General features: G+C 67.4%; 44 protein-coding genes and 1 riboswitch (1 of these 45 cut by a window edge). Of the genes, 34 read left to right on the top strand and 10 right to left on the bottom strand.

The features are described 5' to 3' along the window. Positions 1-240: 240 nt before the first annotated feature. The 3 genes from VLK31_RS31640 to VLK31_RS31630 form a co-directional block, all read right to left on the bottom strand. Entirely contained in the window at positions 241-2,112 is a 1,872-nt protein-coding gene (locus VLK31_RS31640) for a phosphoenolpyruvate carboxykinase (GTP) (protein WP_409172447.1), read from the bottom strand. Between the two features lie 153 nt (positions 2,113-2,265). Beyond that, positions 2,266-2,418 carry a hypothetical protein gene (locus tag VLK31_RS31635; protein ID WP_409172446.1) on the bottom strand — a complete coding sequence of 51 codons (153 nt, stop codon included), beginning with the start codon at positions 2,416-2,418 and terminating at the stop codon, positions 2,266-2,268. Positions 2,419-2,539: 121 nt separating this feature from the next. Further along, positions 2,540-3,739 carry a threonine ammonia-lyase gene (locus VLK31_RS31630; RefSeq protein ID WP_409172445.1) on the bottom strand — a complete coding sequence of 400 codons (1,200 nt, stop codon included), beginning with the start codon at positions 3,737-3,739 and terminating at the stop codon, positions 2,540-2,542. 115 nt (positions 3,740-3,854) lie between these two features. On the opposite strand from VLK31_RS31630, the gene VLK31_RS31625 reads away from it, so the two are divergent. The 3 genes from VLK31_RS31625 to VLK31_RS31615 all read left to right on the top strand — a co-directional run bounded on the left by VLK31_RS31625 (position 3,855) and on the right by VLK31_RS31615 (position 9,339). Further along, the gene (locus VLK31_RS31625) at positions 3,855-6,182 is read left to right on the top strand and encodes an ATP-binding protein (protein WP_409172444.1); all 2,328 of its coding nucleotides are present in this window, start codon (positions 3,855-3,857) and stop codon (positions 6,180-6,182) included. Positions 6,183-6,325: 143 nt separating this feature from the next. Then, positions 6,326-7,963 (top strand): S41 family peptidase, encoded by a 1,638-nt coding sequence (locus VLK31_RS31620; RefSeq protein WP_409172443.1) that lies wholly within the window; start codon positions 6,326-6,328, stop codon positions 7,961-7,963. A 170-nt stretch (positions 7,964-8,133) separates the two neighbouring features. Then, positions 8,134-9,339, top strand: coding sequence for a nucleoside hydrolase (locus VLK31_RS31615; protein ID WP_409172442.1), 1,206 nt, complete (start codon positions 8,134-8,136; stop codon positions 9,337-9,339). A gap of 3 nt (positions 9,340-9,342) precedes the next feature. On the opposite strand, the gene recQ is transcribed toward VLK31_RS31615, so the two are convergent. After that, the gene (gene recQ / locus VLK31_RS31610; RefSeq protein WP_409172441.1) at positions 9,343-11,235 is read right to left on the bottom strand and encodes a DNA helicase RecQ; all 1,893 of its coding nucleotides are present in this window, start codon (positions 11,233-11,235) and stop codon (positions 9,343-9,345) included. Positions 11,236-11,536: 301 nt separating this feature from the next. Between recQ and VLK31_RS31605 the strand changes: the two genes are divergently transcribed. The 14 genes from VLK31_RS31605 (at position 11,537) to VLK31_RS31540 (ending at position 26,315) form a co-directional block, all read left to right on the top strand. Beyond that, positions 11,537-12,508 carry an ABC transporter substrate-binding protein gene (locus tag VLK31_RS31605; protein ID WP_409172440.1) on the top strand — a complete coding sequence of 324 codons (972 nt, stop codon included), beginning with the start codon at positions 11,537-11,539 and terminating at the stop codon, positions 12,506-12,508. After that, a complete protein-coding gene (locus VLK31_RS31600; RefSeq protein WP_409172439.1) occupies positions 12,489-13,364 on the top strand; it encodes an ABC transporter permease in 876 nt (291 codons plus the stop codon). The genes VLK31_RS31605 and VLK31_RS31600 overlap by 20 nt, the downstream gene beginning before the upstream one ends. Next, positions 13,361-14,158: an ABC transporter ATP-binding protein gene (locus VLK31_RS31595; RefSeq protein ID WP_409172438.1), complete on the top strand. Its 798-nt coding sequence runs from the start codon at positions 13,361-13,363 to the stop codon at positions 14,156-14,158. The genes VLK31_RS31600 and VLK31_RS31595 overlap by 4 nt, the downstream gene beginning before the upstream one ends. Before the next feature lie 238 nt (positions 14,159-14,396). Continuing rightward, positions 14,397-15,134 carry a histidine utilization repressor gene (hutC, locus tag VLK31_RS31590; protein WP_409172437.1) on the top strand — a complete coding sequence of 246 codons (738 nt, stop codon included), beginning with the start codon at positions 14,397-14,399 and terminating at the stop codon, positions 15,132-15,134. 62 nt (positions 15,135-15,196) lie between these two features. Then, positions 15,197-16,765, top strand: a complete 1,569-nt coding sequence (gene hutH / locus VLK31_RS31585) for a histidine ammonia-lyase (RefSeq protein ID WP_409172436.1) — start codon at positions 15,197-15,199, stop codon at positions 16,763-16,765. A gap of 27 nt (positions 16,766-16,792) precedes the next feature. Next, positions 16,793-18,529 (top strand): urocanate hydratase, encoded by a 1,737-nt coding sequence (gene hutU, locus VLK31_RS31580; RefSeq protein WP_409172435.1) that lies wholly within the window; start codon positions 16,793-16,795, stop codon positions 18,527-18,529. A gap of 185 nt (positions 18,530-18,714) precedes the next feature. Beyond that, entirely contained in the window at positions 18,715-19,449 is a 735-nt protein-coding gene (locus VLK31_RS31575) for an IclR family transcriptional regulator (RefSeq protein ID WP_409172434.1), read from the top strand. Between the two features lie 71 nt (positions 19,450-19,520). After that, positions 19,521-20,282, top strand: a complete 762-nt coding sequence (locus VLK31_RS31570) for a transporter substrate-binding domain-containing protein (RefSeq protein ID WP_409172433.1) — start codon at positions 19,521-19,523, stop codon at positions 20,280-20,282. Positions 20,283-20,301: 19 nt separating this feature from the next. After that, positions 20,302-20,970, top strand: a complete 669-nt coding sequence (locus VLK31_RS31565) for an amino acid ABC transporter permease (RefSeq protein ID WP_409172432.1) — start codon at positions 20,302-20,304, stop codon at positions 20,968-20,970. A 151-nt stretch (positions 20,971-21,121) separates the two neighbouring features. After that, complete coding sequence (locus VLK31_RS31560; RefSeq protein WP_409172431.1) at positions 21,122-21,694, top strand: HutD family protein; 573 nt, start codon at positions 21,122-21,124, stop codon at positions 21,692-21,694. Positions 21,695-21,732: 38 nt separating this feature from the next. Beyond that, positions 21,733-22,959: an imidazolonepropionase gene (gene hutI / locus VLK31_RS31555; RefSeq protein ID WP_409172430.1), complete on the top strand. Its 1,227-nt coding sequence runs from the start codon at positions 21,733-21,735 to the stop codon at positions 22,957-22,959. Next, the gene (locus VLK31_RS31550) at positions 22,956-24,338 is read left to right on the top strand and encodes a formimidoylglutamate deiminase (RefSeq protein WP_409172429.1); all 1,383 of its coding nucleotides are present in this window, start codon (positions 22,956-22,958) and stop codon (positions 24,336-24,338) included. The genes hutI and VLK31_RS31550 overlap by 4 nt, the downstream gene beginning before the upstream one ends. 7 nt (positions 24,339-24,345) lie before the next feature. Continuing rightward, positions 24,346-25,170, top strand: a complete 825-nt coding sequence (hutG, locus tag VLK31_RS31545; RefSeq protein ID WP_409172428.1) for an N-formylglutamate deformylase — start codon at positions 24,346-24,348, stop codon at positions 25,168-25,170. Positions 25,171-25,262: 92 nt separating this feature from the next. Next, entirely contained in the window at positions 25,263-26,315 is a 1,053-nt protein-coding gene (locus VLK31_RS31540) for a homocysteine S-methyltransferase family protein (RefSeq protein ID WP_409172427.1), read from the top strand. On the opposite strand, the gene VLK31_RS31535 is transcribed toward VLK31_RS31540, so the two are convergent. Then, the gene (locus VLK31_RS31535) at positions 26,297-27,229 is read right to left on the bottom strand and encodes a LysR family transcriptional regulator (protein WP_409172426.1); all 933 of its coding nucleotides are present in this window, start codon (positions 27,227-27,229) and stop codon (positions 26,297-26,299) included. The genes VLK31_RS31540 and VLK31_RS31535 overlap by 19 nt on opposite strands. A 100-nt stretch (positions 27,230-27,329) precedes the next feature. On the opposite strand from VLK31_RS31535, the gene VLK31_RS31530 reads away from it, so the two are divergent. After that, entirely contained in the window at positions 27,330-27,767 is a 438-nt protein-coding gene (locus VLK31_RS31530; protein ID WP_409172425.1) for a PACE efflux transporter, read from the top strand. Between the two features lie 12 nt (positions 27,768-27,779). Here VLK31_RS31530 and VLK31_RS31525 read toward each other — a convergent pair whose 3' ends face one another. Further along, on the bottom strand, positions 27,780-28,712 hold the full coding sequence (locus tag VLK31_RS31525; protein WP_409172424.1) for a lipase secretion chaperone: 933 nt from the start codon (positions 28,710-28,712) through the stop codon (positions 27,780-27,782). Positions 28,713-28,722: 10 nt separating this feature from the next. Continuing rightward, positions 28,723-29,727, bottom strand: a complete 1,005-nt coding sequence (locus VLK31_RS31520) for an esterase/lipase family protein (RefSeq protein WP_409172423.1) — start codon at positions 29,725-29,727, stop codon at positions 28,723-28,725. 132 nt (positions 29,728-29,859) lie between these two features. Next, positions 29,860-29,933, top strand: a riboswitch (S-adenosyl-L-homocysteine riboswitch). Between the two features lie 94 nt (positions 29,934-30,027). Between VLK31_RS31520 and metH the strand changes: the two genes are divergently transcribed. Genes metH through VLK31_RS31500 form a run of 4 tightly spaced genes read left to right on the top strand, consistent with a single transcriptional unit; the run spans position 30,028 to position 36,053 of the window. Then, a complete protein-coding gene (gene metH / locus VLK31_RS31515) occupies positions 30,028-32,742 on the top strand; it encodes a methionine synthase (protein ID WP_409172452.1) in 2,715 nt (904 codons plus the stop codon). Between the two features lie 52 nt (positions 32,743-32,794). Further along, entirely contained in the window at positions 32,795-34,687 is a 1,893-nt protein-coding gene (locus VLK31_RS31510) for an ArnT family glycosyltransferase (protein ID WP_409172422.1), read from the top strand. Next, on the top strand, positions 34,684-35,667 hold the full coding sequence (locus VLK31_RS31505; RefSeq protein WP_409172421.1) for a glycosyltransferase: 984 nt from the start codon (positions 34,684-34,686) through the stop codon (positions 35,665-35,667). The genes VLK31_RS31510 and VLK31_RS31505 overlap by 4 nt, the downstream gene beginning before the upstream one ends. Further along, complete coding sequence (locus VLK31_RS31500) at positions 35,664-36,053, top strand: GtrA family protein (RefSeq protein ID WP_409172420.1); 390 nt, start codon at positions 35,664-35,666, stop codon at positions 36,051-36,053. The genes VLK31_RS31505 and VLK31_RS31500 overlap by 4 nt, the downstream gene beginning before the upstream one ends. Positions 36,054-36,310: 257 nt before the next feature. Here the strand turns inward: VLK31_RS31500 and VLK31_RS31495 are convergent, their stop codons facing one another. The 3 genes from VLK31_RS31495 to VLK31_RS31485 form a co-directional block, all read right to left on the bottom strand. Next, the gene (locus VLK31_RS31495) at positions 36,311-37,510 is read right to left on the bottom strand and encodes an amidohydrolase family protein (protein ID WP_409172419.1); all 1,200 of its coding nucleotides are present in this window, start codon (positions 37,508-37,510) and stop codon (positions 36,311-36,313) included. After that, positions 37,456-38,217, bottom strand: coding sequence for a TetR family transcriptional regulator (locus tag VLK31_RS31490; protein WP_409172418.1), 762 nt, complete (start codon positions 38,215-38,217; stop codon positions 37,456-37,458). The genes VLK31_RS31495 and VLK31_RS31490 overlap by 55 nt, the downstream gene beginning before the upstream one ends. Positions 38,218-38,335: 118 nt before the next feature. Beyond that, positions 38,336-39,109, bottom strand: coding sequence for a ferredoxin--NADP reductase (locus VLK31_RS31485; protein ID WP_409172417.1), 774 nt, complete (start codon positions 39,107-39,109; stop codon positions 38,336-38,338). A 325-nt stretch (positions 39,110-39,434) separates the two neighbouring features. Between VLK31_RS31485 and VLK31_RS31480 the strand changes: the two genes are divergently transcribed. From VLK31_RS31480 to VLK31_RS31425, 12 genes are all read left to right on the top strand, one after another. Next, positions 39,435-41,084 (top strand): 6-hydroxynicotinate reductase, encoded by a 1,650-nt coding sequence (locus tag VLK31_RS31480; RefSeq protein ID WP_409172416.1) that lies wholly within the window; start codon positions 39,435-39,437, stop codon positions 41,082-41,084. Between the two features lie 176 nt (positions 41,085-41,260). Beyond that, complete coding sequence (locus VLK31_RS31475; protein WP_409172415.1) at positions 41,261-42,166, top strand: UPF0280 family protein; 906 nt, start codon at positions 41,261-41,263, stop codon at positions 42,164-42,166. Positions 42,167-42,186: 20 nt separating this feature from the next. Beyond that, a complete protein-coding gene (locus VLK31_RS31470; protein ID WP_409172414.1) occupies positions 42,187-42,828 on the top strand; it encodes an amino acid synthesis family protein in 642 nt (213 codons plus the stop codon). Between the two features lie 39 nt (positions 42,829-42,867). Next, positions 42,868-43,452, top strand: a complete 585-nt coding sequence (locus tag VLK31_RS31465; protein WP_409172413.1) for an amino acid synthesis family protein — start codon at positions 42,868-42,870, stop codon at positions 43,450-43,452. Between the two features lie 66 nt (positions 43,453-43,518). Continuing rightward, a complete protein-coding gene (locus VLK31_RS31460; protein WP_409172412.1) occupies positions 43,519-44,724 on the top strand; it encodes an ABC transporter substrate-binding protein in 1,206 nt (401 codons plus the stop codon). A gap of 157 nt (positions 44,725-44,881) precedes the next feature. Then, positions 44,882-46,825, top strand: a complete 1,944-nt coding sequence (locus VLK31_RS31455; RefSeq protein WP_409172411.1) for an ABC transporter permease — start codon at positions 44,882-44,884, stop codon at positions 46,823-46,825. Further along, positions 46,822-47,649, top strand: coding sequence for an ABC transporter ATP-binding protein (locus VLK31_RS31450; protein ID WP_409172410.1), 828 nt, complete (start codon positions 46,822-46,824; stop codon positions 47,647-47,649). Before VLK31_RS31455 ends, VLK31_RS31450 begins: the two co-directional genes overlap by 4 nt. Next, positions 47,646-48,377 carry an ABC transporter ATP-binding protein gene (locus tag VLK31_RS31445; protein WP_409172409.1) on the top strand — a complete coding sequence of 244 codons (732 nt, stop codon included), beginning with the start codon at positions 47,646-47,648 and terminating at the stop codon, positions 48,375-48,377. Before VLK31_RS31450 ends, VLK31_RS31445 begins: the two co-directional genes overlap by 4 nt. Positions 48,378-48,423: 46 nt before the next feature. Continuing rightward, positions 48,424-49,149, top strand: coding sequence for a bifunctional nicotinamidase/pyrazinamidase (gene pncA / locus VLK31_RS31440; RefSeq protein WP_409172408.1), 726 nt, complete (start codon positions 48,424-48,426; stop codon positions 49,147-49,149). 29 nt (positions 49,150-49,178) lie between these two features. Beyond that, positions 49,179-50,339: an ABC transporter substrate-binding protein gene (locus VLK31_RS31435; protein WP_409172407.1), complete on the top strand. Its 1,161-nt coding sequence runs from the start codon at positions 49,179-49,181 to the stop codon at positions 50,337-50,339. Beyond that, positions 50,317-50,817, top strand: coding sequence for a (2Fe-2S)-binding protein (locus tag VLK31_RS31430; RefSeq protein ID WP_409172406.1), 501 nt, complete (start codon positions 50,317-50,319; stop codon positions 50,815-50,817). The genes VLK31_RS31435 and VLK31_RS31430 overlap by 23 nt, the downstream gene beginning before the upstream one ends. A gap of 397 nt (positions 50,818-51,214) precedes the next feature. Continuing rightward, a protein-coding gene (locus VLK31_RS31425; protein ID WP_409172405.1) for a molybdopterin cofactor-binding domain-containing protein crosses the window boundary here: on the top strand, positions 51,215-53,517 show its 5' portion. Its footprint extends 1,456 nt past the window's final position; 2,303 of the gene's 3,759 nt are visible here — the first part of the coding sequence; the start codon lies at positions 51,215-51,217; its stop codon lies off the right edge, out of view.

The raw sequence follows: 53,517 nt of genomic DNA, 5'->3' as shown, positions 1-53,517 counted from the left end.
TGAAACGACTCAGCGCCGATGATAGTGCGGGTTCCCGTGTGAAAGTAGGTCATCGTCAGGCTCTTACAGCCCAGAAAACCCCAGTCAGCAATGACTGGGGTTTTTTGCTTTGCAGAAATGGGAATTAAAGGCCGAAGAAAATCCAGCCGGATTTAAACGCACAAATAAACACCCCCACCCAAGACGAAAAAAAGCCCGATGAATCCATCGGGCTTTTTAATTGGAGCAAAGAGCCAGCTATCAGGCAGCCAGTCGCTGCTCAATTGCAGCCTTGGTCTCCGGCAATTCCTTCGGCAAATGGTGTTCCAGCTGCTTGAACAGCTCTTCATGCAGCTTCAGCTCGGCTTGCCAAGCGGCCTTGTCGATGCTAGTCACCGTTGCGAACTGCTCAGCGCTGAAATCCAGGCCTGTCCAGTTCAAGTCTTCATAGCGTGGGCTCACGCCGGTGATGTGTTCGATGCCTTCGGTCTTGTCACCTTCGATGCGATCGATCATCCACTTCAGCACGCGCATGTTCTCGCCGTAGCCAGGCCATACGAACTTGCCGTCCGCGCCCTTGCGGAACCAGTTGGTCGTGTAGATCTTCGGCAGCTGGGCGCCGGAGGCCTCGAGCTTCTTGCCCAGGTCGAGCCAATGCTGGAAGTAGTCGCTCATGTTGTAGCCCATGAACGGCAGCATCGCGAACGGGTCGCGGCGCACCACGCCCTGTTGGCCGGCCGCAGCGGCGGTCGTTTCCGAGCCCATCGTCGCTGCCATGTACACACCTTCCACCCAATTGCGCGCTTCGGTCACCAAGGGCACGGTGGTCGAGCGGCGGCCGCCGAAGATGAAGGCGTCGATGGTCACGCCCTTCGGGTCGTCCCAGGCTTCGTCGAGGGCGGGATTGTTGGTGGCGGCGACGGTGAAACGCGCATTCGGGTGCGCGGCCTTCGCGCCGGTTTCCTTGGCGATCTGTGGCGTCCAGTCCTTGCCCTGCCAGTCGATCAGGTGCGTCGGCAGCGCCTTGTCCGGTGCGTCCTGCTCCATGCCTTCCCACCACACGTCGCCGTCGTCGGTGAGCGCAACGTTGGTGAAGATCACGCCGTCGTCCAGGCTGCGCATGCAGTTCGGATTGGTCAGCATGTTGGTGCCGGGCGCCACGCCAAAGTAACCGGCCTCGGGGTTGATGGCGCGCAGCGACCCATCGGCCTGCGGCTTGATCCAGGCGATGTCGTCGCCAATGGTCGTGACCTTCCAGCCTTCGAAGCCGGCGGGTGGCACCAGCATCGAGAAGTTGGTCTTGCCGCAGGCGCTGGGGAACGCGGCGGCCACGTGGTACTTCTTGCCTTCAGGGTTGGTCACGCCCAGGATGAGCATGTGTTCGGCCAGCCAGCCTTCGTCGCGGCCCATGTTGGAGGCGATGCGCAGCGCAAAGCACTTCTTGCCCAGCAACGCGTTGCCACCGTAGCCGGAGCCATAGCTCCAGATCTCGCGCGTTTCGGGGTAATGAACGATGTACTTGGTCTTGTTGCAGGGCCAGGACACGTCCTTCTGCCCCGCTTCGAGCGGCGCGCCCACGGTGTGCACGCAGGGCACGAAGTCGCCGTCGGTGCCCAGCACGTCGTACACGGCCTTGCCCATGCGGGTCATGATGCGCATGTTGACGGCCACGTAAGGCGAGTCGGACAGCTCGATGCCGATGTGCGCAATGGGCGAGCCGAGCGGGCCCATGCTGAACGGCACCACATACATCGTGCGGCCCTTCATGCAGCCGTCGAACAGCGGCTGCAGCGTGGCGCGCATTTCGGCCGGGGCCATCCAGTTGTTGGTGGGGCCGGCGTTGTCTTTCTGCGCGGAGCAGATGAAGGTGCGGTCTTCCACGCGCGCCACGTCGGTCGGGTCGGACACGGCCAAGAACGAGTTCGGGCGCTTGGCCGGGTTGAGCTTCTTGAAGGTGCCGGCGTCGACCAGTTGCTGGGCGAGGCGGTCGTATTCTTCCTTGCTGCCGTCGCACCAGTGAATGGCCTCGGGTTTGCACAGTGCGGCCATGTCGGCCACCCAGGCGATCAGCTTCGCGTTCTTTACGTACGAGGGGGCCTGAATGGTGAGGCCCTTCATCGCGGGTGCGTTCATCGGAAAATCTCCTAAGTTGAAAAATCGTCTTTCCGAACGGGGCGCCATGCCGGTACAGGCACAGAGGTCCGTTTGAGAAAACGTTTCGCTTGGGGAGAGTGCGTCAACGCGGGCTGCACTGCCCGCGGACAAGAACGCCAGCGCCTGTCAGCGTCAGGCCAGGAAAACTGCGATGGACGCCAGCAACAGCATCAGCACGCCACCGACCAGCGGCAGCACGAGGGGCATCAGGTGAACCACCGATTCGACGGCGTCTTTTTCGACAGCAGCGCCGTGGCTTGGTTCAACGGGTGTGGGGTTGGACATCGGGAAGTACCTCGAATACACAAATTGACAGACGGGTCGCATTTTACCGGCGGGTAGCCTCCCACCGGTCTAGGGGGTTGCGAGCCCCTCGATCAGGTTGGCCTGCGGCCGATGCGCCATCTCAATGCTGCTCCTGAGCCTCGAAGCCCGCGTCCGTGAGTGCGAGCAGCACGCTGGCCAGGTGGGCCCGCCCGCGCGTCTGCAGCACCAGCTCGATGTCCACGTTCTGTGCCGCCAGCATGGTGAAGGCGCGCTGATGGTGCACCTCGTCGACGTTAGCGCCCGCTTCAGCGACAGTCGCCGTGATCTCTGCCAACGAGCCTGGCACATCGCGCGCGCTGACCCGCACGCGCGCCAGCCGCCCGGCCCGCACCATGCCGCGTTCGATGATGGCCGCCAACAGCAATGGATCGATGTTGCCGCCGGACAGAACCAGCCCCACGCGTTTGCCCTTGAAGCGCTCCGGATGCCGAATCAGCGCCGCCAGCCCCGCCGCGCCCGCGCCCTCGACCAGCGTCTTTTCGATTTCCAGCAGCATCAGCACGCCTTGCTCGATGTCGCCTTCGTCCACCAGCAGCAGGTCGTCGACCTTGCTCGCGATGATGGCCTGCGTCAGCACGCCCGGCGTGCCGACCGCGATGCCCTCGGCGATCGTGCTCTTGCCCTGCACATGGTGCGTGCCCTTCACGGCATTGACCATCGCCGGAAACCGCGTGGTCTGCACGCCGATGATCTCCAGGTCGGGCCTGCGCTCGCGCGCTGCCACCGCCATGCCCGCAATGAGCCCGCCGCCGCCCACCGCGACCACCAGCGTGTCGAGGTCGGGCACCGCGTCGAGCATCTCCAGCGCCACCGTGCCCTGGCCCGCGATGATGGCCTCGTCGTCATACGGATGCACGAAGGTCAGCCCCTCGCGTTCGGCCAGCTCCAGGGCGTGGGCACGTGCCGCGTCGAGCGAATCGCCATGCAGCACCACCTCGGCGCCAAAGCCGCGCGTGCGCTCGATCTTCACGCCCGGCGTGAAGCGCGGCATGACGATCAGCGCGCGCAGCCCGAGGCGCTGCGCGTGATAGGCCACACCCTGGGCATGGTTGCCCGCAGACATGGCGATCACTCCGCGTGTACCGTTCGCGCACAGGTCGACCAGCTTGTTGCACGCGCCCCGTTCCTTGAACGAGGATGTGAACTGCAGGTTCTCGAATTTGAGGAAGACTTGGGCACCCACGATCTCCGACAAAGTGCGCGATTCCACGCAAGGTGTGTTGAGCACCTGACCTTGCAGGCGCGCCGCAGCGCGCAGGATTTCTTCGATTCCGACCATGGCGCGCATTGTGGCTGGAATCGCACCATGAGGGGGTTTACCGTTTGCGAGTCTTCCCGAAGCCAAAAGTCTGCGTTATGGTCTCTCCGAGATTTTCCTCGTTGGAGGTTGCCTGATGGCCAAGCGTGCGGGTGTCGATGTGGTGGCTGCTGCGGTACGCGGGCAGGCATTGCCGTCGCCCGGCCTGAAGGAAGCACCGGTGCTGGAGCTAATGTGCTCGCACTTCGTGCTCACGCTGGCGGCCAAGCAGGGACCGCGCTTCAATGTGCGGCGCGACATCAACGGCTTGCTGTCGCTCACGGGGCGGCACCTGGTGTGGCCCGCGCCCGTGCTGCAGCGCCTGCGCGAATTTCTGGGGCGCCGCTGCGCCGGCAATGAAGCGTGGAAGGGCGTGGAAACCTTCGACGGCCGCACGCTGCTGGAGCGCCACGGCGTGTGGCGCGGCCCCTATGAAGAAGGCACGCTGTTCTTCTACCTCGACGAATACGCGAAAGACCAGCCCAAGGACCTGCTGTCGGTGCTGGCCGTCACGCGCGACTGGCTCACGCATGCGCTGCGCAAGCAGTCGACGCTGGTCGAGAAGAACATCGACGCGCTCGCGGGCCTGCTGCAGCTCAACAAGGCCGAGCGCGCGCTGCTGCTGTACGGCACGCTCGCGCGCTACCAGCGCGACCTGCGTTCGCTGCTGGTCGAGTTCAAGGTCAACAACGCGCCGGAGGCCTACGCGGCCATTGCCGACATTGCCGGCGTGAACGCGAGCGAAGTGGGCGAGGCATTGCGCGCGGGCTCGCGGCTGGAGCGCATCGGCCTTGTAGAGAACCTGATTTCCGAGCACAACATCACCGACCTTGCCGACCTCATGAAGGTCAGCGAAAAGCTGCCGCCAGTGCTCATGCGCGAGTACCGCGACCAGAACGAGCTGATGGCCGTGTTCACCCGGCCTTCGGCCAAGAGCACGCTCACGCCGGACGATTTCTCCTTCGTGCAGGAAGACGCGCAGATGCTCGTCACGCTGCTGCGCGCAGCCGTCGCGCGCAAGGAGCCGGGCGTGAACGTGCTGCTCTACGGCCCGCCCGGTACCGGCAAGACCGAACTGGCGAAGGTGGTGGCGCAGGCCGCGGGGCTGGAACTCTTCGAGGTGGAGTACGCCGATCGCGACGGCAACTCGCTGAGCGGGCGCGACCGCTACCGCTCGCTGCAGATCGCGCAGGTCTTCCTCAACGGCAGCGCACAGGCCGCGCTGTTGTTCGACGAGGTCGAAGACGTGTTCCCGCCCATCAGCACCGAGGCCGCGCAGTTCATGGCGCGCGCCGAGCAGATTTCCGCGTCCACCAGCGGCAGCGTGAGCGGCAAGGCCTGGGTCAACCAGATCCTGGAGGCCAACCCGGTGCCCACGCTGTGGGTCACCAACCGCATCGAGCAGATCGACCCGGCGTTTCGCCGCCGCTTTGCGTACCACCTGGAGCTGAAGTCGCCGCCGCCCGGCGCGCGCGAGCAGCTTGTGAAGAAGACGCTCGAAGGCGTGGTCGTGTCCGAGGCCTTCACCGCCAAGCTGGCCGAGCGCAAGGGCCTCACGCCCGCGCAGATCCGCACGGCGGTGCGCTTCGCGGGCCTGGCGCGCACCGACGACGCCTCGGTGGAAGCGCTCATCGAGCGCCAGCTGCGCAATGCCGACCTGGCCCTGGGCACGCTCGACCGCGGCCGTGGCGAGCGCCGCAGCGTCACCACCTACGACCTGGACATGCTCAACGTGGAGACCCGCTTCGAGATTGCGCGCGTGGTCGAGGCGCTGAAGGCGCGCGGCCACGGCACGCTGTGCTTCTACGGCGCGCCCGGCACCGGCAAGACCGCGCTGGCCGAGCACATGGCCAAGGCCATCGGCCGCCCGCTCATCATCAAACAGGCCAGTGACCTCATGAGCAAGTACGTGGGCGAAACAGAGCAGAACATGGCCGCCATGTTCCGCGAGGCCGAGAGCGAAAAGGCCGTGCTGCTGCTCGACGAGGCCGACAGCTTTCTGCAGGACCGGCGCGGCGCGCAGCGCACCTACGAGGTGACCGAGGTCAACGAGATGCTGCAGGGCATGGAGCGCTTCAACGGCATCTTCGTGTGCACCACCAACCTGCTCGACCGGCTCGACCAGGCGGCGCTGCGGCGCTTCACCTTCAAGATCAAGTTCATGCCGCTCACCGCGGCGCAGCGCGAGCGCATGTTCGTCACAGAAGCGCTCGCGGGCGATGCCGAACGGATGACCGGCGCCCTGCGCACGCAGCTCGCGCGGCTCACGCAGCTGTGCCCGGGCGATTTCGCGGCGGTGAAACGCCAGACCGATATTCTGGCGACCGAGTTTTCGGCGGCCGAGTTTCTTGAGCAGCTCGAGGCCGAGCACCGCATCAAGCCCGAAGTGCGCGAGTCTCGCGGCATGGGCTTCCTGCCGTCGTAGCGCCGTCTCCCGGGGCGGCGTCGGCGCGGCAGGCAGACAGAAGAAGAACCAGACGGGTGTGGAACCCGGGGAGCGCATGGCGGGCGAAACGCCCGCGCGCATGCGAAACATCCGTCCGCCACCACGGACACGAGGAGGAAGACATGGGCTTTCGCGAGATCACCGTGCGGCGGCTGCCGCGTTCTGGCGCCTGGGTTGCAAGCGCCGTGTTCGCCACCGCCTGCCTGCTGGCGGGTTGCGGGGGCGGCGGTGGGGGAGGAGGAGGCGGCAGCGTGCCGATCGGCCTGCTCCCCGGCGTGACAGCGCCGCCCGCCACCGGCGGCAACACCGGCACCGGTGGTGGCGACGGCGCCATCGTGGCCTCCGCCACGGTGGCGGGCCAGTGCGCCGCGCCGCGCGGCGGCATCAACCCCGCCACGGGCGCGGCCTATGGCGACACCGCCGGCTCGCTCGACATCGAAAAAAGCTGGGTGCGCGGCTGGATCGACGAAACCTACCTCTGGTACTCCGAGGTGCCCACCGCGCTCAAGGCCAGCGACTACGCCACGCCGGTGGCCTGGTTCAACGTGCTCAAGACGGGGGCCACCACGCCGTCGGGCCGCGCCAAGGACCGCTTCCACTTCACCTACGACACCGAGGTGTACCGCCAGCTGTCGCAAGGTGGCGTGTCGGCCGGCTACGGCCTGGAGACGGCCTCGGTGCGCAGCTCGCCGCCGCGCGACATTCGCGTGGCCCTGGTCGAGCCGGGCTCGCCGGCCGCCAACGCGGGCATTCTGCGCGGCGCCAAGCTCCTCACGGTCGACGGCGTGGATGTGGTTGGCGGCACCGGCACCGCCAACATCAACACCATCAACGGTGCCCTCGCGCCGAAGGCCGTCGGCGAGTCGCACACCTTCACCTTCGACATGGGGGGCACCCAGTCCACCGTGCAGCTCACCGCGCAGAACGTCGTCAGCACGCCGGTGCAGAACGTCAAGGTCATCGCCTCCGGCGGCGCGCGCGTGGGCTACCTGCTGTTCAACGACCACATCACCACGTCGGAGGCGATGCTCATCGACGCGGTGAACACCTTCAAGCAGGGCGCCGGCATCCAGGACCTGGTGCTGGACATGCGCTACAACGGCGGCGGCCAGCTCGTCATTGCCAGCCGGCTGGCGTACATGATTTCTTCGCCCGCGGTCACGGCGGGCAAGACCTTCGAGCAGCTGGTCTACAACGACAAGAACCCGTTCCGCCAGACCGTGGCGCAAACCCTGACGCCCTTCACCGGCACCAGCCGCAGCGGGCAGCCCTTGCCCACGCTGGGCCTGTCCCGTGTGACGGTGCTGACCGGCCCCGACACCTGCTCGGCCAGCGAGTCGGTCATCAACAGCCTGCGCGGCGTGGGTGTCACCGTCAACCTGGTGGGCGGCACCACCTGCGGCAAGCCCTACGGCTTCATTCCGCAGGACAACTGCGGCACCACCTACTTCGCGATCCAGTTCAAGGGCGCCAACCAGCAGGGCTACGGCGACTACAGCGACGGCTTCGCGCCCAACGACAACTGCACCGTGGCCGACGACTTCAGCCACCCGCTGGGCGACAGCGCCGAGGCCCGCCTGGCCGCCGCGCTCACGCTGCGCAACACCGGCGCGTGCCCGGTGGCCGGCTCCACCAAGGCCGCGGCGAGCCTGGGGCTCGACAAGGCGCAGGCCGCGCCGGAGGCCGAGCAGCCCTACCTGCTCAACCGCTCGCCGCTGCGCGAGAACCGCCTGCTCACGCCCTCGTCCGACCCGGGCTGAGCCCTTTTTTCTTCGCGCGAAAACCCCTAGGCCATGGCGCTTGCCACGCCCGTGGCTCGCGCCGTAGAGTTTGGCAAACGTTTGCGCAAAGCTTTGCGCAAACGTTTGTATTTCAGTCGTTGCGAATGAAGACGCACTGAAAACCAAACCCTTGGCCTCAGGAGAAACAAATGCGCAAATGGATCGGGACGGTATTCGCCGTCGGCATCACGGCTCTGGCACTGGCAGGGTGCGGCGGCGGGGGCAACGGAGGTGGCGGCCTTGGCCCAGGGTTCGGTGGATCGAGCGGATCGGGCGGTACAGGCTCATCGGCCTCCACGGCGCAAAAGATCATCATCGACAGCGACTACAACACCATGAGCGACGACGGCCAGCTCGGCGTCATGGCCGCGCAGCTGCAGGCGCAGGGCAAGGTGCAGGTCATGGGCATCAGCGTGGTGTCGGGCAACCAGTGGCTGCGCCAGGGCGTGGCCGACGCGCTCATGTCGGTCGAGCGGCTGGGCGTGGGCGATCGCATCGGCGTGTACGTTGGAGCCAATTACGCGCTCAACCACAGCCTGGCGGACGTGCAGGCCGAAATGACCGCCGGCGCGGGCGGCGACGGCTACCTGGGCGCCTGGAGCGGCCCGGAGCCCAAGACCGACGCCGACCTCAAGCCCTCGCCCGACGGCTTCGCCCGCCACACCGTGGTGCAGCGCAAGAGCGCGGTCGACTTCATCGTGGACACCGTCAAGGCCAACCCTGGCGAGATCACCATCCTGGCCATCGGCCCGCTCACCAACATTGCGCTGGCGGTGAAGCAAAACCCAGAGATCGTTCCGCTCATCAAGCAGATCATCTACATGGGCGGCGCCATCGACGTGCCGGGCAACACCACCAAGACGGCCGAGTTCAACTGGTGGTTCGACCCCGACGCCGCGCAGTTCGTGGTGCGCCTGCCCATCCCTCAGGTGGTGGTGCCGCTGGACGTGACAGACACCGTGTTCCTCACCAAGCCCATCTACGACCGCATTGCGCACCCGGCCCAGCCCACGGCCGTGACCGACGTGTTCCAGAAGCTCAACGGCTACGGCTTCGACGGCAAAAACGGCTTCGAGACCAACGCCAGCTACACGCAGAACATCTGGGACACGCTGACCCTGGCCTACCTGATCGACCCGAGCTATGCCACGCAGACCGCGCAGCGCTATGTCGACGTGATTGCCAAACCCGGCGCGCCCGACAACGGCCGCTCCATCGGCTACACCGCGCAGCCCGCGGGCCCCACGCTGCAGAAGATGACGGTGGTGCAGAAGTTCGACAACGCGCGTTTCTTCACGCTGTATGTCGACCTGCTCACGCGGCCGGTGCCGGTGGTGCTGCCGGCAACTGACTGAAGGCTAGAACGCCTCGCACACCCTCAGCACCTCGGCGCCGTAGGCCTCCAGCTTCTTGGTGCCGATGCCGCTGATGCCCTGCAGGTCTTCGAGCGTGGCCGGCGCACGCTCGGCAATGGCCGCCAGCGTGGCGTCGTGAAAGATCACGTAGGCCGGCAGGTTGTGCTCCTTGGCCACCTCGGCGCGCCAGGCCTTCAGCGCCTCGAAGCGCTTCTTGCCAAGCTCGTCGAGCGAGGCGGCCGCCGGCGACGGCGCGCCCTTGGCCACCTTCTCGCGCCGGGGCTTGCGGTCCGCCGGCGACGACACCGATTCGCGCAGCGACACCGTGGTCTCGCCCTTGAGCACCGCGCGCGAGCCTTCGGTGAGCTTGAGCGTGTTGAACGCCTCCGCGTCCACCGCCAGCGCGCCGGTGGCGATCAACTGGCGCAGCACGCCACGCAGCGCCACCTCGCTGAACTCCGCGCCAATGCCGAAGGTGCTGATGCGCTCATGCCCGAACTGCTTGACCTTGTCGGTCGACTTGCCGCGCAGGATGTCCATGATGTGCCCCGCGCCAAAGCTGATGCCGTTCAGCTGCTGCACGCGGTAGACGGTGCTCAGCAGCTTGCGCGCGGCATCGGTGCCGTCCCACACCTGCGGCGGGTTCAGGCAGTTGTCGCAGTTGCCGCAGGGCGTGCTCTGCTCGCCGAAGTAACCCAGCAGGCGCACGCGGCGGCAGTCGCTGGCCTCGGCCAGTGAGAGCAGGGCGTCGAGCTTGCCGCGCATCACCTGTTTGAATTCTTCGCCGGCCGGGCTCTCGTCGATCATGCGGCGCTGGTTCACCACGTCCTGCAGGCCGTAGGTCATCCAGGCGTCTGCGGGGCCGCCGTCGCGCCCGGCGCGGCCGGTTTCCTGGTAGTAGCCCTCGATGTTCTTGGGCATGTCCAGGTGGCCGACAAAGCGCACGTCGGGCTTGTCGATGCCCATGCCGAAGGCAATGGTCGCGACCATCACGATGCCTTCCTCGCGCAGAAAGCGGTCCTGGTGCTTCTGGCGCACCGCGGCGTCCAGGCCCGCGTGGTACGGCAGGGCGTTGATGCCCGCGTTGCGCAGCGTCACCGCCACGTCTTCCACCCGCTTGCGCGACTGGCAATAGACCACGCCCGCGTCGCCTTCGTGCTCGCGCTCGATGAAGCGCAGCAGCTGCGTGGTGGCTTCCTTCTTCTCGACGATGGTGTAGCGGATGTTCGGCCGGTCGAAGCTGGAGACGAACTGGCGCGCTTCTTCCAGCTGCAGCCGCTCGACGATGTCGGCGCGCGTCAGGTCGTCGGCGGTGGCCGTGAGCGCAATGCGCGGCACGCCGGCATAGCGCTCGTGCAGCACGGTGAGCGCACGGTACTCGGGGCGAAAGTCGTGGCCCCACTGGCTCACGCAATGCGCCTCGTCAATGGCAAACAGCGAGAGCTTGCCGCGCTCTTTCAGCGAATCGAGCTGCGAGAGAAAACGCGGCGTGTTCACCCGCTCGGGCGCGGCGTAAAGCAGCGTGATTTCGCCGCGCAGCATGCGGCGCTCCACCTCTTGCGTCTGCTCCCAGTCGAGCGTGGAATTGAGAAAGGCCGCGCTCACGCCGGCCTCGTGCAGCGCGCCCACCTGGTCGTGCATGAGCGCGATGAGCGGTGACACCACAATCGCCACGCCATGCCCGGCGCGCTGCCGCGCGATGGCCGGGATCTGATAGCACAGCGACTTGCCGCCGCCCGTGGGCATCAACACCAGCGCGTCGCCGCCGCCCACCACGTGATCGACGATCTCCTGCTGGGCGCCGCGGAACTGCGAATAGCCGAACACCTCGTGAAGGATGTCGGCGGGTGCGCTGCTGCCGGAGGCGTCGATGGGGTGGGGTGCGAGAGAGGACACAGGCAGCAGATGAGAGGGCGAAGTGGAGGGCGGACGGCGCCAGAAAGGAGGGGGCTGCCGATTGTCCCCCAGCCACGCGGATATGACTGTGGCACGAGGTTTGCAATGGTCACCCCCGTCCCGCAGCCTCTCTTGTCTAGACAGCAAACCGGTGCATTTCCCTCAGAAGTGCACCAAAAAAGACCTTTCGGGTTATCCTGTATATACAAGTTGGGGCGCTTGGCAACAATGCGAGGCGCGCGCAGCCCGGTCACCGGGGTGTTCCGCCGAGCCTTTCCAAAGAACAGAACCAGGAGTACCCATGGTCAAGACGACGGTAGTTGTGAAATTCGCTTCGCTGCTGGCAGCCGGTGTGTGTGCAGCGGGCATGGCCCAGACGGCCGCCGCCCAGGAAACGAAGATTGCGCTCGGCATGTCCGGTTGGACCGGCTTTGCGCCGCTGTCGCTGGCCGACAAGGCCGGCGTCTTCAAGAAGAACGGGCTGGACGTCGACCTGAAGATGATTCCGCAGAAGGACCGCCACCTGGCGCTGGCCTCCGGCGCCATTCAGTGCGCGGCCACCACGGTGGAAACGCACGTGGCCTGGAACGCCAACGGCGTGCCCATCGTGCAGATCTTCCAGATGGACAAGTCCTACGGCGCCGACGGCCTGGCGGTGCGCGGCGACGTTGCCAAGTTCTCCGACCTCAAGGGCAAGACCATCGGCGTGGACGCGCCCGGTACCGCCCCGTACTTCGGCCTGGCCTGGATGCTCAACAAGAACGGCATGACGCTGAAGGACGTGAAGACCACCACGCTGTCGCCGCAAGCCTCCGCGCAGGCCTTCGTGGCCGGCCAGAACGACGCCGCCATGACCTACGAGCCGTACCTGTCGACCGTGCGCGCCAACCCCGCCGCCGGCAAGATCCTGGCCACCACGCTCGACTACCCGATGGTGATGGACACGGTCGGCTGCGCGCCCACCTGGCTCAAAGCCAACGCCAAAGCCGCCGCCGCGCTCACCAAGTCGTACTTCGAGGCGCTGGACATGATCAAGGCCGAGCCGGAGAAGGCGAACGAGCTCATGGGCTCGGCCGTGAAGCAAAGCGGTGAGCAGTTCGCCAAGTCGTCGGCCTTCCTGCGCTGGCAGGACAAGGCAGCCAACCAGAAGTTCTTTGCGGGCGAGCTCACCAGCTTCATGAAGGAAGCCACCCCCATCCTTCTGGAAGCCGGCGTGATCCGCAAGGCGCCCGAAGACCTCGCAGTGACCTTCGATGCAAGCTTCGTCAAGTAAGGCGCTGCAGCAGGTGCCGCCCGCCGTTTCGGCGGTGGTGCCTGCGCGGGCCGCGTCCTTCAAGCCCGCGCGCCGCCGCGGCCTGGCGCCGCTGGAGCCCATCGGCACGCGTGCGCGCGTGCTGCTGGGGCTCGGCTTTTTCGTCGCCTTCGTGCTCGTGTGGACCGCGGCCACGCTCGGCGGCTTCGTGCCGCCGACCTTCCTGGCCAGTCCGCCGACCATGGTCAAGGAAGGCTGGCTGCTCTTCACCGAGTACGGCTTTCTGGGCGACATCGGCATGACCGTGTGGCGCGTGTTCGGCGGCTTCCTGCTGGCGGCCGTGTTCGCGGTGCCGCTGGGCATTGCCATGGGCACCTGGAAGACCGTGGAGGCCTTCTTCGAGCCCTTCGTGTCCTTCTGCCGCTACCTGCCGGCGTCGGCCTTCATTCCGTTGCTGATTCTGTGGGCGGGCCTGGGCGAGATGCAGAAGCTGCTGGTGATCTTCATCGGCTCGTTCTTCCAGATCGTGCTGATGGTGGCCGTCACCGTGGGTGGCGCGCGGCGCGACCTGGTGGAGGCCGCCTACACGCTGGGCGCCAACAGCCGCGGCATCGTGGCGCGGGTGCTCATTCCGGGCGCCGCGCCGGGCATTGCCGAAACGCTGCGCCTGGTGCTCGGCTGGGCCTGGACGTATGTGATCGTGGCCGAGCTGATCGGTTCGTCGTCGGGCATCGGCCACATGATCACCGACAGCCAGGCGCTGCTGAACACCGGGCAGATCATCTTCGGGATCATCGTGATCGGCGTCATCGGTCTGTTGTCAGATTTCGCTTTCAAGGCGCTCAACCGCCGCCTGTTCGCATGGAGCACGCTGTGAGCCTCGACCCGAGCCAGAACCAACTCTCCATTCAGGGCGTGTCGCGTGTCTTCACCGGCACCAAGGGCCAGCGCACGCAGGCGCTGCAGCCGATCGACTTCGAGGTGAAGGAGAACGACTTCGTCACCATCCTCGGCCCTTCGGGCTGCGGCAAGTCGACGCTGTTGCGCATCGTGGCGGGGCTGGACTTTCCGACCACCGGCCAGGTGCTGCTCGACGGCGAGCGCATCGACGGCCCGGGCGCCGACCGCGGCGTGGTGTTCCAGAGCTACACGCTGTTTCCGTGGCTCACGGTGGCGCAGAACATTCGCTTTGGGCTGCGCGAGCGCGGCATGAGCGAGGCCGCGCAGAAAGAGCGCAGCGAGTTCTTCATTGCCAAGGTGGGCCTGCGCGGTTTCGAGCATCACTTTCCCAAGCAGCTGTCGGGCGGCATGCAGCAGCGCACGGCCATTGCCCGCGCCCTGGCCAACGACCCCAAGATGCTGTTGCTGGACGAGCCCTTCGGAGCGCTCGACAACCAGACGCGGGTGCTGATGCAGGAGCTGCTGCTGGGCATCTGGGAGTCGGCGCAGAAGACGGTGTTGTTCGTCACGCACGACATCGACGAGGCGATTTTCATGGCCAACCGAGTGGCGGTGTTCAGTGCGCGGCCCGGTCGCATCAAGACGGAGATTGCGGTCGACTTTCCGCATCCGCGCAGCTACACGATCAAGACCTCGCCGGAGTTCATGGACATCAAGGCGCGGTTGACGGAAGAGATCCGGGCTGAGTCGATGGCTTCTGCGGAGCATTGAGGATGGCGCTTTGTGTCTTGCTTCTTCGGGGTCGGGGTCGGGTTCATTCAGGGCGCGCCCACGCCGACGGGGTACCTTGCTCCGCGAATGTCCCCCGGGGCTTCGCCCCTCCTCCTTTATTTCGCTGCGCAAGGCACCCCATCGGCCTGTGCACCCGCCCCGAACAGCGCCGCCCTGAACAACAGCGGCCAGAACACAAGCGCCCTGAACAACAGCGCCAAAAACAAAAGCAACAAGCATGAAACGCGACCTCCCCACCCTCGCGCTCTACGCGCAAGTCAAAGACCACATCTCCCGCAAGATCCAGGACGGCACTTGGCCCCCCGGCCACCGCCTGCCGTCCGAACACGAACTCGTCGCCCAGTTCGGCATGGCGCGCATGACCGTGAACCGCGCACTGCGCGAACTGGTTGAACAGGGCCGCATCACCCGCGTGGCCGGCGTCGGCAGCTTCGTGGCCGAGAACAAACCGCAGTCCACCCTGCTGCAGATCGCCAACATCGCCAGCGAAATCCGCCAGCGCGGGCACGACTACCGCTGCGACATGATCGAAGTCGAACGCATCGCCGCATCGCCCGACGTGGCCGCCTGGCTCGACCTGCACGCGGGTGCCTCGGTGTTCCACAGCGTGTGCCTGCACCTGGAAAACGGCACGCCCGTGCAGCTCGAAGAACGCTACGTCAACCCCCAGGTCGTGCCCGACTACCTCGAGCAAGACTTCAGCACCATGCCGCCCAGCGAGTACCTCGTGCGCAACGTGCCCTTCGACCAGATCGAACACGTCGTCGACGCCGTGCTGCCCAACCAGGAGCAGGCCGACCGGCTCGCCATGGCACTCACAGACCCGTGCCTGCTGCTCACGCGCCGCACCTGGACACGCAACACCCCCGTCACCTGGGTGCGCTGCCTGCACCCCGCCTCGCGCTACAGCCTGGGCAGCCGCTTCAGGGCCGACGGCAACCCCACCTTCGGCTGATTTTTTTCCGTCCACGAAGACCCTTCGTTTTCTCTCGCCCCTACTTGTATAGACAGGTTCACATGACCAGCACACACACCACCACCCCAGACGCTTCCAATGCCTCCCTGACCCTCACGCCCGGCCAGGTCGATCTGGCGATGCTGCGACGCATCCAGGCCGGTGGCGTGCGGCTGTCGCTCGACCCGTCGGTGCGCAACGGCATGCTGCGCGCGGAGGCCGCGGTGCGCCACATCGTGGAGAACGACCAGGTCGTCTACGGCATCAACACCGGCTTCGGCAAGCTTGCCAGCACACGCATCGGCAACGACCACCTGGCCGAGCTGCAGCGCAACCTGGTGCTGTCGCACAGCGTGGGCACGGGTCAGCCGCTGGCCGCGCCGGTGGTGCGCATGGTGCTGGCGACCAAGGCGGTGAGCCTGGCGCGCGGGCACTCGGGCGTGCGGCCCGCGCTGGTCGATGCGCTGCTGGCGCTTTTCAACGCGGGCGTCATGCCCAGCATTCCGTGCAAGGGCTCGGTCGGCGCGTCGGGCGACCTGGCGCCGCTCGCGCACATGGCCTGCGTGCTGATCGGCGAAGGCGAGGCGACGCTGGCCGACGGCCGGGTCGTCGGCGGTGCCGAGGCCATGCGCAGCATCGGCCTCGAACCCTTCGTGCTGGGCCCCAAGGAAGGCCTGGCGCTGCTCAACGGCACCCAGGTGTCGACCGCGCTGGCGCTGTTCGGCCTGTTCGGCGCGGAAGACGTGTTTGCTTCTTCGCTGATGTCGGGCGCGCTGTCGCTCGAAGCTATACAGGGCTCCATCAAGCCCTTCGACGCACGCATCCACGCCGCGCGCGGCCAGTTCGGCCAGATTGCCGTGGCGGGCGCTGTGCGCACGCTGCTAGAGGGCAGCGACATCGTGCCCTCGCATGCCGACTGCGGCCGCGTGCAAGACCCGTACTCGGTGCGCTGCATTCCACAGGTGATGGGCGCCTGCCTCGACAACCTGGCGCATGCCGCGCGCGTGCTGGTGATCGAGGCCAACGCCGCGTCGGACAACCCGCTGGTGTTCGTCGACACCGGCGAGGTGATCTCGGGTGGCAACTTCCACGCCGAGCCGGTCGCCTTTGCCGCCGACATCATTGCGCTGGCCATCAGCGAAGTGGGCGCCATTGCCGAGCGCCGCATCGCGCTGCTGCTGGACACGGGCCTGTCGGGCCTGCCGCCGTTCCTGGTGCGCGATGGCGGGCTCAATTCGGGCTTCATGATCGCGCAGGTGACGGCCGCCGCGCTGGCGTCGGAGAACAAGTCGCTCGCGCACCCCGCCAGCGTCGACAGCCTGCCCACCTCGGCCAACCAGGAAGACCATGTGTCGATGGCCACCTTCGCGGCACGCCGCCTGGCCGACATGGTCAACAACACCGCGGTGGTGGTCGGCATCGAGGCCATGGCTGCCGCGCAGGGCATCGAACTGAAGCGCGGGCTCAAGAGCTCGCCGCTGGTGGAGGCCGAGTTCGCCGCCATTCGCCAGAAGGTCGCCTTCCTGGAGCGCGACCGCTACCTCGCGCCCGACATCGAAGCCATGCGCCAGTGGGCGCTGGCGGCCGCGCTGCCGGCCGCGCTGCTCGACATCCTGCCCAGTCACTCGTAAAACCTCACCGATTAGGAGAACCACGCCATGAACGCTCCCGACAAATTTGCCATGAACACCACCGACGCTGCCGCCGCCACCGACCCGCGCCACGACCCGACCCGCGTGATTCGCGCCCCGCGCGGCAGCGAGCTCAACTGCAAAAGCTGGCTCACCGAAGCGCCGTTCCGCATGCTGCAGAACAACCTGGACGCCGAGGTGGCCGAGCGCCCGCAAGACCTCGTGGTGTACGGCGGCATCGGCCGTGCCGCGCGCAACTGGGAGTGCTACGACCAGATCCTGGCGTCGCTGAAAGAACTGAACGACGACGAGACCCTGCTCATTCAATCGGGCAAGCCGGTCGGCGTGTTCAAGACGCACGAGAACGCGCCGCGCGTGCTGCTGGCCAATTCGAACCTTGTGCCCAAGTGGGCCAACTGGGAGCACTTCAACGAGCTCGACCGCCTGGGCCTGTTCATGTACGGCCAGATGACGGCCGGCAGCTGGATCTACATCGGCAGCCAGGGCATCGTGCAGGGCACCTTCGAGACCTTCGTCGAAGCCGGCCGCCAGCACTACGGCAACAGCCTGGCGGGCAAGTGGATCCTCACGGCCGGCCTGGGCGGCATGGGCGGCGCGCAGCCGCTGGCCGCCACGCTGGCGGGGGCGGTGTCGCTCAACATCGAATGCCAGCAGGCCAGCATCGACTTTCGCCTGCGCACGCGCTACGTCGACAAGCAGGCACGCGACATCGACCATGCGCTGGAGCTCATCAAGCAGCACACCGACGCCAAGGAGGCCGTGTCGATCGCGCTGCTGGGCAACGCGGCTGACATCCTTCCCGAGCTGGTGAAGCGCGCCCAGGCCGGTGGGCACAAGCCCGACCTGGTGACCGATCAGACCTCCGCGCACGACCTGATCAACGGCTACCTGCCTTCGGGCTGGAGCGTGCCGCAATGGCAGGCCGCGATGAAAGACCCGTCGCAACACGACGCGCTGACGAAGGCCGCCGCCAAATCGTGCGCCGTGCATGTGCAGGCCATGCTCGACTTCCAGGCCATGGGCATTCCCACGGTCGATTACGGCAACAACATCCGCCAGGTCGCGTTCGACGAGGGCGTGAAAAACGCCTTCGACTTCCCCGGCTTCGTGCCCGCCTACATCCGCCCGCTGTTCTGCGAAGGCAAGGGCCCGTTCCGCTGGGTGGCGCTGTCGGGCGACCCCGAAGACATATACAAGACCGACGCCAAGATCAAGGAGCTGTTCCCCGAGAACACCCACACGCACCGCTGGCTCGACATGGCGCGCGAGCGCATCGCCTTTCAGGGCCTGCCGGCGCGCATCTGCTGGCTGGGCCTGGGCGAGCGCCACATCGCGGGCCTGGCCTTCAACGAGATGGTGAAGAACGGCGAGCTGAAGGCGCCCATCGTCATCGGCCGCGATCATCTGGACACCGGCTCGGTGGCCAGCCCCAACCGCGAGACCGAAGCCATGAAGGACGGCACCGACGCGGTGAGCGACTGGCCGCTGCTCAACGCACTGCTCAACACCGCGGGCGGCGCCACCTGGGTCAGCCTGCACCATGGCGGCGGCGTGGGCATGGGTTACTCGCAGCACTCGGGCGTGGTGATCGTCGCGGACGGCACCGACGCGGCGGCCAAGCGCATCGAGCGCGTGCTGTGGAACGACCCGGCCAGCGGCGTCATGCGCCATGCCGACGCGGGCTACGACATCGCGGTGGCCACGGCCAAGGCGAAGGGGCTGAAGCTGCCGATGGTGAAGTGAGGGCGGGGGCAGTCGGGGGCAGTGGAGGGCGGCGGTAAGGCGAAGGTAGAAAGAAAAAACGCAGCCATTCCCAATCATTGGGAATAAAGGGTTGGAGGTGAGAACGGCGAGCAAGATACTGCACGCCGGCCCCTCTTTCGACATCTTTGCGAATGCCTCCTGGAACGCCTCCTAGAACGCCTCCGATGACGCCCCCGACCGAAGCTCCCACCCACAACGACCGCGCGCTGTTCGTGCTGTCGGTGCTGGCGCAGAGCAAGACGGCGATGACGGCGGCCGAGCTGGTGCAGGCCACCGGCCTGTCGCAGAGCACGCTGTACCGCCAGGTCGCCACGCTGCGGCGCTGGGGCTTCGTGATGGAGTCGGACGGGCGCTACTCGCCGGGCCCGGTGAGCGTGCAGCTCGCCAGCGGCTTCGACGGCAACTCCGACCTTGTGATGGCCGCGCGCGCCGACATGCGCGAGCTGGCCCGCCAGACCCACGAGAGCGTGGCGCTGGTCACGGTGGTGAACGACCGCGTCGTGTGCCTGGAGATGATCGACAGCGAGCAGTCGCTGCGCTGCTCCTTCGACCGCGGCCGCAGCGTGCCCGCACGCGACGGCGCCAGCGCCAAGTGCCTGCTGGCCCACCTGCCCACGGACCAGCGTGACGCCTTGCTCGAAGGCTTCGACGAAAGCCCCGAGCGCCGCGCCGAACGTGCCGCCGAGCTCGACGCCATCCGCGAAGCCGGCCATGCCGTGACGCATGGGGAGGTCGATGCCGGCGTGTGGGGCGCGAGCGCGCCGGTGCTGGCGTCGGGCCGGCGTTTGCGCGGCGCGATCACGCTCATGGCGCCGCTCACGCGCGTCGAGGGCATGGAAGCTGCATTGCTCCACATGACCGTCGTCACGGCGGCCCGCATCTCCCGCGCCCTGCCGTAGTTGCGCGCTGCTTTTTCCCTCTCACTTCTTCCTCCTTCGTCCTCCTTCTTCCCCCACGAAAGCCCCTCGCCATGAACACCCGCCGCACCCTTGTCGCCGCCGCACTCTCCAGCCTTGCCTTCGTCGGCCTGTTCGGCCTTGCCGCCGGCGCGCACGCCCAGGGCGAGCCGCTGCGCGTGGCCACCGACGCCACCTTCCCGCCCATGGAGTTCGTGGAGAACGGCAAGCGCACCGGCTTCGACGTGGAGCTGGTCGAGGCCATCGGAAAGACGCTGGGCCGCAAGATCGAGTGGATCGACATCGACTTCAAGGGCTTGGTGCCGGGCCTGATCTCCAAGCGCTTCGACATGGCCGTGTCGGGCATCTACATCACCGACGAGCGCAAGAAGGTCGTCGACTTCACCGTGCCGTACTACGCGGGCGGCCTGGTGGTGATGGTGAAAGAAGGCAACACCACCATCAAGACGCCGGCCGACATCAATGGCAAGAAGGTCAGCGTGCAGGTGGGCACCAAGTCGGTGGCCTTCACCAAGGAGAAGTACCCGCAGGTGCAACTGCAGGAAGTCGAGAAGAACCAGGAGATGTTCGCGCTGGTGGACATTGGCCGTGCCGACGCCGCCGTCACCGGCAAGCCCGCCGCCTACCAGTACGTGCGCACGCGCGGCGGCCTGAAGGTGCTGCCAGAGCAGATCACCACCGAGGAATACGGCATGGCCATTCGCAAGGACACGCCAGAGCTCACCAAGGCCGTGAACGGCGCCATCGACAAGCTCAAGGCCGACGGCACCTACGCGCAAATCGTCAACAAGTGGTTCAACGCCACCGCCAAGTAATTCCTGAGCGCGAAGCACCATGGATCTCGATTTCTCGCCCGTCTGGCAGGGCTGGCCCGACCTGCTGCGCGGCGCGCTCGTCACGGTGGAAATCACCGCGTGCGCACTGGCGCTGGGCTGCGTGCTGGGCCTGCTGGTCGGCATCGGCCGGCTGAACCCGAAACGGCGCTGGGTCTACGGCGTGTGCACGGCGTATGTGGCGGCCATTCGCGGCACGCCGCTGCTGGTGCAGCTGTTCATTCTGTTCTTCGGCCTGCCGCACTTCGGCATTCTGCTGCCGGCCTTTTTGTGCGGCGTGCTGGGGCTGGGCGTGTACTCGGGCGCGTACGTGTCGGAGATCGTGCGCGGCGCGATCCAGTCGATCGACAAGGGCCAGACCATGGCCGCGCAATCGCTGGGCATGACGCCCGGCACGGCCATGCGCCAGATCGTGCTGCCGCAGGCGGTGGTGCGCATGATTCCGCCGCTGGGCAACGAGTTCATCGCGCTCATCAAGAACTCGGCGCTGGTGTCGCTGCTGACCATCCATGACGTGATGCACGAGGGGCAGAAGATCATCAGCGTGTCTTACCGGTCGCTGGAGGTGTACCTGGCCATTGCGCTGGTTTACTTCGTGCTGACCGGCACGATGACGCTGGTGCTGCGGCACTTCGAGCAGAAGCTGCGGCAGGGCGGGTTGATGCGATGAGCGGCGCGTTGGTATTCGAATTTCTCCCTCCCCTCCCGGGGGAGGGTCGGGGTGGGGGCACGCGGCGCTCGATGAAGCACTGCGCCGAACAGACGCCGCTTGCCCCCATCCCAGCCTTCCCCCGGAAGGGGAAGGAGCAAGAGGGGTACACATGAGCGGCGCACAGAAATTCTCCCGCGCCACGCTCCCCGTCATGCCCTGGAAAAACGGTGGCGGCACCACGCAGCAAATCTGCAGCTGGCCCGAGGGCGCGGCGCTCGACACGTTCGGCTGGCGCGTCAGCATCGCCACCATCGCCGCACCGGGGCCGTTCTCGGTGTTCGCTGGCATCGACCGCAGCATCATGCTTCTGGAGGGCGACGGCGTGCGCCTCTTCACGCACGACGCGCGCATCGACCACGCGCTCGACGTGCCGCATCAGCCCTTCGCCTTCAGCGGCGACGAGGCCATCGACTGCACGCTGCTCGGCGGTGCCTCGAACGACTTCAACGTGATGACGCGGCGCGGCCAGTGGCGCGCCGATGTGCGGGTGCTCGACAGCGCAACGGCCATCGAGGCCGCGCCGCATGGCGCGCTGCTGGCCCTGCGCGGCACATGGCGCCTGAACGACGAAGCTTGCCGGCAAGGCGAGGGCCTTCAATGGGCCGACGCGGCGCAGGCCTGGCACGCCGTGCCCGAGGGCGCCGATGCGCGACTGATCGCGGTGCGCATCGTGCCGGCCTGAGCCGCAAAAAAACGACAACAGCGACAACAAAGAACGAGATGAAACCCGCCAACGAATTGCCTTCGGCCGACGGCCTCTGGACCGGCCTGCGCCTAGTGGCCGAGCCCGACGCGCAAGCCGCCATCGTGGTCGCGCAAGGGTCGATCCGCTGGGTCGGCGCACACGGCGCATTGCCCGCCGACTTCGCGGACCTCGTGCCGCACGACGGCGGCGGTGCCCTCGTCACGCCGGGCCTGGTCGACTGCCACACGCACCTGGTCTACGGCGGCCAGCGTGCCAACGAATTCGCGATGCGCCTGGCCGGCGCCACGTACGAAGAAGTGGCCAAGGCCGGTGGCGGCATCGTCTCGTCGGTGCGCGCCACGCGCGAGGCCGACGAAGGCACGCTCTTCGCGCAGGCCGCGGCGCGGCTCGAACAGCTGCTCGCCGACGGCGTGTGCGCGATCGAAATCAAGTCGGGCTACGGTCTTTCGCTGGAACACGAGCGCAAGCAACTGCGCGTGGCGCGGCGCCTGGGCGAGGCCTATGGCGTGACCGTGCGCACCACCTTTCTTGGCGCGCATGCGCTGCCGCCCGAGTACGCAGGCCGCAGTGGCGACTACATCGATCTGGTTTGCCAAGAGATGCTGCCCGCGCTCGCGGCCGAAGGCCTCGTCGATGCGGTCGACGTGTTCTGCGAGCGCATCGCCTTCTCGCTCGCCGAGACCGAGCAGGTCTTCCAGGCCGCGAAGGCGCTGGGCCTGCCGGTGAAGTTGCATGCCGAGCAGCTGTCGGACATGGGCGGGGCCGCGCTGGCCGCGCGCTACGGCGCGCTCTCGTGCGACCACATCGAGCATCTGTCGGCCGAGGGCATCGAGGCGATGCGCCGCTCGGGCACCGTGGCCGTGCTGCTGCCGGGCGCTTACTACACGCTGCGCGACACGCACCTGCCACCCATCGACGCACTGCGCGCCGCGGGCGTACCGATGGCGGTGTCGACCGATCACAACCCCGGCACGTCGCCGGCACTGAGTCTTTTGCTGATGGTCAACATGGCTTGCACACTGTTCCGCCTCACCGTGCCCGAGGCCCTTGACGGCATCACCGTGCATGCTGCGCGCGCGCTGGGCCTGCAGGCCACGCACGGCGCCATCGCACCCGGCATGCCCGCCAACTTCGTGCTGTGGCACGTGCGCGAAGCGGCCGAGCTGGCCTACTGGTTCGGCCAGCGGCCGGTGAGCACCGTGGTGCGGCAAGGCCGCATCGCCGTGGGAGCCGCCGCATGACGCACACGCTTTTTGCGGCCGATGCGCTGCTGTCCGAAGGCTGGGCCAAGAACGTTCTTCTGGCGTGGAACGACGCCGGCCAGCTCACGCAGGTGCAGGCCGGCGTGCAACGCCCCGCCGACACGCAAGTCGTCAGCGGCCCGCTGATCCCCGGCATGCCCAACCTGCATTCGCACGCCTTCCAGCGCGCCTTTGCCGGCCTCACCGAACACCGTGCCGAACAGCAAGACAGCTTCTGGAGCTGGCGCACGCTGATGTACCGCTTTGCCGCGCGCCTCGGCCCGCGGCACATGGAGGCCATCGCGACCTGGCTCTACGCCGAGATGCTGGAGGCCGGCTACACCAGCGTGTGCGAGTTCCAGTATGTGCACCACGACGTCGATGGCCGCCCGTACGCCGACGACGCCACGCTGAGCCTGGCACTGCTGCGCGCCGCAGAGAAGACCGGCATCGGCTTCACGCTGCTGCCCGTGCTCTACCAGACCGGCGGCTTCGGCGACATGCCGCCCACCGACGGGCAGCGCCGCTTCATCCGTTCGACCGAGTCGATGCTGCGCCTGCTCGAAGCGCTAAAGCCGGTGTGCGACGCGCAGGGCGCGCGCCTGGGCCTTGCGCCGCACTCGCTGCGCGCCGTGCCGCCCGAAGGCCTGCGCGACGCCATTGCGGGGCTCGACGCCATCGACCGCACCGCGCCCATCCACATCCACATTGCCGAGCAGACCAAGGAGGTGGACGACTGCGTGGCCTGGAGCGGCCTGCGCCCGGTCGAGTGGCTGCTCGACCATGCGCCGGTCGACGCGCGCTGGTGCCTCGTGCACGCCACCCACATGAACGACGCCGAGTACGAGTACGCGGCCCAGAGCGGCGCGGTGGCCGGCCTGTGCCCGACGACAGAAGCCAACCTGGGCGACGGCATCTTCGACTTTGCCAAGTGGCGCGGCCACGGCGGTGCCTGGGGCGTGGGCTCCGACAGCCACGCCAGCGTGAACGCGGCGGAAGAGCTGCTGATGCTCGAATACAGCCAGCGCCTTGGCAAGCGCCAGCGCAACGTGGGCGCCACGGCGGCACAGCCGCATGTGGCCACCGCCTTCACGCTGGACGCGGTGCGCGGTGGCGCGCAGGCGACCGGCCGCGCCGTGGGCGGATTGGCCGTGGGCCAGCAGGCCGACTTCATTGCGCTCGACGCATCGCACCTCGCGCTGCAGGGCCTGAGCGCGCCCGATATGCTCTCTGCCCACGTCTTCGCGAGCCACCGCACCTCGGCCATCGACACCGTGTGGGTGGCGGGCCGCGCGCGCGTGTCGGCCGGCCGCCATGCGCTGCACGGCGAGGCGGCCGCGGCCTTTGTGGCCGCGCGCACCCAACTACTCAAGGACTGACTCCCTCATGGCCTTCACCACCACCGAGCCGCCATTTCGCTTTCGCCAGGGCACGCGCCCGCTGCTGATCTCGATGCCCCATGTCGGCACCCATGTGCCACCCGCGCTGGCCGCGCGCTTCACCGACGAAGCGCGCCATGTGCCCGACACCGATTGGCACCTCGAACTGCTCTACGACTTTGCCGACGCGCTGGGCGCCTCGGTGCTCGCGGCCACGCACTCGCGCTACGTGGTCGACCTGAACCGTCCGCCGGACGGCGCCAGCCTGTACCCGGGCCAGAGCGTCACCGGCCTGTGCCCGGTCGACACCTTCGACGACACGCCGGTGTATGCCGACGCGGCCGACGTGCCGGGCGACGACGAAGTCGCCCAGCGCCGCGACGCCGTGTGGCACCCGTACCACCGCCAACTGCAGGCCGAGCTCGACCGCCTGCAGGCCGTGCACGGCACCGTGGCGCTGTGGGACGCGCACTCCATCCGCTCGGTGCTGCCGCGCTTCTTCGAAGGCAAGCTGCCCGACCTGAACCTGGGCACCGCCAACGGCGCCAGCTGCGACCCCGCGCTGGCCGAGACGCTGCTGGGCATCGGCAAGTTGGCCACGGGCTACACGGCCGTGCTCAACGGCCGCTTCAAGGGCGGCCACATCACGCGCCAGTACGGCAACCCGGCCGGCGGCGTGCACGCGGTGCAGCTGGAGATGACGCAGTCCAGCTACATGCAGGAGGCGCTGCCCTTCGACTACCTACCCGAGGTGGCGGCGGGCGTGAAGCCGTATGTGCGGGACATGCTGGAGGCGGTGCTGGCGCATGTGGAGCGTCCCGCGAAGGGTTGAAGGTTTGAAGGGTTGAAGCGTTGACCGATTGAAGCGGTGAAAAAGGGCTGACCGGCATCAGGGCCGGCTGCCGGTTTCTACAATCGGAGGCTATGAAGCCTGTCATCTACACCCACGGCCAGGCATTGCCCGGCATCCTCGCGCAACGCATCGCCATCCTCGACGGCGCCATGGGCACGATGATCCAGCGCTTCAAGCTCACCGAGGAGCAGTACCGCGGCGAGCGCTTCAAGGACTTCGAGCGCGACGTGAAGGGCAACAACGAGCTGCTCTCGCTCACGCGCCCCGACGTGATCCGCGACATCCACGAGAGCTACCTCGCGGCCGGCGCCGACCTGATCGAGACCAACACCTTCGGCGCCACCACCATCGCGCAGGAGGACTACAAGATGGCCCACCTGGCGCGCGAGATGAACCTCGAATCCGCCAGGCTGGCGCGCCAGGCCTGCGACAAGTTCAGCACACCCGACAAGCCGCGCTTCGTGGCCGGCGCCCTTGGCCCGACGCCCAAGACCGCGAGCATCAGCCCCGACGTGAACGACCCCGGCGCGCGCAACGTCGACTTCGAGTCGCTGCGCGCGGCCTACTACGAGCAGACCGAGGCGCTGGTCGAGGGCGGGGCCGACGTGATTCTGGTCGAGACCATCTTCGACACGCTCAACGCCAAGGCCGCGCTGTTCGCGGTGGACGAATACTTCGACAACAGCGGCAACCGGCTGCCGCTGATCATCAGCGGCACCGTCACCGACGCCTCCGGCCGCATCCTGAGCGGGCAGACCGTCACCGCCTTCTGGCACAGCGTGCGCCATGCGCAGCCGCTGGCCATCGGCCTGAACTGCGCGCTGGGCGCGGCGCTGATGCGCCCGTACATCCAGGAGCTGGCGCGCGTGGCCGGCGACACCTTCATCAGCTGCTACCCGAACGCCGGCCTGCCCAACCCGATGAGCGACACCGGCTTCGACGAAACGCCCGACGTCACCTCGCGCCTGCTGCACGAGTTTGCGGCGGCGGGGCTGGTGAACATCGTGGGCGGCTGCTGCGGCACCACGCCGGACCACATCGCGGCCATCGGCCGGGCCGTGGCGCCTGTTGCGGGGCGCGCGCTGGGGGGCAACAACGCCGGGTTCTACAAAGAGGCGGCCTGAGCCGGCGGCTTCACGACCCCCGCGGCCGCCTGCCGGTCCCGCGCGATCAACTGCACGAAGCGCTGCGCGCCCAGCCCCAGCGGCCGCTCGCGCGACCACACCACATCGACCCACAGGTCGAGTCCGTTGCTGAGGTTTTCGAACGGAATTTCTATCAGCACGCCCGCCGCCACGTGCGGCTTGGTGAAGTTGCGCTGCAGCCAGCCCCAGCCCAGCCCGGCGGTGATCAGGCTCAGCGCGGCCAGCGCGTTGTCGGTGCGCCAGACGTGCCGCGCGAACACGAAGCGCGGGTCGCTGGTGGCCAGGTCGCGCCCGGCCACCACGATCTGGCGGGTGTTGGTCAGGTGGTCCTCGCGCAACCGGCCGCCGTTGGCGGCAAGCACGGGGTGGTCAGGCGCGATGACGGCCACCATCAGGTCGCTGCCGACCTCCTGAAAACCCTCGCGGCCGTCCAGGCTCGGGCGCTCGAACACCAGCGCCAGCTGGGCGCGGCCGCTGTGCAGCAGCGCCAGCGCATCGGCCTGCGGCGCGGCCAGCACCTCGACCTGCAGCAGCGGATGCTCACGCGCCAGCTCGGCCAGCGGGCCGCTCCACGGCGCCGCCAGCAGCTCGGGCGCAATGGCCAGCGTGAGCCGGTCTTCCAGCCCCTGGGTCAGTGCCAGCGCCTGCACCTGCAGCTGCCGCAACTGCGCCGCCAGCAGCCGCGCCTGCGGCTCCAGCGAGCGGGCGGCGGGCGTGGGCTGGGGCTCGCGGCCGCTGCGGTCGAACAGCGGCAGGTCGAGCTCGGCCTCCAGGTTGGCAATGGCCATGCTCACGGCCGACGGCACCTTGCGCAGCGCTCGCGCCGCAGCCGAAAACGAGCCGTGGTCGATCACGGCCAGAAAGACCTCGACGGTGTCGCTGGAGAAAGCCATGGCGCCAGACCTATCAATAAAACTGAAACAAGTTAACTTTTTATATCAGCGAACGACACATAAAGTCCAGTTATCGCAGTCACGAACCAAGAGAAAAGTCATGCAGGGCATTCAACGTCGCATCGTTTACATCAGCCTTTATGAAGGCATTGCCATCGTCGCCGCCAGCGCGGGGCTGGCACTGATGACGGACGCGGGCCTCGGCCATTCGGGCGTGCTGGCGGTGGGCGCGTCGGTCATCGCGGTGATCTGGAACCTGATCTTCAACGCGCTGTTCGAGCGCTGGGAGTCGCGCCAGGCCGTGCGCGGGCGCAGCGTGCGCCGGCGCATCGCCCACGCCATCGGCTTCGAGGGTGGGCTGATCGCCTTTCTGGTGCCCATGTTCGCCTGGGGGCTGGGCGTGTCGCTCTGGCAGGCACTGGTGATGGACCTGGGCCTGGTGGTGTTCTTCCTGGTCTACACCTTCGTCTTCAACTGGGCCTTCGACCGCGTGTTCGGCCTGCCGGCCTCCGCCATGGGCGACGCACAGCCCGCATAAGCCTGCGCTTACTTATTCCTTGCCGCCCGCCTGCTGGCGGGCATTGGCGGCGCGCAGCGCCAGGGCTGCGCTCAGGCGCAGCCGTTCCGACTCGCTGAAGAGCGTCTCGCGCAGCTGGGCCTGTTCGGTTTCGGAGGCCCGGGCGTAGTAGTCGAGGCGGGTATTCCATTCCTGGTTTTGCTGGTCGAGCGCCGCAAGGTTGCGTGCCACCTCGTGACCGTAGGTCTCGCTGCGCGCGGCAAAGCGCTCCTGCGGGCTGGCGCCGCTCACGTCCAGCGCATCGGTCTGGCGCATGGCGTCGCCGTGGGCCACCGCCTCCTTGCGCGCTTCGCGCTGCGCCTGCGACAGCCACGCTTGCTCGCTCTGTTCGAGTGCGGCGGCGCGTTGCTCCGGTGTGAGGGCGGGGTTGGCAAGCGCCTCCAGCTTGTCGGCCATGAAGTTGTCGTGCCGCATCTGCTCGCCGAACAGGCCCTCGACCTCCTCGGGCCTGAAGTACTGCCGCAGCAGGGCCTCGCGCACCTTCAGTGCTCGGCGCAGGTAGCCCGGGTCGTCGGCGGCGGGCGGCTGCTGGGCGCGCAGGGCTTCCTGCATGTCGACGTAACGTTCCAGCAGGCCCAGCGCGCGCACGCGCCAGTCTTCGCGCAGGTGCTTGGCGAGCAGGGCGGGCGCCCGGGCCATCAGCGTGGCCTTGTCGGGCGCCTGTGCTTCGAACAGGACCTTCTCGAACACCGCGACCAGGTCGCTGCTCAGCAGCGCGTCCACCGCGGCCGGCGCCTGCGGCGCAGGGCGCTCGGGGCCCGGCAACGCCTTCGCTGCCGCCTCGGTCTCGTGGCCGGCCCCTGGCGCTTGCGTGGCATCGACCGTGTCGCGACCCGCCACCAGCCAGATGCCGAGGGCGACCAATGCAGCGCAGCCTGCGCCCCCGAGGATCCAGCGGATGTGCATCAAACGGTCCTCAGAGCCCGGCGTTCTTCAGGCGCACGGCGTGCTCCTTGAATATCTCGGGTACCGCCTTCTCGCGGTACGAGAACAGGCCGTGCTGGGTGTTGCCAAGTACATGGTTGATTGTGTCCAGGTGGTTGTGGCGGTAGTCGCCCAGATGCGTGCCAAGCCGCGTGCTGCAGGTCGCGAGCATGCCGTCGTTGGGCTGGCCGCCGAAGACCATATTGCCGATGGCGGCCAGTAGAAAGTCGGTCGGGTCCAGCAGGCTGTAGCCGGTCGACGCGCCGGACCACGAGTAGTAGCGCACGCCGTTGACCACGGCCGGGCCGCTCTTCACGTCACACGAAGCGCCGGGTGCGGGCCGCCCCTGCGGGTACTTGGCGTTGAACGCCGCGCCACTCGCCGTGGTCAGCGAGGCCAGCGCGCCCAGTGGTTCGTCGGGCCGCAGGTTCGCGTTGCTGCCGCTAAGGAAGTTGGTCTTTCCTGTCCAGTTATTGATCAGCGGCAAAACCACCACGTGGAGGAGTAAGTTCATGCTTGGGCTGGCCAATAGATCCGCCACGCCCGAGCCGCCGTTCAGCCCGCTCACCGACGTGACCGAAGCGACCAGATCGGGTTGCACGGCAGCGACATAGCGCGCCGTGGGCGAGCCTTGCGAGTGGCCGATGAGGTTGTACTTTTGCGAGGGGTTCTTCGACAACGCCCGCAGCGTTCGCAGTTCTTTCAGCAGTTGTTCCCCGCGGATTTCCGACGTGTTGGCGGCGGAGACCTTGGCCACGTAGACCTTGGCGCCCGCTTCGGCCAGCGTGCCGGGAATCCTGTAGAAGTAGTCGATGCCCAGCACGTTGTCGAAGCCGAGCAGGCCATGAACCAGCACCACGGGGTACTTGGTTCTGGCCTCCTCGGAGGCCGCATGGGCCGGGGCTGCGGTTGCCGCGGCGGCGGCGAGGCCGCAGCACAGCGCCACGGCGCGCAGGGTGGTGGCTGCAGTGCGCAGCGGTGCATTTCGGGTGGTCATTTGTCTCTCTCCCTTCACGTTGAAAAAAACGAACGTTCGTTCGGAACGCGGGGTGGATTCTGTGGATTGGTGGCGCGGTGCAAGCCGGGGTTTCCCCTTGTTCGGTTTCGAATCGCCATAAAATAGGCAAATTCCCAAGGAGCGTTGCAGCGGTTGGCCTTTCAGGCCAACTGTCAGGCTTGGGGCGACAACGACGCTCGCCTGTTCGACTCTTCCGCAGGTGAGGCCATGTCCCAGATTCCCGCTCCCGACACTTCAGATTCATCTTTCTCGTCCGCTGCGTCGGCCGTTCCGCCGCCCATGAAGCTCTCCGGTCTCGAACCGGTCGCCATCGGCGCGGACACGCTGTTCGTCAACATCGGCGAGCGCACCAACGTCACCGGCTCCAAGGCCTTCGCGCGGATGATCCTGAACGGCCAGTTCGAAGAGGCCCTGGCCGTGGCGCGCCAGCAGGTGGAAAACGGCGCGCAGGTGATCGACATCAACATGGACGAGGCCATGCTGGACAGCAAGGCCGCCATGGTCCGCTTTCTGAACCTCATTGCCAGCGAGCCCGACATCGCACGCGTGCCGGTGATGGTCGACAGCTCGAAGTGGGAGGTCATCGAGGCCGGCCTGCGCTGCATTCAGGGCAAGGGCATCGTCAACTCCATCTCCATGAAGGAGGGCGTGGACAAGTTCAAGCACGAGGCCAAGCTGGTGCGCCGCTATGGCGCCGCCGCCGTGGTGATGGCCTTCGACGAGAAGGGTCAGGCCGACACCTATGCGCGCAAGGTGGAAATCTGCGAGCGGGCCTACCGCATCCTGGTCGACGAGGTGGGCTTTCCGCCCGAAGACATCATCTTCGACCCCAACATCTTCGCCATTGCCACCGGCATCGAGGAGCACGACAACTACGCGGTCGACTTCATCAACGCGGTGCGCTGGATCAAGGCGAACCTGCCGGGCGCCAAGGTGTCGGGCGGCGTGAGCAACGTGAGCTTCAGCTTTCGCGGCAACGACCCGATGCGCGAGGCCATTCACACCGTGTTTCTGTACCACGCGATTCAGGCGGGCATGGACATGGGCATCGTCAACGCCGGCATGGTGGGCGTGTACGACGACCTGGAGCCGACCTTGCGCGAGCGTGTGGAAGACGTGGTGCTCAACCGCCGCCCCGACGCGGGCGAGCGCCTGGTGGAAGTGGCAGAAACCGCGAAGAGCGGCGCCAAGGACGAGAGCAAACGCCTCGAGTGGCGCGGCACGCCGGAGAACCCGGTGCACGTCAACCAGCGGCTGTCGCACGCCATGGTGCACGGCATCACCGACTTCATCGTGGGAGACACCGAAGAGGCCTACCAGCAGATTCTGGCCAAGGGCGGGCGGCCGCTGCACGTGATCGAAGGCCCGCTCATGGACGGCATGAACATCGTGGGCGACCTGTTCGGCGCCGGCAAGATGTTTCTGCCGCAGGTGGTCAAGTCGGCCCGCGTCATGAAGTCGGCCGTGGCCCACCTGTTGCCCTACATCGAGGAAGAAAAGCTGCGCGACGAGGCCGCGGGGCGCGACGTGCGCACCAAGGGCAAGATCATCATCGCCACCGTGAAGGGCGACGTGCACGACATCGGCAAGAACATCGTCACCGTCGTGCTCCAGTGCAACAACTTCGAAGTGGTGAACATGGGCGTGATGGTGCCGTGCCACGAAATTCTGGCGCGTGCCAAGGTGGAGGGCGCCGACATCGTGGGCCTGAGCGGCCTGATCACGCCCAGCCTGGAAGAAATGCAGTACGTGGCCGGCGAGATGCAGCGCGACGACCATTTCCGCATCAAGAAGATTCCGCTCATGATCGGCGGCGCCACCACCAGCCGCGTGCACACGGCCGTGAAGATTGCGCCGCACTACGAAGGCCCGGTGGTCTACGTGCCCGACGCCTCGCGCAGCGTGAGCGTGGCGCAGAGCCTGCTCTCCGACCAGGCCGCCGCGTACATCGCCGACATCAACGCCGACTACGACAAGGTGCGCCACCAGCACGCCAACAAGAAGCAGGTGCCGATGTGGCCGCTGGCCAAGGCGCGCGCCAACAAGACCCCGGTCGACTTTGCGAACCACCTGCCGCCGGTGCCCAAGTTCATCGGCCGGCGCCTGTTCAAGAACTTCGACCTGACCGAGCTGGCCAGGTACATCGACTGGGGCCCGTTCTTCCAGACCTGGGACCTGGCGGGCCCGTTCCCGGCCATCCTGAAGGACGAAGTCGTCGGCACCGAGGCTGTGCGCGTGTACGCCGACGGCCAGCGCATGTTGAAGCGCCTCATTGAAGGGCGTTGGCTCAGCGCCAGCGGCGTGGTCGGCTTCTGGCCGGCCAACACGGTGAACGACGACGACATCGAGCTGTACACCGACGAAAGCCGCAGCGAAGTGGCGCTCACCTGGTACGGCATGCGCCAGCAGACCGAGAAGCAGATGATCGACGGCGTGATGCGCCCGAGCCGCTGCCTGTCGGACTTTGTCGCGCCCAAAAACAGCGGCCTGAAGGACTACGTGGGCATGTTCGCCGTCACGGCCGGCCTGGGCGTCGAGAAAAAAGAGAAGTACTTCATCGACGACCTGGACGACTACTCGGCCATCATGCTCAAGGCCCTGGCCGACCGGCTGGCCGAGGCCTTCGCCGAGGCGATGCACCACCGCGTGCGCACCGACCTGTGGGGCTACGCGGCCAACGAGGGGCTGAGCAACGAGGACATGATTGCCGAGAAGTACCGCGGCATTCGCCCCGCGCCAGGCTACCCCGCGTGCCCCGACCACAGCGTGAAGGGCCCGATGTTCGACCTTCTGGGTTGCGCGGACATCGGCATGACCCTGACGGAGAGCCTCGCTATGATGCCCGCCGCCAGCGTGAGTGGTTTCTACCTGAGTCACCCCGACGCGACGTACTTCAACGTCGGCAAGATCGGGCACGACCAGTTGCAGGACCAGGCCGCGCGGCGCAAGCAAAGCGAAGCCGAGCTCGAGCGCCTGCTGGCGCCGAACCTTTGAACCTGCCGGCCGGCGTGGCCGACCGGCGCCGGGAGTTGTTATTCAGAAGCTGATGTTTGCAGCCGCGCACTACGCGGCACTGGCGGTTTTCGTGTTCAGCTGCTGGGGTTACGGCCGCGCGCTGCTCGCCCGCCTGGCCCCCCCGCCGCGCCGCGATGTGGGGCTCGAAGCGGCCATGGCCGTGGCACTGGGCGTGGGCCTGTTCATCTGTGCCTTCCAGGCGCTGGCCATCTTCGGCGCCTTCAAGACCGGCGCCACCGTGGCCCTGGTGGCCGCGGGCTTCGTGGCCGCTGCCGTGCAGCTGCCGCCGTGGCTGCGCGAGCGGCGTGCCTTGCACGCCCACGGTGCCCTCGTTGCCACCGCGCCGTGGACTCGCGTGGAGCGCATCGCGGCCATCGCGCTGGCCCTGGTGGCGCTGCCCGCGCTGGTGGCGCCGCTGGCCCCGCCCATCGCCTTCGACGAGCTGATGTACCACCTGCCGTATGCGCGCCAGGTGGCCGAGCAGGGCTCGCTGGGCATCCACGGGTGGCTGCGCTACCCCTGGTTTCCGTACAACTACAACCTGCTCTACGCCGCCGCGCTGCAGGTGGGCGACGACGTGCTGCCGCACTTTCTCAACGCCCTGGCGGGCGCGCTGTCGGTGGTGATGATCTACCGGCTCGGCATGCTGCACGTGAACCGGCTCACGGCCTGCATCGGCGCTGCCATCTGGCTGGGGCTGGGCGACTACTCCAACGCGCTGATCGACATGGGCGTGGCCATGTTCGTGCTGTCGGCGTGCGTGGCGCTGTGGTGGTGGCGCGAGTCGGTGCCGAACGTCGCGAACTTGCCTGACAATGCGACGCAGGGCGGCATGCGCTGGCTTGGCGTGGCCGCGTTCTGCCTTGGGGTGGCGGCCGGCTCGAAGTACCAGGCGCTGATCTTTCTGCCGCTGGTGGCGCTGTTCGTCGTTCGCCATGAGCGCCGGGCCAAGGCCTGGGCGCTGGTGTTCGGCTGCTTCCTGCTGCCGTGCATCTACTGGTACGCGCGCAACGCCGTCATGACGGGCGACCCGTTCAACCCGATCGGCGCGCGCGTGTTCGGCTTCACCGACTGGACGCCGGCCGACTACGTGCAGCAGGTGGCCGACGTGCGCGTGCACGCCGAACTGCCCAACGCGCTGATCTGGTCGGTGTTCTTCGCGCCCTTCAGCATCTGGTGGAAGCGCTCGGCCGCGGTGCGTGCTGCCGGCTGGTTCTGCCTGTACTCGGTGGTGGTGTGGGTCGTGACATCGCGCTACCCGCGCTACCTGATGGCCTCGTTCCCGCTGCTGGCCGCCGTTGCGGCGATCGGCTGGCAGGTGCTGTTCAGTTGGGCCGCCACCGGCCTGCGCCGGCTGTTCGGCGCCAACCGCTCGCAAGGCACTGGGCAAGACATCCCGCAAGGCACCCCGCAAGGCACAGCCGCCGTGGCCACGGGCGCCATGAGCCGCAACACCGCGCGCGGCGGCGCCCGCATCGGCGACTGGGTGCCCGTGCTGCTGCTGGCCGTGCTGGCCGCCGTGGCGGTGCGCCAGACCGCGGTGAAGACAGCAATGGTCTCGACCACGCCCGAGGCGCGCGAGGCCGTGCTGCGCCAGCATGTGCCGGGCTACGCCGCCATGGACTACCTGCGCCACAACGCCACCGGCCGCGTCTACCAGATTGCGCTGAACGAGGCCATCTACTACGGCCCCAACCCGATCTGGGGCGACACGCTCGGGCCATGGCGCTACACCGACTTTGGCGCGCTCTCGGGCGGCGACCTGGCCCGCAAGCTCGGCGGCCTGGGCTTCACCGCCATCGTGCTGCCGAACTCGGTGGTGCCGGTGTTCAGCGCGCGCATCGACTTCGACAAATACTTCGCGGTGCAGTACGAGAAAGACGGCAGCCGGGTCTACCGTATTCTTCCCGCCGCAGCACCATGACCGATACCGGAGCCCCCGTCACCCCTGGCCGTGCCTTGCGCATCGCCGCGGTCATCCCTTGCTACAACGAGGCCCTGGCCATCGCCCAGGTGGTCGCGGGCTTTCGTGCCGCGCTGCCCGAGGCCGAGATCCACGTCTTCGACAACAACTCCAGCGACGACACCGCCGCCGTTGCGCGCGCGGCTGGTGCCACCGTCACGCACGTGGCCTTGCGCGGCAAGGGCAACGTGGTGCGGCGCATGTTCGCCGACGTGGAGGCCGACGTGTACGTGATGGTCGACGGCGACGCCACCTACGACATCGGCGCCGCGCGCCGTCTCATCGAGCGCCTGGTGCGCGACAACCTCGACATGGTGGTGGGCAACCGCGTGGACGACGGCCACGACACGCACACCTACCGCGCCGGCCATCGGCTGGGCAACCGCATGCTCACCGGCGCCGTGGCGCAGCTGTTCGGCGGCGCGCTCACCGACATGCTCTCGGGCTACCGCGTGTTCTCGCGGCGCTATGCCAAGTCGTTTCCGGCGCTGTCGCGCGGCTTCGAGACCGAGACCGAACTCACCGTGCATGCGCTCGAACTGCGCATGCCCTATGCCGAAGAAAGCACGGCTTACAGCACGCGGCCCGAAGGCTCGGTGAGCAAGCTGTCGACCTACCGCGACGGCTGGCGCATCTTGAAGACCATCTGCAAGCTGTTCGTGAGCGAGCGGCCGCTGCAGTTCTTCTCCGCCATCGCGGGTGTGCTGGTGCTGCTGTCGATTGCGCTGGTCGTGCCGCTGCTCATGACCTACATGCACACCGGCCTGGTGCCCCGGCTCCCCACGGCGGTGCTGGCCACGGGCGCCATGCTGGGCGCGATGCTGTCCTTCGTGTGCGGCATCGTCATGCACACCGTCACGCTGGGGCGCCAGGAGGCCAAGCGCCTGCGCTACCTTGCCATACCGAGCGTGCGCGAGCGGGCTTGCGGCGCCGCGCCATGAAGATCGGGCGCGAGTTTCTTTCTTTCGCCGTGGTCGGCGTGGCGGGGCTCGTGGTCGACGTGGTGGTGCTGTACCTGCTGGCGCCGCTGCTGGGCTGGTACGTTGCGCGGGGGCTGTCTTTTCTCGCAGCCGCAACGGCGACCTGGGCGCTGAACCGGCGCTACACCTTTGCCGAGCGGCGCTCCGACGTCCCGGTGCTTCGCGAATACCTGGGCTACCTGGTGACCATGCTGGGTGGTGCGGCCGTCAACTACAGCGCGTATGTGCTCGTGCTGCATTGGGTGACGGGTGCCTGGGCGCCTGCGGCGGGCGTGGCGTTGGGCAGTTGCGCGGGGCTCGCCTTGAACTTTCTGTCCGCGCGCTATCTGGTGTTTCGCGCGAAGTAGGCGGTGCCTTGCTCCCTCCCCTTCCGGGGAAGGAGCAACGGCCGCAACACATCTGATGTCGGCTCGGCTCTCCTGTCTTGTTCCCTCTCCCGCTTGCGGGAGAGGGCTAGGGTGAGGGCTGGTGCCTTCGCAAAAGCATCGCCCTTTCCAACGCCGTCGGCCCTCACCCCAGCCCTCTCCCCAAGGGGAGAGGGAGCAATACAAGCCGCGTCTGTCTTCTCCCCCAGAGGGGGAAGGAGCAAGAGGAAACGCCGCGCTCAGTGCGCGCCCGACACCACCACCGGAATCTCCGTCGCAGGCGGCGTATTCCGGCTGCGGCCGCAGCGCACGATGCCGTCGATCATCACCATGCCCACGCCCGGAATGTCGCCCAGCTGCACGCTTTCGAGCAGGCCCGGCGCGGGCGAATGCTGTGCGCGGTCCATGAAGACGAAGTCGGCATCGCGCCCCACCTCGATCAGCCCGCAGTTCAGCTTGCGGACCTTCGCGGTGTTGCCCGTGGCAAAGCAGAACACCAGCTCGGCCGGAATGTTGGCGATGGACGACAGCATCGCCACCATGCGCAGAATGCCCAGCGGCTGCACGCCGGAGCCTGCGGGCCCGTCGGTGCCCAGAATCACGCGGTGCGGGCACTTCAATTCCAGCGCGGCCTTGGCGGCGGCAATGGCCACCTTCTCGTTGCCGTTGTGCACGATCTCGATGGCGCGCGTGCTCTTCTCGCACAGCTCGCACACATGCGCCTCGGGCAGCGAGGTGTGGCCGCCGTTGATGTGGCCGATGATGTCGGCGTCGGCCTCCAGCACCACGTCCTTGTCGATCAGGCCCGAGCCCGGAATCGACGGGCCGCCCGTGTGAATGGTGCTTTGAATGCCGTACTTGCGCGCCCACGCCACCATCTCTTTCGCTTCATAGCCGGCCTTCACCGAGCCCAGGCCCACCTCGCCCAGCAGGCTCACGCCGGCCTCGGCAAGCTCCTTGAAGTCGCTCTCGACCATGCCCTTTTCGATGATCGGCGCGCCCGCCAGCACCTTCACGCCACCGGGGCGAAAGTTGTCGAAGGCACGCTGCGCGGTGATGGCCAGAGCCTTCAGGCCGACGATGTCCTTGGGGCGCCCCGGCAGGTGCACTTCGCCCGCCGAAATCATGGTGGTCACGCCGCCGTGCATGGTGGAGTCGATCCAGCCGATCTGGCCCTGGCGCGGCGTCCAGTCGCCGAACACCGGGTGCACGTGGCTGTCGATCAGCCCGGGCGCCACGCAGGTCTTGCGCGCGTCGATCACGGTCTGCGCGCCTTCGAGGTCGCAGTCTTTCTCCTTGCCGACTGCCACGATCAGCCCGTCGTTCACCACGATGGTGTCCGCGTCCAGAATGGGCTTGTCGATGTCGCCCGAGAGCAGCAGCCCTATGTTCTTGATGACGACCTTGCCCGACTTGCCGCCGGTTGCGATTTCTGCCATTTCGATGTGTCCTCGTGGGGTGGTGTGTTGTCTTGTGGCTCGTCCGCGCGCACCGTGCGCAGCAGCGTCTCGATCACGAAGTTTTCCCAGTGCGTGATCGCCTCCGGCGACTCCAGCGGCTCACCCAGAAAGGCGGTGAGCGTGTGCCGGTTGGAGGTGTAGAAATAACCCGTGGACGCAATCAGCAGGTAGATGTCGCGCGCCACCAGGTCCTTGCGGAACAGCCCCTGCGCGGCGCCGCTGGCAAGAATCTCCTCGATGATGGCCACCGCGCGCGACGAGTACTCGCGTGCACGCAACGACTTCGAAATGTGCCGGCCCTTGTGCAGGTTCTCGGTGTTCAGCAGCGTGACGAACTCGGGGTTCTTGCGGTAGTAGCCCAGCACGAAGCGAATGACTTCGGTGAGCGCCTCCACCGGGCGGGACACGTCGAGCGCAATGGCGGCCTCGGCGTCGTCCATGCGCTTGTAGATGCCTTCGAGCACCGCAATGAAGAGGCCTTCCTTGCTGCCGAAGTAGTAATAGATCATGCGGTCGTACGACTTGGCGGCCTTGGAGATCTTCTCCACGCTGCCGCCGTCGTAGCCGTATTTGGCGAACACCTTGGTCGCCGATTTCAGGATGCTGTCGCGCGTGGCCTGGGCAGCCGCTTCGCGCACGCCCGTGCGTCGCTGGGGCTTGGGCTTGGCGGCTATCTTGCGTTCCATCGATGCACGCAATGAAGGGAGATGCGGTCGCCGCCGGGCCGCCCCAAGGCGGACCGCGCCTCCCCCACGGGGGGTGGAGTTACACGAGCGAAGCGAGTGAAAAGCCGGGGGGCCAACATTACTTCTCGGCGAACGCGCGCTCGACGACGAAGTCGCCCGGCGTGCTCGTGTTGCCTTCCTTGAAGCCGCGCTTTTCCAGGATGTGCTTCAGGTCGACCAGCAGGCCGGGGCTGCCGCACAGCATGACGCGGTCTTCCGCGACGTTCAGCGGGGGCAGGCCGAGGTCGTCGGTGAGCTTGTTGCTCTCGATCAGGTCGGTGATGCGGCCCTGGTTGCGAAACTCCTCGCGCGTGACCGTGGGGTAGTAGAGCAACTGCTTTTCGATCATCTCGCCCAGGATCTCGTGCTTGGGCAGGTGGTCGGTCACCAGGTCGTGGTAGGCCAGTTCGTCGACCTGGCGCACGCCGTGCACCAGGATGACTTGCTCGAACTTCTCGTAGGTCTCCGGGTCGCGGATGATGCTCATGAACGGTGCAAGGCCGGTGCCGGTGCCGAACAGGTACAGGCGCTTGGCCGGCAGCGTGTAGTCGATCAGCAGCGTGCCCGTGGGCTTGCGGCCCACGATCACGGTGTCGCCCACCTGAATGTGCTGCAGCTTGGAGGTGAGCGGGCCTTCTTCCACCTTGATGCTCAGGAACTCCAGGTGCTCCTCGTAGTTCGGGCTCACGATGCTGTACGCGCGCAGCAGGGGCTTGTTGTTGACCTTCAGCCCGATCATCGTGAAGTGGCCGTTGGAGAAGCGCAAGGCCGGGTCGCGCGTGGTGGTGAAGGTGAACAGGCGGTCGGTCCAGTGGTGGACGCTCAGGACACGTTCTTCGCTGAATGCACTCATACGGAACTCAAGAGTTGGTTGAAAACAAGGGAGGTTGGCTGAGCCGACGTGCACGCCATTGGGGCGAAAACCGTCGGCCGGCTCCGAACCCTCGATTGTCGTTGGTCGGAAGAACCCCGATAAACATCGCGAGAAAACACCATTGCAAGCATCGGGCCCGTTTGCTACATTGATCGCGAATGTAGTGAACGCAACATGAAAGTGTAGGGAATGCTACACAAACGGAAGTCGCCGCACAAGCACTCGGGCGGCACGTTTGTTGCAAAGACCTCGGCACCGGATTCGTTCCTCACACATGCCTGACACGCCCCACGAGATCGCCCCGATGACAGAACACACCAAGACAGATGGCCTCCCCGGCATGGACATGCCCGTGCCCGCCGAGGCCGGCGCCTTCGGCAAGGCGCCGCCGCGCAACGAGCGCATGAGCACGGCCAAGGTCGAGTGCAACGCCTGCCCGGTGCTGTGCCAGATCTCCGACGGGCGCACCGGCGCATGCGACCGCTACGCCAACCGCGAAGGCGTGCTGGTGCGCGTCGACCCGGTGGTGCTGCTGCGCCGCACGATCGAAAGCGAAGCGCCGCTGCTGGTGCCCTTCGATCGCCCGGGCGCTGAACCCACTACCGCTGAACCCGCCACCGCTGAAGCTGCGGTACAGGCCACGGCCCAGGCCCCCGACTGGAACGGCGACCTGCTGCACGCCGACGAAGTGTTCGTCACTGGCGTGGGCTCCTCCACCACCTACCCCGACTACAAGCCCGCGCCCTTCATCGTGGCCTCCAGGGCCCAGGGCGTGGACATGGTCACCGTGGTCACCGAAGGCATCTTCAGCTACTGCAGCTTCAAGGTGAAGATCGACACCGACCGCTTCCTCGGCTCCGAGCAGGCCAATGTGCGCTATCGCGGCGAGGTGGTGGGCCACGTCACCACGGCTGAGTACGGCTCGCAGATGCTCTCGCTCGGTGGTGTGCACCACCTCACCGGCGGCAGCAAGAAAGAGGGCCGCATGACGGCCGAGCTGATGCAGTTGCTGGGCAACAAGAAGGCCGTGGAGTGCACCATCGACGGCGGCTCCACGCTGGTCATTCAGGCCGGCAAGGCGCCCGTGGTGAACGGCGTGGAAGAGCAGCGCATGCGCGTGGGCTGCGGCTCCGCGGCGGTCGGCATCTTCGCGCGTCAGTTCGCGGGCGTGGCCGACGAGGTGGTGGTGGTCGACGACCACATCACCGGCGTGCTCACCGAACACCAGGCCGGGCGCTGCCTCGACATGGCGCCCTCGGGCATCCGCATGCTGGGGCGCAAGTCGACGCCCGGGCGCTACTTTCAGGTGGCCAACCCAGGCAACGGCTGGGGCGGCACCGACATCGCCGATCCGCTCTCCATCATCGAAGGCTGGGAAGAAGGCGTGGCCCGCCCCGGCCTGCGCCTGCTCATGACCTCCACCACCGGCGAGCATGCGCAGTGGTACGTGCTCGACGACGCGCTGCTGCCCGTCGAGCAACCGATGCCGGTCGAGGTGAAGCGCATCGTGGAGCGCATCGGCGAGAACTGCGAGCCTTCGCTGTGCACCGTGCTGTTTCTTGGTGGTGCGGGCGGCAGCCTGCGCGCGGGCGTCACAGAAAACCCGGTGCTGCTCACGCGCGCCATCAAGCGCGCGCTGGTGAACGTGACCTGCGGCGGCGCACCGGCCTATGTGTGGCCCGGTGGCGGCATCACCGTGATGGCCGACGTCATGCGCATGCCCGACAACAGCTTCGGCACCGTGCCCACGCCGGCCATCGTGGCGCCCATCGAGTTCAGCATGCGGCGCGACGACTACGCCGCTCTCGGCGGCCACATGGAACACATCTTCCCGCTCGAGCAGGCGCTTGCGCGTGGTGCGTGGCAGGAAGACGGTGCGCCGCTCGCGCGCCAGTGGCTGGTGATGGACGATGCGAATCCGTGGCCGCTGGGTCATGCACCCATGCTGGGGTGAGCAATGTTCACGTCGATGCACGCCCCGGTATTGGCCCCTTCCCCCTCTGGGGGAAGGCTGGGATGGGGGCGTGGGTTGTTAGGCGCAGTGCCTCATCGAGTGCCGCTTGCCCCCACCCCAACCCTCCCCCGGAAGGGGAGGGAGCCATGCAGCGCCGCGCAGGCGCTCTCGCTGCCATGACCGCCCAACGCAGCGCGCTCGACAGCAGCCGCTGGCACTTCAACCACGGCCCGATCGACATCGTGGCCGAGGCCTACGGCGACCCGTACGCCGTCGCGGCCGCGCACGACGCGGCGTGGGCGCGCTTCGTTCACGTGCTCGACGAACTGGTGCACGAGCTGCCTTTGCTGCGCCTGCCCGTCACCGACAGGATGCGCCCGCGCAGCGTGGTGGGGCGCCGCATGTGGGACGCCTGCGCCGCGTTCTCGCCGACCTTCATCACGCCGATGGCCGCCGTGGCCGGCTCGGTCGCGCAGGAGCTCGTTGCGTTCTACGACCGCCCCGGCATCGAGCGCGCGTGGATCAACAACGGCGGCGACATCGCGCTGCACCTCGCGCCCGGACAGTCGGCGCGCGTGGGCGTGTTCGCCGACATCGCGCGATTCGACTGGCGCGACCCCAGCGGCATCCTCACCACCGACGGCCAGTTCGCATTGCACGCCGACCAGCCCGTGCGCGGCGTGGCCACCAGCGGTTGGCGCGGGCGCAGTTTTTCGCTGGGCATCGCCGACAGCGTGACGGTGCTGGCACCCACCGCGGCGCAGGCCGATGCGGCCGCGACAGTGATCGCCAACGCGGTCGATGTCGACGACGTGGCCATCGCACGGCGGCCCGCCAGCGAATGCAAGGACGACAGCGACCTGGGCGACACCCTGGTCACCGTCGACGTGCCCGCGCTGGCCCCCGCGCAGGTGCGCAGCGCACTCGATACGGGCGTGGTGTGCGCCAAGGTTCTGCAAAAAGGCGGGCTCGTGTGGGCCGCTCTGCTCGTTTGCCAGGGGCAGTGGCGGCTTGTCGAGCCCTTATGCTCGAAGGCGCTCCAGGCCGAGCTGCCGCAAGCAGTTGGTTCAGTATTTGCTTAACGAAAGCAAGGTTCTTTTTCATGATCGAAATACGTCGCGTCTTCACCCATGTCGAGCACATCCACCACGAGTTCGGTCCGCGTGCCGACACCCCGTTGGTGCGCGGTGCCATCGGCGTGGTGCTGACCAATCCGTTCGCCGGCCGCTACGAGCCCGACATCCTGCCGATGATGGCGCTGCTCGACCCCGTGGGCGTCGACATGGCGCACAAGCTGCACGCCGCCATGGACGTGCCGCTCGAGCAGATCGCCACCTACGGCAAGGGCGCCATCGTGGGCGCCGACGGCGAGCTCGAGCACGGCGCGCTGTGGCATGTGCCCGGCGGCTACGCCATGCGCGAGCTGCTCGGCTGGAAGGGCGACCGCGCGGCCTACACGGCGGGCAAGGCCGAAGAAAAAACCGGCCAGCCCGCCAATGCGCTTTCCATCGTGCCGTCGACCAAGAAGGTCGGCGCACCCGGCACCACGCTCGACGTGCCGCTGACCAACATCAACGCCAGCTACGTGCGCGGCCAGTTCGACGCCATCGAGGTGCGCGTGCCCGGCGCGCCGGCGGCCGACGAAATCGTCTTCATCCTTGCGATGAGCACCGGCTACCGCATTCATGCGCGCGTCGGCGGCCTGCTGGCCAAGGACATCGCCAAGTGGGACGGCCTGCGCTGAGCCCCGTGACACAGAGACAAGACAAGGAACACACAGAACATGACCGCCAACATCCGCAAGCTCGTCATTCAGGTCGATGAAACCCGCAAGGAAATGGGCCAGGACGTGTCGCCGCCCACGCGCCGCGCCGTTGCCATCGCCGTCATCGAGAACCCCTACGCCGGGCGCTACAGCGAGAACCTCGACGAGCTGATCGCCATCGGCGAAGAGCTGGGCGCGCTGCTCGGCCAGAAGGCCGTGGCGGCGCTGGGCATCGAGCCCGGCCAGGCGCAGAGCTACGGCAAGGCCGCCATCGTGGGCGAGCGCGGCGAGCTCGAGCACGCCGCGGCCATCCTGCATCCCAAGCTGGGCGCGCCGCTGCGCGTGGCTGTCGAGAAGGGCGCTGCGCTGGTGCCTTCGGCCAAGAAGCAAGGCACGCTGGGCACCGCCATCGACGTGCCGCTCGGCCACAAGGACGCGGCCTTTGTTCGCAGCCATTTCGACGCCATCGAAGCCCGCGTGTCCGACGCGCCGCGCGCCAACGAGATCGTGGTGGCCGTGGCCGTCACCGACAGCGGCCGCCCGCTGCCGCGCATCGGCGGCCTGCAGGCGCATGAAATCAAGGGCGAAGACGGTCTTCGCTGACCGCTTCGCAAGCCTCGCTCACTCACGGTGTTTTCTTTTCTCTTTCGATCCCAAGGAGTTGTCCTCATGAACCCATTGCGTCACGTCTTCAGCGTCGCGGCCCTCGCCGCGCTGACCACCGCTCTCGTTCCCGCGCATGCGCAGGGCGTGATCAAGATCGGTGAGGTCAACAGCTACAAGGCGCAGCCCGCCTTCCTCGAGCCCTACAAGAAGGGCATGGAGCTGGCCGTCGAAGAGATCAACGCCAAGGGCGGCGTCAACGGCCGCAAGGTCGAGCTCATCACGCGCGACGACAACGCCAACCCCGGCGACGCCGTGCGCGTGGCCGAAGAGCTGGTGGCGCGCGAGAAGATCGACGTGCTGACCGGCACCTTCCTGTCGAACACCGGCCTGGCCGTGGCCGACTTTGCCAAGCAGAAGAAAATTTTCTTCCTGGCCGGCGAGCCGTTGACCGACAAGATGACCTGGCAGGGCGGCAACGAGTACACCTACCGCCTGCGCCCCGGCACCTACATGCAGGCCGCGATGCTCGTGCCCGAGGCCGTCAAGCTCAAGAAGAAGCGCTGGGCGGTCGTGTACCCCAACTACGAATACGGCCAGTCGGCCGTGGCCGCGTTCAAGACGCTGCTGAAGGCCGCGCAGCCCGACGTCGAGTTCGTCGCCGAGCAGGCACCGCCGCTGGGCAAGGTCGACGCCGGCGCCGTGGCGCAGGCCCTGGCCGACGCCAAGCCCGACGCCATCTTCAACGTGCTGTTCGGTGCCGACCTGTCCAAGTTCGTGCGCGAAGGCAACACGCGCGGCCTGTTCAAGGACCGCTCCGTTGTCAGCGTGCTGACCGGCGAGCCCGAGTACCTCGACCCGCTGAAGGACGAAACGCCCAACGGCTGGATCGTCACCGGCTACCCCTGGTACGGCATTCAGACGCCCGAGCACAAGGCCTTCTTCCTCGCGTACCACGCCAAGTACAACGACTACCCGCGCCTGGGCTCGGTGGTCGGCTACAGCATGATCAAGTCGGTTGCGGCCGGCATCGCCAAGGCCAAGAGCACCGAAACGCCGAAGCTGGTGGAAGCCTTCAAGGGCCTGCAGGTCGACACGCCGTTCGGCAAGATCAGCTACCGCGCCGAAGACCACCAGTCCACCATGGGCGCCTTCGTCGGCAAGACGAAGAACGAGAACGGCAAGGGCGTGATGGTCGACTACACCTACTTCGACGGCGCCAAGTTCCAGCCCTCCGCCGCCGACGTCAAGAAGTCCCGCGCCGCGGATTGATTGGCTCGCCCCCAGGCTGCGCGCACTTGAACCCGCCGCTTCTCCCTCCCCTTCCGGGGGAGGGTCGGGGTGGGGGCACGACGGCGCCAACCGCCTGGCCACATCGAATGCGCACGCGTCTCCCCATGAATGAAAACCGCCACCCAAAGGCCATCGGATGAGTCTTTCATCTTTGCTGCTTCAGTTCCTGACCGGGCTGTCGTCGGCTTCATCGCTGTTCCTCGTGGGGGCCGGCCTGTCGCTGATCTTCGGCGTCACGCGCATCGTCAACTTTGCGCATGGCTCCTTCTTCATGGTCGGCATCTACCTGGCCTACACGCTGGTGGAAAAGCTCGGCGGCGGCATGGCCTTCTGGCCGGCCGTGGTGCTGTCCGCCATTGCGGTCGGCCTGCTGGGCGCGCTGATCGAAATGGTGCTGCTGCGCCGCATCTACAAGTCGCCGGAGCTGTTTCAGCTGCTGGCCACCTTCGCGCTCGTGCTTGTCATCAAGGACGCGGTGCTCTACTTCTGGGGCCCTGACGAACTGCTCGGCCCGCGCGCGCCGGGCCTGTCGGGCTCAGTCGAAATTCTGGGCCGGCAATTTCCGACCTACGACCTGTTCCTGATCGTCGTCGGCCCGCTGGTGCTCGGCCTCATGTGGCTGCTGCTCACGCGCACCCGCTGGGGCACGCTGGTGCGCGCCGCCACGCAAGACCGCGAGATGGTCAGCGCGCTGGGCGTCAACCAGGCTTGGCTGTTCACCGCGGTGTTCGGCCTGGGCGCCATGCTCGCGGGCCTGGGCGGTGCGCTGCAGCTGCCGCGCGAACCGGCCACGCTGGCGATGGACCTCAACACCATTGGCGCGGCCTTCGTGGTGGTGGTGGTGGGCGGCATGGGCTCCATTCCGGGCGCCTATGCGGCGGCGCTGCTGCTGTCAGAAATCAAGGCCGTGTGCATCTGGCTCGGCGTGGTCGACATCTTTGGCTACAGCGTGTCCTTCTCCAAGCTCACGCTGGTGGTCGATTTCATCGTCATGGCCGTGGTGCTGGTGTGGCGTCCGTGGGGCCTGTTCGGCCGGCCGCAGGCGCCCAGCCGCTACGTGGGCATGGCAGAAGAGCCGCTGCGCCGCGCGAGCAAGGGCTACCTGTGGCTGGTGGCCGCGCTGGGCGTGGTGCTCATGGCCATGCCGCTGCTCACCGCCGATTCGCCCTACACCACGGTGCTGATGATCGACCTGCTGATTGCCGCGCTGTTTGCCGCCAGCCTGCACTTCATCATGGGCCCGGCCGGCATGCACTCGTTCGGCCACGCCGCCTACTTTGGTCTGGGGGCCTACGGCGCCGCGCTGCTGGTGCGCGCCAGCGGCCTGCCGATGGAGGTGGCGCTCATCGTGGCCCCGCTGGTCGCGGCCATCGGTGCCTTCGTCTACGGCTGGTTCGCGGTGCGGCTGTCGGGCGTGTACCTGGCCATGCTCACGCTGGCCTTCGCGCAGATCACCTGGGCCATCGTCTACCAGTGGGACTCTTTCACCGGCGGCAGCAACGGTCTCACGGGCGTGTGGCCGTCCGAATGGCTGTCGGACAAGCGCGCCTACTACTGGCTCACGCTGGTGCTGGTGGCCGCCGCCATCCTGCTGCTGCGCCGCGTGCTGTTCTCGCCCTTCGGCTATGCGCTGCGCGCGGGCCGCGACTCGCTGTTGCGCGCCGACGCCATCGGCATCGACGTGAAGCGCATGCAGTGGACGGCCTTTGTCATCGCGGGTGCCGCGGCGGGCCTGGCCGGTTCGCTCTACGCCTTTTCCAAGGGCAGCATCTCGCCGGAAAGCCTCAGCGTGGACAAGTCGGTCGACGGGCTGGTGATGGTGCTGCTGGGCGGCATTCAGACGCTGGCCGGGCCGGTGGTGGGCGCCGTCACCTTCAGCTGGCTGCACGACACCGTGGCACGCAACACCGACTACTGGCGCGCCACGCTGGGCGCCATCATTCTGCTGCTGGTGCTGCTGTTCCCGCAAGGCATTGCAGGCTTTGCGAAGCAAATGACCGACAAGCTGCTGCGCCGGGGCAAGGCCGACGCGGCGCCTGCAGTGTCCGCAGCGCCTGAAGCAAAGGAGGCCAAGGCATGAGCACCCCACAGACATCCAACACGCCTCTGCTCAAGGTCGAGAACCTTGGCAAGTCCTTCGGCGGCGTCAAGGCGGTCGACGGCATCAGCTTCGAGCTGCATGCCGGCGAGCTGCTTGCGCTCATCGGCCCCAACGGCGCGGGCAAGTCCACCACCTTCAACATGGTCAACGGCCAGCTCAAGGCCGACCAGGGCTCCATCCTGTTCAACGGCCAGGAGCTGGTGGGCCAGAAGCCGCGCGCCATCTGGCGCAAGGGCGTGGGCCGCACCTTTCAGATTGCCGAGACCTTCGCCTCGCTCACCGTGGCCGAGAACGTGCAGATGGCCATGCTCTCGCACGACGGCAAGCTGTTCTCCATGTGGCGCCGCGCCGCCGACCACAAGCGCGACGAGGCGCTGGTGCTGCTCGACCAGGTCGGCATGAAGGCCCAGGCCGACCGCCCTTGCAGCGAACTGGCCTACGGCGACGTCAAGCGCGTGGAGCTGGCCATTGCCATGGCCAATGCGCCCAAGCTGCTGCTGATGGACGAGCCCACCGCCGGCATGGCGCCCAAGGAGCGCAACTCGCTCATGGCGCTCACTAAAGACCTGGTGGTGCAGCGCGGCCTGGCCGTGCTCTTCACCGAGCACAGCATGGACGTGGTGTTTGCGTACGCCGACCGCATGATCGTGCTGGCGCGCGGGCGCCTCATCGCGCAGGGCAAGCCGCTGGAAATTCGCGACCACCCGAAGGTGCAGGAGGTGTACTTCGGCAGCGGCAAGACATTCGAAAAAATCGCCGAAAAGGCTGCAGCGGTTTCGGCCGCGCTGGGAGAAACAGCATGAGCGGTGAACTGCTACTGGAAGCCAAGGCCGTGTGCGCCTGGTATGGCGCCGCGCAGATCCTGTACGACGTCGACCTCGAAGTGCGGCGCGGTGAAGTGGTTGCGCTCATGGGGCGCAACGGCGCGGGCAAGTCGACCACGCTGAAGACGCTGATCGGCATGCTCGCCAAGCGCCGCGGCGCGGTGCGCTTTCTGGGCCACGACATCTCCAAGAGCGAACCGCACGTGGCCGCGCGCCTGGGCCTGGGCTTCGTGCCCGAAGACCGGCGCGTGTTCACCGACCTCACCGTCACCGAGAACCTGGAGGTCGGCAAGCAGCCCGCGCGCCGCTGGGCCGACGGCACCGACGCGCCGCTGTGGACGCCCGAGCGCCTGTTCAAGCTGTTCCCCAACCTCGGCGAAATGCCCAACCGCCCGGGCGGGCGCATGAGCGGCGGCGAGCAGCAGATGCTCACGGTGGCGCGCACCTTGATGGGCAACCCCTACCTCGTGCTGCTGGACGAGCCTTCCGAAGGCGTGGCCCCGGTGATCGTCGAGCAGATGGCCAACATGATCCTGGCGCTCAAGGCGCAGGGCGTGAGCATTCTGCTGTCCGAGCAGAACATGCACTTTGCCGAGCTGGTGTCCGACCGCGCCTATGTGCTCGAGAAGGGGCAGATCCGTTACCAGGCCACCATGGCTGAGCTTGCGGCCAACGACGAAGTGCGCCGCGCCTATCTCAGCGTCTGAGTCAGTTCTTCTTCTCGTTCTTTTTCACCCTCCCGGAGTCCACGCCATGCATCGCAGAACCCTTGTGAAATCCGCCGCCGCCTTCGGGTTGGCCAGCGGCCTCGGCAGTTTCGGTTTCAACGCCTTCGCGGCCGGCAAGATCAAGCCCGGCGCCAAGGCGGCGCTGATCGTGGTGGACGTGCAGAACTGCTTTCTGGACGGCGGCACGCTCGCGGTGAAGGGCGGCAACGAGGTCATTCCGGTCATCAACGCGCTGGCGCCCGCGTTCGAGAACATCGTGGTCACGCAGGACTGGCACACGGCCGGCCATGCGTCGTTTGCCAGCACCTACAGCGGCAAGAAGCCCTTCGAGACCACCAAGCTCGCCTACGGCACGCAGGTGCTGTGGCCCGACCACTGCGTGCAGGGCACCGACGACGCGGCGCTCGGCAAGGAGCTGAAGGTGCCCACGGCGCAGCTCATCATTCGCAAGGGCTTCCACAAGGACATGGACAGCTACTCGGCCTTCGCCGAAGCCGACCACAAGACGGCCACGGGCCTGGCCGGCTACCTGAAGGCGCGCGGCATCAAGACGGTGTACGTCACCGGCCTGGCCACCGACTTCTGCGTGGCCTGGACCGCGATGGACGCGCGCAAGGCCGGCTTCGACGCCTACGTCATCGAGGACGCCACGCGCGGCATCGACCTCAACGGCTCGCTGGCCGCGGCGTGGAAGCAGATGGCGGCCAAGGGCGTCAAGCGCATCCAGTCCGCAGACATTCAGACCGCGTGACCCACCCACCCCACGAGACACCCCGACGCATGAAGCTTTCGATTTCAAGGCGCGCCATGCTGGCGGGCAGCGCAGCCCTGGCCCTCGGCCCGGGCCTCCTTCGCTTGGCGCGCGCGGACAACGGCGTGAGCGACACCACCATCCGCATCGGCCAGTCGGCTGTGTTCAGCGGGCCGGCCAAGGACTTTGGCGTGGACTACCGCGCCGGCATCAAGCTGTACTTCGACCGGGTGAACAAGTCGGGCGGGGTGAACGGCCGCAAGATCGAGCTCATCAGCTACGACGACGCTTACGACCCCGCGAAGACGGCCGTCAACACGGCCAAGCTGATCGACGAGGACAAGGTCTTTGCGCTCACCGGCTACGTGGCCACCGGCAACCTAGCCGCCGCGATGCCGCTGGCCGAGAAGGCCGGCGTGCCGATGTTCGCGCCGCTGGTGGGCACCAGCTCGTTTCGCGCCAAGGTCAACCACCACCTGTTCCATGTGCGCGCGGGTTATGACGTGGAGCTGCGCAAGATCATCAGCCACCTGTCGACCATCGGCATTCAGTCGATCGCGGTGGTGTACCAGGACAGCGCCTTCGGCAAGTCGAACCTCGCCACCTGCGAAGAGCTGGCCGCCGACTACAAGGTGAAGGTGCTCAAGACCTTTCCGCTGGCCATCACGGCGGAAGACGCCAAGGCGGTCGTCTCCGGGTTGGCAGAGGCCAAGCCTGGCGCGGTCGTGATGATCATGGCCGGGCGCATGGTCGAGGTGTTCATGCGCGACTACCGCGCGAGCGCCGGCGGTGCGCCGCTGTACACGCTGTCGGTCGGCATCACCGATGCGGTGGGCTCGGCCAAGCGGCTCGACGGCAAGCTCGCGGGCCTGGTCACGGCCAGCATCGTGCCGCCGCCGCAGGCGCTGCGCGTGCCCATCGTGGCCGACTACCAGCGCGACCGCGCGGAGTTTGGCGAGAAGATCGACAGCTACACCTCGCTGGAGGGCTACATCGTGGCGCGCGTGATGGTCGAGGGCCTGCGCCGCGCGGGCAAGACGCTCACGCACGACAGCTTCATTGCCGGACTGGAGAGCATCGGCAGCACGCGTTTCGGCGAATTCCCGGTCGAGTACAGCGCGAAGAACCACAACGGCTCGACCTTCGTGGACCTGGAGATGTACACCCGTGACGGCCAGTTGCGGCGCTGAGCCGCTGCACCTGCGGGTCAACGGGCAGGCGCAGGCGATAGAGGGCGTGCCGCGCGAGGCGACGCTGCTGCACCTGCTGCGCAACGACCTGGGGCTGAACGGTCCCAAGTACGGCTGCGGGCTGGGGCAGTGCGGCGCGTGCACGGTGCATGTGGACGGCGTGGCCGCGCGCGCCTGCGTGATTCCCGCGCACGGCGTGGCGGGCCGCGCCATCACCACGCTCGAAGGGCTGGGCGCGCGCGGCGCCTGGCATCCGGTGCAGGCCGCGTTCGAAGACGCGCAGGCCGCGCAGTGCGGCTACTGTTTGAACGGCATGGTGATGCAGGCGGCGGCCTTGCTGGCACGCGACCCCGAAGCTGACGAGGCGCGCATCCGCGCGGAGCTGTCGGGCAACCTGTGCCGTTGCGGCACGCACATTGAAATTCTGGATGCGGTGCAGCGCGCCGCTGTGCGCATGCGCGCGAAGGCACAGCCATGAGCGGCCCGCGTTGTCCCCTCTCCCGCATGCGGGAGAGGGCTAGGGTGAGGGCAGGGGCCTTCGCGAAAGCATTGCCTTCACAAGCGCCGCTGACCCTCACCCCAGCCCTCTCCCAGAGGGAGAGGGAGCAAGACGGGGACATGGGGCAAGACAGGGAGCGGGGGCGGACCCGCGTCGAATTCTTCTCGGCCGACGCCATGCTGCTCATGGCACTCGAATCCACGAGCGGCCCGCGTTGTCCCCTCTCCCGCGTGCGGGAGAGGGCTAGGGTGAGGGCCGGGGCCTTCGCAAAAGCACATCCCTCACAAGCGCCGCTGGCCCTCACCCCAGCCCTCTCCCAGAGGGAGAGGGGGCAAGACGGGGCCATGCAGCAACACAGGGATCAGTTGCAAACGCCATGACCCGCCGCGCCGATCTCCCCCAGACCCGCGCCGAATTCCTCTCGGCCGACGGCGTGCTGCTCGTCGTGCGCGACGCTCCGCCCGCGCCGCCGCCCGTCAAGGGCCAGCCCGCGCTGATCGCCGGCAATCCGATCGAAGGCGACGAGGTGCTGCTCGCCGTGTGGGACGACGGCAGCGCCTCCGCGCTCAACGGCCACGTCGACCTGGGCACCGGCATCCAGACCGCGCTGGGCCAGATCGTGGCCGAGGAGCTCGACCTCGGCATGCCCTGCGTGCGCGTGATGCTCGGCGACACCGCGCGCGTGCCCAACCAGGGCGCGACCATCGCGAGCGCATCGATCCAGATCCATGCGCAGCCCTTGCGCCTGGCCGCCGCGCAGGCACGTGCCTGGCTGCTGGCACGCGCGGCCGAGCGGCTCGGCGTGCCTGCCGAAGACCTGCAGGTGCGCAACGGCGTGGTGCGCGTCACCGACACGCCCGATCGTCACCTCAGCTACGCCGAGCTCGTGGCCGGCCAGCGCACCGTGCTGCGCCTGGACACGCAAGCAAAACCCAAGGACCCCGCCGACTACCGCATCGTCGGCACACGCCAGGCGCGCGTCGACATTCCCGCCAAGCTCGCCGGCGAGCTGGTCTTCGTGCACGACATGCGCGTGCCCGGCATGCTGCACGGCCGCGTGGTGCGCCCGCCTTACGCGGGTGCGGACCATGGCGAGTTCATCGGCAACACGCTCGACGCGGTTGATGCGTCGTCCATCGCGCACATTCCCGGCATTCGCGCCGTGGTCGTCATTCGCGACTTCGTCGGCATCGTGGCCGAGCGCGAGGAGCATGCCGAACAGGCGCTGCGCGAACTGCGCGTGTCCTGGAAGCCCTGGCCCGGCATGCCCGACCTGAGCGACGTGGCACAGGCCCTGCGCGACAACCCCTCCACCCAGCGCCTGCTGGTCGACGAAGGCGACGTCGACGGCGCCATGGCCGCCGCCGCGCAGCCCATGCGGCGCACCTACGTGTGGCCGTACCAGATGCATGCGTCCATCGGCCCGTCGTGCGCGCTGGCCGACTGGCAGCCCGCCGACGGCAGCGGCATGCAACTGCGCTGCTGGGCCGGCTCGCAGAACCCGCATGTGCTGCGCGCGGACCTGGCCAGGCTCATGGGCGTGGAAGACGTGCAGGTCGACGTGGTCCGCATGGAAGCCGCGGGCTGCTACGGCCGCAACGGCGCCGACGACGTGGCCGCCGATGCCGCGCTGCTGGCGCGCGCTGTGGGCGCGCCGGTGCGCGTGCAGCTCACGCGCGAGCAGGAGCATGCGTGGGAGCCCAAGGGCGCCGCGCAGCTCATGGAGATCGACGGCGGCCTCACGGCCGACGGCCGCGTGGCCGCCTACGACTTCGAAACCTCCTACCCGTCGAACGGCGCGCCCACGCTGGCGCTGCTGCTCACGCGCACCATCGAGCCGGTGGCGCAGGCCTACGAAATGGGCGACCGCACCGCGCGCCCGCCCTACAGCTACGACAACCTGCGCGTGAAGGTGAACGACATGGCGCCGATCGTGCGCGCCTCGTGGCTGCGCGGCGTGTCTGCGTTGCCGAGCTCGTTCGCGCACGAGTCGTACATCGACGAGCTGGCCACGGCGGCGGGTGTCGACCCGGTGCAGTTCCGCCTGCGCTACCTGCAGGACCCGCGCGCGGTGGAGCTGGTGCAGGCCACCGCGCAGAAGGCCGGCTGGCGCATGCGCACCGGGCCGCAGGAGCATGCGGACGGTGGGCTGGGGGAGGGCGGCGACATCCTCTTCGGCCAGGGCTTTGCGTATGCGCGCTACATCCACAGCAAGTGGCCCGGCTACGGCGCCGCCTGGGCCGCGTGGGTGGCCGACGTGGAGGTGAACCGCCAGACCGGCGAGGTTCATGTGCGCCGCGTGGTGGTGGGGCACGACGCGGGGTTGATGATCAACCCCGCCGGCGTGGAGCACCAGATTCACGGCAACGTGATCCAGACCACCAGCCGCGCGCTGAAAGAGCGCGTGCAGTTCGCGCCGCAGCAGCCACAACAGCAGGGCGGTGCGACCGCGGGCGGCGCGCAGCTGCCGGGCGTGCTGCCCTCGGGCGTGGTCGCAAGCCGCGAGTGGGGCGGCTACCCGATCATCAATTTCCGCGAAGTGCCGGTGATCGAGGTGATGCACATGCCGCGGCCCGGCGAGCCTTCGCTGGGCGCGGGGGAGTCGTCGTCGGTGCCGGGCACGGCGGCGATTGCGAATGCGATCTTCGATGCGACCGGGGTGCGCTTCAGGTCGCCGCC

Source organism: Variovorax sp. H27-G14 (genome assembly GCF_046156345.1).
GTDB lineage: Bacteria > Pseudomonadota > Gammaproteobacteria > Burkholderiales > Burkholderiaceae_C > Variovorax.
The sequence above is the reverse complement of the archived record's forward strand: the minus strand, read 5'-3'. Positions and strand labels throughout refer to the sequence as shown.

What these genes read in the sequence shown, in the direction of transcription:
- VLK31_RS31640 (WP_409172447.1), bottom strand. Translation starts at nt 2,112, where the DNA reads ATGAACGCACCCGCGATGAAGGGCCTCACCATTCAGGCCCCCTCGTAC.
- VLK31_RS31635 (WP_409172446.1), bottom strand. Translation starts at nt 2,418, where the DNA reads ATGTCCAACCCCACACCCGTTGAACCAAGCCACGGCGCTGCTGTCGAA.
- VLK31_RS31630 (WP_409172445.1), bottom strand. Translation starts at nt 3,739, where the DNA reads ATGGTCGGAATCGAAGAAATCCTGCGCGCTGCGGCGCGCCTGCAAGGT.
- VLK31_RS31625 (WP_409172444.1), top strand. Translation starts at nt 3,855, where the DNA reads ATGGCCAAGCGTGCGGGTGTCGATGTGGTGGCTGCTGCGGTACGCGGG.
- VLK31_RS31620 (WP_409172443.1), top strand. Translation starts at nt 6,326, where the DNA reads ATGGGCTTTCGCGAGATCACCGTGCGGCGGCTGCCGCGTTCTGGCGCC.
- VLK31_RS31615 (WP_409172442.1), top strand. Translation starts at nt 8,134, where the DNA reads ATGCGCAAATGGATCGGGACGGTATTCGCCGTCGGCATCACGGCTCTG.
- VLK31_RS31605 (WP_409172440.1), top strand. Translation starts at nt 11,537, where the DNA reads ATGGTCAAGACGACGGTAGTTGTGAAATTCGCTTCGCTGCTGGCAGCC.
- VLK31_RS31600 (WP_409172439.1), top strand. Translation starts at nt 12,489, where the DNA reads ATGCAAGCTTCGTCAAGTAAGGCGCTGCAGCAGGTGCCGCCCGCCGTT.
- hutC (WP_409172437.1), top strand. Translation starts at nt 14,397, where the DNA reads ATGAAACGCGACCTCCCCACCCTCGCGCTCTACGCGCAAGTCAAAGAC.
- hutH (WP_409172436.1), top strand. Translation starts at nt 15,197, where the DNA reads ATGACCAGCACACACACCACCACCCCAGACGCTTCCAATGCCTCCCTG.
- hutU (WP_409172435.1), top strand. Translation starts at nt 16,793, where the DNA reads ATGAACGCTCCCGACAAATTTGCCATGAACACCACCGACGCTGCCGCC.
- VLK31_RS31575 (WP_409172434.1), top strand. Translation starts at nt 18,715, where the DNA reads ATGACGCCCCCGACCGAAGCTCCCACCCACAACGACCGCGCGCTGTTC.
- VLK31_RS31570 (WP_409172433.1), top strand. Translation starts at nt 19,521, where the DNA reads ATGAACACCCGCCGCACCCTTGTCGCCGCCGCACTCTCCAGCCTTGCC.
- VLK31_RS31565 (WP_409172432.1), top strand. Translation starts at nt 20,302, where the DNA reads ATGGATCTCGATTTCTCGCCCGTCTGGCAGGGCTGGCCCGACCTGCTG.
- VLK31_RS31560 (WP_409172431.1), top strand. Translation starts at nt 21,122, where the DNA reads ATGAGCGGCGCACAGAAATTCTCCCGCGCCACGCTCCCCGTCATGCCC.
- hutI (WP_409172430.1), top strand. Translation starts at nt 21,733, where the DNA reads ATGAAACCCGCCAACGAATTGCCTTCGGCCGACGGCCTCTGGACCGGC.
- VLK31_RS31550 (WP_409172429.1), top strand. Translation starts at nt 22,956, where the DNA reads ATGACGCACACGCTTTTTGCGGCCGATGCGCTGCTGTCCGAAGGCTGG.
- hutG (WP_409172428.1), top strand. Translation starts at nt 24,346, where the DNA reads ATGGCCTTCACCACCACCGAGCCGCCATTTCGCTTTCGCCAGGGCACG.
- VLK31_RS31540 (WP_409172427.1), top strand. Translation starts at nt 25,263, where the DNA reads ATGAAGCCTGTCATCTACACCCACGGCCAGGCATTGCCCGGCATCCTC.
- VLK31_RS31535 (WP_409172426.1), bottom strand. Translation starts at nt 27,229, where the DNA reads ATGGCTTTCTCCAGCGACACCGTCGAGGTCTTTCTGGCCGTGATCGAC.
- VLK31_RS31530 (WP_409172425.1), top strand. Translation starts at nt 27,330, where the DNA reads ATGCAGGGCATTCAACGTCGCATCGTTTACATCAGCCTTTATGAAGGC.
- VLK31_RS31525 (WP_409172424.1), bottom strand. Translation starts at nt 28,712, where the DNA reads ATGCACATCCGCTGGATCCTCGGGGGCGCAGGCTGCGCTGCATTGGTC.
- VLK31_RS31520 (WP_409172423.1), bottom strand. Translation starts at nt 29,727, where the DNA reads ATGACCACCCGAAATGCACCGCTGCGCACTGCAGCCACCACCCTGCGC.
- metH (WP_409172452.1), top strand. Translation starts at nt 30,028, where the DNA reads ATGAAGCTCTCCGGTCTCGAACCGGTCGCCATCGGCGCGGACACGCTG.
- VLK31_RS31510 (WP_409172422.1), top strand. Translation starts at nt 32,795, where the DNA reads ATGTTTGCAGCCGCGCACTACGCGGCACTGGCGGTTTTCGTGTTCAGC.
- VLK31_RS31505 (WP_409172421.1), top strand. Translation starts at nt 34,684, where the DNA reads ATGACCGATACCGGAGCCCCCGTCACCCCTGGCCGTGCCTTGCGCATC.
- VLK31_RS31500 (WP_409172420.1), top strand. Translation starts at nt 35,664, where the DNA reads ATGAAGATCGGGCGCGAGTTTCTTTCTTTCGCCGTGGTCGGCGTGGCG.
- VLK31_RS31495 (WP_409172419.1), bottom strand. Translation starts at nt 37,510, where the DNA reads ATGGCAGAAATCGCAACCGGCGGCAAGTCGGGCAAGGTCGTCATCAAG.
- VLK31_RS31490 (WP_409172418.1), bottom strand. Translation starts at nt 38,217, where the DNA reads ATGGAACGCAAGATAGCCGCCAAGCCCAAGCCCCAGCGACGCACGGGC.
- VLK31_RS31485 (WP_409172417.1), bottom strand. Translation starts at nt 39,109, where the DNA reads ATGAGTGCATTCAGCGAAGAACGTGTCCTGAGCGTCCACCACTGGACC.
- VLK31_RS31480 (WP_409172416.1), top strand. Translation starts at nt 39,435, where the DNA reads ATGACAGAACACACCAAGACAGATGGCCTCCCCGGCATGGACATGCCC.
- VLK31_RS31475 (WP_409172415.1), top strand. Translation starts at nt 41,261, where the DNA reads ATGACCGCCCAACGCAGCGCGCTCGACAGCAGCCGCTGGCACTTCAAC.
- VLK31_RS31470 (WP_409172414.1), top strand. Translation starts at nt 42,187, where the DNA reads ATGATCGAAATACGTCGCGTCTTCACCCATGTCGAGCACATCCACCAC.
- VLK31_RS31465 (WP_409172413.1), top strand. Translation starts at nt 42,868, where the DNA reads ATGACCGCCAACATCCGCAAGCTCGTCATTCAGGTCGATGAAACCCGC.
- VLK31_RS31460 (WP_409172412.1), top strand. Translation starts at nt 43,519, where the DNA reads ATGAACCCATTGCGTCACGTCTTCAGCGTCGCGGCCCTCGCCGCGCTG.
- VLK31_RS31455 (WP_409172411.1), top strand. Translation starts at nt 44,882, where the DNA reads ATGAGTCTTTCATCTTTGCTGCTTCAGTTCCTGACCGGGCTGTCGTCG.
- VLK31_RS31450 (WP_409172410.1), top strand. Translation starts at nt 46,822, where the DNA reads ATGAGCACCCCACAGACATCCAACACGCCTCTGCTCAAGGTCGAGAAC.
- VLK31_RS31445 (WP_409172409.1), top strand. Translation starts at nt 47,646, where the DNA reads ATGAGCGGTGAACTGCTACTGGAAGCCAAGGCCGTGTGCGCCTGGTAT.
- pncA (WP_409172408.1), top strand. Translation starts at nt 48,424, where the DNA reads ATGCATCGCAGAACCCTTGTGAAATCCGCCGCCGCCTTCGGGTTGGCC.
- VLK31_RS31435 (WP_409172407.1), top strand. Translation starts at nt 49,179, where the DNA reads ATGAAGCTTTCGATTTCAAGGCGCGCCATGCTGGCGGGCAGCGCAGCC.